Raw genomic sequence first — 56202 nt, 5'->3', positions numbered from 1 at the left:
TCCCGAGGATCCCTGGGAACATCGTCACGCGGATGAGGCCGATGTCCGGACTCAATTTTGACGCGGTCACGACCTGATCCGGTACGACAATCGGGCGCTGCTTCCCGCTCGGCTTCTGCGTAGAGCGGTGCGGCACGAGTCCACGCCCGCAGCCAGGCGAGTCGATCGGCTTCTTTCAGGATCCGCGCCGCGTCGGTCTCCGGCTGTGCTGATGAGCTGAGGACGACCCCGAGGATCAGGGCCGCGCGCCAGATCATGCCCCTCTCCCATATGCTGAGCTTCAGGCAGGTCACAAACCACTATACAGTGGCACAGCAATCATGATGTGCTCGCTCGTGCCAAGAGGCGGGCCTAAAGAGCCCGGGGCGCCCGTGCAGACACCGGAACAGCCGACCTTCAGCGTAGCTGTTGACAGCCTACAGCTTTGGGCTTATCTTGCATCTGTAGAGACGCAACATGTCTGATCCCAAGGCTGACGTACCGTACGGCACGCTGGATTTGCTCGTGCTCAAGACCTTGCAAGCCATTGGGCCGATGAACGGGTATCGGCTGGCGCGACGGATCGAGCAAGTTTCGGAAACGTTCTGCGTCTGAACCAAGGCTCGATCTATCCCGCGTTGCTGCGCCTCCAGCAGAAAGGCTGGATTCGTACGCAGTGGGGTGTGTCGGAGACGAAGCGCCGGGTCAAGGTCTACTCGCTCACGAACGCGGGCGCGAAGCAGGTGCAGCGAGAGGTCGCCAACTGGGAGCGGACCAGCGCCATGGTGGCGCGTTTTCTGGAGTCGCTGTCATGAGTCTCCGCGCGTTCGTGGCCCGCGTACTCGGACTCGTTCGTAGCCGGCAGGTCGAGCGCGAACTGCACGACGAGATTGTGGCGTATCTGGAGCAAGCGGAACTGGACAACCTCCGCGCCGGCATGTCACCGGAGGAGGCCCGCCGGGCCGCGCGACTGCGCTTCGGCGGTGTGGAGCAGGTGAAAGAAATGCATCGCGACGGTCAACGATTTCGTCCGCTGGCGGATGTTGTTCAGGACGTCAAGTTCGGATTGCGATCCATGCGGAAACAACGGGCCTTCGCGGCAGCGGCCATCGTGACGCTGGCGTTCGGGATCGGAGCCAACGTCGCCATCTTTAGTGTGGTCTACGGTGTGCTGCTGAAGCCCCTGCCCTTCCCCCACCCGGACCGGGGCAGGGCTTCGGCCCTGCCCTGGATCCTAGACGGATCCTCGCATGCAAGCCGTTTGATACTCCCACCTTGAGCATCTCACTTACGCTAGATTTTAATTGGGTGATTTGGAGCCGGCGATCGGACTCGAACCGATGACCTGCTGATTACGAAAAGCAGGTCTCGGCATTCATCACACACGCGCGTTTCCGCATAGGCCCGCAAACACTGGCGATTCGTGCTACACTCTACGCTGTGGCACGCACCATTCCGCATCCGCGCGCTACCCATGCGCTACCCAGAGCTCGGCAGGCATGGACTGCTGACCCCAATCAGCACGCCCTGACGATCAAGCGCATTCAGGAGCTCAAGCCACGCCCCACGCGCTACATCGTGTGGGACAGCGAGCTCCCGGCGTTCGGCGTGAGGGTGAGCCCTGCGGGCAGGAAGACCTACCGCCTCGGCTACCGGCTCCCATCGGGGCGCTATCGCTGGGCGAATCTCGGGCGCGTGGAAGCCGTGACGCTCGACCAGGCGCGACGCAAGGCGAAGCGGTATCTCGGGCTGGTCGCGGACGGGAAAGACCCGCTGAGCGTCAAGGACGCGGCCAGAGGCGCCATTCTCACGCGTGACGTGGCCGAGCAGTTCCTTGAGCAGCACGCAGACGTCCATCTGAAGCCCGCGACACAGCGAAATTACCGTCACCACATCGCGCAGCACATTGGCCCGGTGCTGGGCTCGGTTCCCATCTCCGATCTGACCTCGGCGGATGCGGCTAAGCTGCAACATCGCCTACGCGGAACGAAGATGCAGGCGAACCGCGTGCTCGCCACGTTGTCGAGCCTCTGCACCTGGTGTGAGCGCCACGGCTACCGGGACGTGGGCAGCAACCCCTGTCAGCGGCTCGTGAGCTTCCGAGAGACGCATCGGGAGCGCTACCTCTCACCCGAGGAGCTGAAGCGCCTGGGCGCCGCGCTGCGGGTCGGGGCGCGCTACGGCCGGCTGTCTCCCTCGAGTGTCGCCATCGTCAAGTTGCTGGTCTTCATCGGGGCACGCGTGATGGAGATCTGCGCGCTGCGTTGGGACGAGGTCGATCTCGTCACGGGCCAGATTCGGAAGCCACGGAAGCGGGGCGCGAAGCCGATCTACCTCAACCCGCCGGCCGTGCAAGTGCTCGCCGACTGGCCGCGGTTCGAAGGCTCACCGTTCGTGTTTCCCGGCACAGGCCGAAAGACAAAGGGCGCGCATCGTGTCATCCCCGCGAAAGCCTGGAAGTGGATTTGCCGTCGCGCGCGGCTCAAGAATGCGCGGATTCACGATCTGCGCCACTCGTTCGCGTCCGTGACCATCTCGCAGGGCCGAACGCTCGCCGTCGTAGGGGCGCTGCTCGGGCATACGCAGGCCCAGACCACCCAACGCTATAGCCATTTGATGGACGACCCGCTACGGGCCGCGAGCAAGGCCACAGGCGACACCCTCAGCGCGGCACTCGGGAGGCGGCAGCGATGAGCCGACGCCCGAAGACGATCTTCCCCATCGGGAGCCTGGCCGACGTCGGGGCGCACGTCCAGACGATGCAAGACCTCACACTCGGGCGACGAACACGACGCAGGCTGATCAAGGCTTCCCGGCTAGCACGTGAGCGGCGCGACGCTGTCGATTGGGATCAGGTTCTCCGCGCGGTCGCTGACTACCGCGACCGACACCCGACCCACTCCGCCGCGGCCTGTGCGCGCCACGTGGCGCAGACCTTCAAGGTCGCAGCCAGTACCCTCCAAAAAGAGATCTCCCGCAGAAAGTGTTACCGCTAACGTAGGTCGGTAAGACCCACGCATGCCATCGTTGACTCACTGACGCGCATAAGGGTGCGTCGAGGAGTCACGATGCAAGCACAAACTATCCTCGTACCTGAAGACCAGTTCGCCGACGAGATCGGGCAGAGCAAGCGTTCCATCGAGCGGTGGCGGCGGATCGGGTTCGGGCCGCGCTACGTGAAGCTCGGGCGGCGCGTGCTGTACCGCCGTTGCGATATCGATCAGTGGCTCGAGTCGCGCGTGCGGCAACACACCGCAGAGCAAGCCCAAGGTGCGCTGTGAGACACGAAACGCCCGGCGCCTAGCCGGGCGTGAGCGACGAAAGGACGGGACAGTCGGATGTCTACCGTGGGTGCAGATCGGAGACGAGATGATTCTACATCATCATGAGCGCATCGATCATCCCGTTCCGACCGAGGGGAGCGTCTGACGTGGGGCTGCGCCTGATTCAGCAGGTGCTCGATTCGGACCTCCCGCCACGGCTCCGGTTTCTGGCCACCGTGCTAGCGAAGTACGCCGATGACGCCACTGGTGAGCGCATCTATCCGAGTGTCGACCGGCTCGCACGCGAGACCGGCATGACGAGTCGAGCAGTCAACAAACAGCTTGCGGCGCTCCGTGACATGGGTGTTCTCAAAGTACTCCGACAAGGCGGCGGACGACATCTCACCACCAGCTATCTCATGGATGATGGCGCCCTGTGGCCTCGAAGCCTAAACCCTGAACCCACGGACAGGGTTTCCCAGGGGGACGTCAGGGGAACGTCAGACGACACTCCGGAAGAAACCCTGAACGGCGAGACAGAAACCCTGAACGGCGAGACACAAAACCCTGTCCCCAGGTTCACCCAACAATCAGTAGAACCAGAAGGAAAACCATGTACTGCATCGGAGGCAGGCTCCGATGTCCCGATCGCTGACGCTCTCTCCGCTCGCTTAGGCTCGCGTCCCCCCGTGACCGACGAAGAACGTGCTTCGCCTACGGCTCAGACACCAGAGGCGTCACGACCTGGAGAACCTGGTCACGCTGGACAGACGCGAGCCAACGGCTCGCCCCTCCCCCCACGTTCCGCCGTCCCCCCTCCCGCCGCCGATCGGTCGCGCGCCTTCGCCAGCGTCGATGAGCTCGAGCAGGTCGGGCGCTGGGCCAGAGCCAAGGGATGGACGGTTAAGCCGATGCGACAACGCGACGGGTCACGGGAGTACGAGATCCACGAGGCGGACGGCACGGACTACCTTATGGCGCACGAGACCCTGCTCGGCGTCATCGCACAGGAGTCGCGACAGACGGAGACCCCTGCATCCCGAACGGCGCCACGGCCAGCGAAGGCCCGGCAACGGAAGCGGCAAGGCCAGACCTACATGACGGTCGCGGATCTCGATGATGCCTACGCCGAGCAGGTCATTGAGATGTGGCCGTGCAACAGCCCTGATGACCGCTCACGCATGGAGAACCCCTTCGCAGGTGCTTGGTATCAGGAGGTCACGAACTGGGCATGGCCAGACGGGTACGACCCTGGACCCGACATTCTCGCCGAGGCTGAGCGCTGGCTGCGCCACTCGAACGGACAGCCGAAGAACGCCACGAAGGGCGGGAGCCCGGCCGTGTGGCTGCGTCGGATCTGTGAGCACCTCCGACGAAAGGCTCGTGTGGCATGAACGGGATGCTGTTCCCCTGGGGCCTGCACATCGGCCAACGTCACGGCACGCGCGTCGTTGTCGATTCGCTCGGTCTCGATAGCGAGGGCCGGGCCACCTACCGCGTGCGGTGCGAGCAGTGCGAGATGGAGACCGTCGTCACGAGCCAGGAGTTCAGCACGCTCGCCGAGTGCTGCCCGCGCCGGCGGAGAGCGAAGGCGTGACCCCCTACCCAGGGCGTCACGGGTCCTCCGGGGGAGTATCACCATTGCGGGTCTACGGGTCGCATTTGCCAACGAGTTACCGATGAAAAAAGTACACGGAAAATCACGGGGCCGACCGAGGAAGCGGCAGAACACCGAGCTGGTCTCAGCGCTGTGCGCCAAACAGGACGCGATGGCCCGCCGGCTGGCGGGGCAGGTCCGGGAGATCCTCGGGAGCCACGTGCGCGCCGTCGAGGCCGACTGGGAGCGCGCCCACTCGGACAGGCTCATCAGGGAGCGGTGCCTGCGTATACCCCAGGAGTTGACATCCCAGGTCGCGACGCTGACGGACGCGTCCCAGGTCACGGCGCTGATCGATCAGCACATCAGATCGGCGCTCACCGAGGTCGCGGATCGGCTGGAGCGCGAGCCGTGCCCGGCGTATCCTGGGCGTCGTCCGGCGATGTTGAGAGTCCCCGGACCCATCAAGCCGTCGAGGTCGCTGGCGCTGGCGCGGGCGCGGTGCGCGAGGTTGGCGGGGCAACTGATGGATTTACGACGAAGTATCGCGAGGACACGATGAACGACAAACTGATGATTGACGGCGGTCACGAGATCCAGGTGCGGTACGACACCGAGATGATTCAGATGGTCATCATCCGGCCAGACGCCACGGAGTCGCCCCTGCCGGCTATGACGCCCGCCGTCGCGCGACGGCTCACCGGAAGCCTGATTCGTGCCGCGATGACAATCGACCCAGCGGGGCATGACGTCTGGGGGAAGTCGCTCGCCGACGCGCTCAAACGCGGGTTTGCTCAGGAGCTCGCCGAGCGGCTCGCGCTGGAGGCCATGCCGGACGACACGCCCGGTCACTAGCGCGCGGCCGTCATTGCGGTATTCATTTTCTGACACGGGCGCGGGACCGTGCTACGGTTTTCGTGACGGGTGAAACATGTTTTCATTTGCGGATCGGAGCTACACGGCAGCGGTCGCGGAAGCAGTCACGGGCGTGCCCGGCGCCACCGTGAGGACGTGGAGATTTCGCGACGTCTTGGAGCTGAGCGGGGACGCGCTCGGCCTGAGCGGGCACAGAGGTTATAGCTACCACGACCTGGCAAAGATCGCCGCGATGTCTGAGTTCGTGAAGATTGGGTTTTTCCCGGGTAAGGTTTCGTGGGGGATGGTCGAGTCGCTCGCGCTGGCCATCTTGCATCGGCACCAGTACGTGCACCGGGACGGTCTCGCGACGATCACGATCGATGCCCCGGCGCTCTGGGCTCGCCTGTGCGAGCGGCTCGAGGATGCCGCGATGGAGGTGCCCCCCGATGCCTGACCAGCTCCGCACGCGCGCGGCGAGCGTTCAACCATCGACATTGAACGAGAAGGCTCGCACCGTGGAGGTCGTCTGGTCGACCGGCGAGCGCGTGTTGCGACAGGGCTTCGATGGGCCGTTTTTCGAGGAATTGAGTCTCGACCCGCGTCACGTCCGCATGGGTCGATTGCAGTCCGGAAGCGCACCGGTCCTGAACAGCCATCAGGGCCACGATGTGCGGCACGTCATCGGCGTTGTTGAGCGCGCGTCGCTGCGGGACGGCGAAGGCGTGGCCACGTTGCGGTTCGCTGAAGGTGATGAGGTCGCGGACTCCATCTTTTCGAAGATCGCGCAAGGCGTTGTCCGAAATAATTCGGTCGGATACAAGATCCACCGGACCGACCCGCCAGTCGCGAACGGCAACGGCGAGCCACCGACCGTGAGAGTCACGGATTGGGAGCCGCACGAAATTTCGATCGTGCCGCTGGGCGCCGACCCGAACGCGCGAGTAAGGAGTCAGGGAGTTATGCCAGAGATTACACCTCCACATCAGAACCGCATTCAGCTCGACACGAGCCAATCGGTCGAGGCGTTCTTCGTCGAGCAATGCAGAAACTTCCACCTCTCAATCGCCGATGCCGATGCGTTTATCCGACGCAATTGCTCGACGTTGGACGAAGCGCGCGCAGCGTTGATCGACCACTTGGCGCGTCGCGATGCGCAGCTGCCGCCGAACGCTGGGCCGACCGGCGCGCCCGAGCGCGATCGTGTGCATGGATCGAGCCATCACGAGCTGCGTAGCCAGATGGCCGAGGGGCTGTATGCCCGGATGAGCGGCACGCAGCCGTCACAGCACGCGGCGCCGTTTGCTCGAATGTCGCTGACTGTGCTTGGCCGCGAGCTGTTGAGCGCGCACGGCGTCTCGACGCGGACGATGTCTGACAGCCAGGTCGTGGGCGCGCTGCTCGAGCAGCGTAGTGGATTTCACACGACATCGGACTTTCCCGGCATCCTTGGTGACGTCGCGAATAAGACGCTCCAGAGTGCGTACGAAGAAGCGCGGAGCGGCATCATTGCGGTGGCGAGGCGCGGCACGATCAACGATTTCAAGCCCACGCGGAGTTTGCAGGTCGATAACTTTCCCGATCTCACGCAAGTGCTCGAGCACGGCGAGTTTCAGCGGGCCACGATCACGGAAGGCGGCGAGACGTTCCAGCTTGCGACCTTCGGCCGTGTGTTCAGCGTGAGCCGGCAGGCGTTGGTCAATGACGATCTGGACGCGCTGTCTCGTGCGATGCAGAGCGGTGGACGGGCGGCGGCCCGGCTGATTGCGGATCGACTGGTCGCGGCGCTGGAGTCGACGGCGAACATGGCGGACGGGTTCCCGGTCTTTCACGCATCGCACAACAACATCGGCACGCCTGGCGCGATCTCGCTGACGACGGTGAGCGAGGCGGTCGAGGCGCTACGGACGCAGACCTCGCCCGATGGGCATGTGTTGAACCTCGAGCCGCGATACCTCATCGTCGCTCCCAAGCGCGAGACGGAGGGGCGGCAATTCGTGGCCGATATCACGCCGGCGACGTCCAGCGACGTCCAGCCCTACAGGTTGAGTGTCGTCGTTGATGCGCGGTTGGCCGCGGATCCCTGGTATGTCGGGAGTGAACCGACGCCAGGCGGGCTGCGCTACTTCGAGCTCAGTGGCGAGGCGGGCCCGTTCGTCGAGACGCGCGTCGGGTTCGACATCGATGGCGTCGAGACCAAGATCAGGCTCGATTTGGCTGCCGGCATCGACGAATACCGGACGCTGTTCCGCAACGCGGGCGTCTAAGAAAGGCGGGGCGCGATCCCGGTTGCGCCGGCCGACCGCAAGTGCCGTGTGTGCCCTGCCCGTCGTCCTGGAGTGGTCTCTAGGGCGCGCGCTTCATGCAGACGGCACACGCCGGCATCCTCGAACCCTATGCTGAGCCTCCTGTGTTTCGCCGTCGCGGCGGTCTGCTGGTGCTGGGCGCACGAGCAGTGACGGTCTGAGACGGTCACGGACGGTCACGGACCGATAGGGTCGGCGTTGTCGTACGGGGCTACAAATCAGCGGGGGTCAGTCCCGTGTGCTTGGCGATGCGCGACAGCATCGTCGGGCCAAGTTCTACCTTATCGTGAAAGGCCCACACGTAATCCGGCCATCCGGGACGCGCGAGGACCCGGTGTGAGCCGCTTTGACGCTTCATCGACCAGCCGATCTTCTCGAGCGCACGCAGGACGCGAGGCGCCTGTGTGCTCGGCCACTGACTCACGCGGTAACCAGGGAGAGCTGATGGAGGGATGATTCTTCGAGCTCGCCATGCTCGGCGCGGTCAGCAAGCACCCGGAACGTGAGCGCAATAGCCTGGCGGCGCGCGTCATCTTCGGTCTCGCCATAGCAGAGCACGCCGGGCAGATCGATCACTTCGGCCAGCCAGCGGCCATCCTCTTCGCGGTCAACCTCAAGGTGTAGCACGAGCATTGGTTGTCGTCTCCACGCCAGTATCGCGGATCTCCTGGGGTTGTGTCGAGCGAAAGCCTACCGAAGCCCGGACGAGGAATTGGGGCGTTTCTCTGACGCTACCCATCCGCTACCCGAAGCCTCTCGAGCGCTCTGTGTGATTCCCGTAAGTGATTGATTCTATTGGAGCCGGCGATCGGACTCGAACCGATGACCTGCTGATTACGAATCAGCTGCTCTACCAACTGAGCTACGCCGGCCGGTGTGGTGGGAAGAGCTCCCCTGTTGAACGAGCGTCCATCAGGAGAACCTAAGAAGTCTAGCACACGGTCCGGGGATCTACGAGTCGATGGCCCGAAGCCTGTCGATGGCCCGAAGCCATCAATGGGCCTGGGGCGGGTCCTGCGGCGCGCGCCAGAAGTCCATGACGGAGACGCGGTGCACGCAGCCGATGGTGCAGTACGGCGCGCAGGACTTCGGCGCAAGGAACTCACGCCGGATGTCGGACACGGCATACGCCTCCAGCGGGATCCCTGGCGCGCCGCGCTGCTGCGAGCAGTAGTGCACGAGGCCGTCCTCGCAAATATAGAGATACCGCGCGCCTGCGCGACAGCGCCACCGATTGGGACGCCCCTCGACGAGGTTCCGCTCGTGCCGCCGCAACCCCGAATAGAGGTTCTTGAAATAGCCCGGCATGTCGCGCGCGTCGCGCGCGATGGCGTCGTAGACCTCCCGCTCCTTGGGCGCGAGAGGCTTGAGGTGCCCGCTGCCATCATGAATGATGCCCACCGACGTGGAGAACCCAAGGGCGCGTGCCCGCTGCGTGATCGCATAAGCGTCCTCCGGCTGCGGGACGCCGGCGCCGAGCACCGAGTTGATGTGCACGTCGAACAGGGCATGCTCCGCGAGCCACTCGAGCTTGCGGTCGAGCAGACGCAGGCTCTTCTTGGAGACTGCGTCCGGCGCGACATTGTCGATGCTGATCTGGAGGTAGTCGAGGCCCGCCTGGTTGAGTGCCTCGATGCGCTTGGGCGACAGCAAGTACCCGTTGGTGAGCAGTGCCGAGGTCATCCCTCGCTCGCGCATTCCTCGAAGGAGCGCATCGAGATCGGGATGGAGGAGCGGCTCTCCGCCCGTGCATGCCACCGCGGCCGTGCCGAACGCGGCGAGCTTGTCGAGCCGCCGGAGGATCGCCACGAGTGGCACCGGCGCCGAAACCTTGTCGAACTCGTTACAGTAGGTACAGTCGAGATTGCAGCGCCGCGTCACGACCATCTGGGCGAGCAGCGGGTGATCGGTGTCGACGAGCCCGTACGCAACCAGCCGAGCGCCGCGAACGAAGCGGCTGGCCCTCCGCCACAGCCGAACCACGGATCTCCTCCGCGCGCCGGACATCGTCTCCGAAGAAGTGTAGCAGCTACTGCGTGCTGCGCGCGACGCCGGGCGCGAAGTTGACCCGCCGCAACTCCTGCACGCGCCCTTCGTCGAGCCGGCCTTCGACGATCTCGTAGCCCAGTAACGCGAACAGGCGATCGCGCCAGAAAATCGGTCGCGCGTTGCCGTACCAGTCCACACACGATGCGCGGCACGCATCGTCTTGCGCCCCGTCGTGACGGGCCACGAGCTTGCCGGCATCGCTGAAGTTCAACGAGCGGTTCCGCACATAACGCACGAACGCAGAGTCATGTCGAAGATGTGACGCGCCGGTCTGCTCCGCGGAGCGGATCGGCAGTCCGAACATCCCGTTCGCCTCGCTGTCTGGCTTGTAGAAGAAGCCGTGGCTGCGCAGCTCACCCTGCACCGCCGCCTGCTCGGTGAACCGGCCACCGAGCCGAGGCTGCCCTTGGAGGCCGACCGCCGTGAAGTGCAGGTCACGGTCGCTGCCGCCAACCGCAATCGCATCGCCGCCCATGGCCTCGATCCGATCCACAGCGTGTCCCAGAGGCAGAGACACGGGATCGGCCTGGCCCGCAAATCGGTAGGCGTACAAGGAGTTGTCGGTGTCGCCTGGATCGCGGCGCGTCCAGGTGGTCCCGGTCCCATAGAGCACGTACTCTCCAACGAACCGATTCTGAAACGCGCGACCGTCCGGGGCCGGCAACACGCGATATCGATCCGCCGGAGCCTCCGGCGCATCACCATCGAGCTGCGCGAGGGGAACACGCAGCAACGCCACGCCACGCCCAGGACCCTCGGCGTTCCACATCGTGTCGCCGCGTGCGTCCGCGCGCAGGAGCACGTTCAGATGATCATCCCGACTCTGAAGGAATGAGAACTGATCAATTGGTGCCCCCCTGACGCGCAGGGCTGACGGTTCCGACCCGTCGAGCGGCAGGCGATAGAGCAGCGAGCGACGAGCGGCGGCGGTCCGCCACCACGGCGTCATCCATACGTACACGGAATCAGGGGAGACGTAGAAGACGCGTCCCGGTGGGCCCATGACACCCGTCGCCCTGCACGTCATGTCTCGGCTCGCAAGATCGCACACCGTGACCGTGTGTAGCGTCAGAGACGCCGAATCGTCGACCGGAGGGTAGATGCGCGACGGCTCGATGATGCGCTCGAAATCAGCGGCGGTTGTGCCGCTGCGCCATCGCCGCAGCGCAGGTAGCCAGGCCGTGGGCACGGAACCGGTCGCATCGACGTAGAGCGGAGCATAGAAGACGAGGGTGTCACCGAGCAGCCGGCTCGCGTAGTTGCGCGACGAATAGTAGTCGTTCGACCGGAGGTGATACGTCGATCGATACGAGAGACGCCCCTTGGCATCGATGTCGAACAGTCCGATCTCGGTGCCGCCGCGCTCGTAGCTGTAGCCAATCACGATAATCGTGTCTCCGGCGACGAGCATCTCGTCGTACCAACTGCGGCGCGGGTCGATGTCAGGCGCAAAGCCGTCGACGCTCGACACTGGCGTCAGCTCATCGTTGGCAATCGCAACCGTGAAGAGGCGTCCTCGCCGCAAGATCACCAGGTGCTCACCATGGACCTTGACGATGTCCCCTTCGTCGACGCCGGCGTGCTGCGTGTTGGTGATGGAGTCCGCTGTCGCTTGCTCGGTGGAAAGCGAGGCGGCTGCCTGAGGTGAAGGTGCTGGGAGCGCGCCCACCACCCCGCCCGTAACGCCGATCGTCTCTGTCCTTCGCCGCTCGCGTTTCTGCCGCTTGCCGAGCTCTTCGAGGAACGCCAGAAGCTCCCGCTCGGAGGCGAACGCCTTCATCGGGGTGCGCGTGGCGGCCACCGTCGGCGGGGCCTGAGGAGCCAGCACCGTCGCAGATGGGTACGAAACGCCGGCCGTGGTGCTTACGAGTAAGAAAATCAGGAGGGCAGTCCGCCGTGACAGCATAAGTGGCCTCCGCGCGAGGTAGCGCCCGTTTGCCGGCTCGTCCGCCGTAGCGCGGAGCGCGAAGGCGTGAGCGTACCGTCCGAACGCCTCGGCGAGGCGTCCTATCCTTGTTTGACCCCGATCGCGAACGGATGGCCGGGGGAGGGCTACAGGGACTATCTACTGCGTCGGGAACGGCTGCCACACGCCGTCAATCAGGCGCTCGTGCGGGACGAAGCGGGCCTTGTAGCGCATACGCGGTGAATCAGCGATGTAAAAGCCCAAATAGAGGTAGCGGAGCTCCCACTGACGACAGAGCTGCCACTGCTTCAAAATCGAGTAGCTGCCAGGGCTGAGTTGCGCAAGGCCGGTATCGTAGTAGCAGTAGACTGCCGAAAGCGACTCCTGGCCGCGATCGGTAATCGCCACCATGGCCAGCCGACCATCGACCTCGTAACTCAGCTCCAGCGTGTCGCACGTCGTCGTCACGAAATGGCGACGGTAGGTATCGGCACCGATGGTCTGCGCGCGACCGTCGGCAAGGCCGCGTTCGATGAGGTGCTTGTTGTGGAGCGCCAATCGCGGCGCGTCGACCGACGGCCGGCCGGTGCGCACGTGGAATCTGGCGTCACCACGCCGCAGCACGCGACGTCCCCACCGCGACGGCGTGAACCGACGGACGTCGAGGCGCAGCGGGACGCACGCAGCGCACGTGGGACACGCCGTCCGGTACCACAACGCGCCCAGCCGCCGCTCGCCAGTCGCGAGCCGCGCGTCTACCTCGGGCGGGGTCAACCGGCGGGACGGCAGGCGCAACGGCATCCGCGCCTTGCGATCGAGCAAGTACGGGCAAGGTTCGAGCCCGTCCCACACGAGGATGTCAGACACGCCTTAGTGTACCGTCGATTTCCCTTCAGGCTGGAGCAGAGCGCTCAGGGCGACTGCGAGGTCGCGCAGCGAGAATGGCTTGGGAAGGAGGGCATCGAAGCCGTGCTGCTCATAGTCGGCCAGCACACCGCTGTCGGCATAACCGCTGACGACGAGCACACGGGCTTCGGGATCGACCTCACGCAGGCGGCTGACGGCTTCGACACCGCCCATGCCACCGGGGATCGTCAGGTCCATAATGACGGCGGCAAAGGGCTGGGATGCCTGCTGTGCCACACGGTAGCGCTCCAACGCTTGCCGGCCATCGGCCACGGCCTCGGTCTCGTAGCCGAGCGCCCGCAACATCGCCGAGGTGACGTCGCTGATGATGCGCTCATCATCCATCACGAGAATCCGGCCCCGGCCGCGCGGCACCGGCGCCGTCGAGCTGGCCGCAGGCTGCACCGTGGTGCTCACCGCACGGGGCAGGAAGATGTTGAAGTTGGCACCGGCACCATGGACTGATTCCACCGAGATGAAGCCCCCATGGCCCTTGATAACCGAGTGGGCGACCGCGAGGCCGAGGCCGGTGCCGCTGGGTTTGGTCGTGAAGTACGGATCGAAGATACGCGCCAGATCCTCGGGAGCGATTCCCGTCCCATGGTCGCGAATACCGATTCGGACGAACGGTTTGTCCTGCGTCGGCATGTCGGCATGCGGTGGCGATGCCCACACGTTCGTGCAGCGCACCTCGAGGACACCGCCACGCGGCATCGCCTGCTGCGCGTTGATCACGATGTTGTTCACCACTTGCTCGAATTGGGCCTCGTCGACTTCGACGGGCCAGAGGTCCGGTGGCGCCTCGACGAAACAGCGGACATTCGATCCGCGCACGGCGAACCGAACGGCCGCGTCGACCAGGCCGCCGACATAGGTGCTGCGCTTGATCGGATCGCCGCCCTTCGAGAACGTGAGCAGCTGGTGCGTCAGACCGCGCGCCCGCAGGCACGCTTTCTCGGCCTCCTCGAGCCACATCGTCGTATCTTCGGACAGATTCTCATTGCGCTGTTGCGCGAGGGCCAGGTTGCCGACCACCGCCGTGAGGACGTTGTTGAAGTCGTGCGCAATCCCACCTGCCATGACGCCCAGCGACTCCAGCTTGCTCGCACGCACACGCTCACGTTCGAGGCGAATGCCTTCGGTCACGTCGCGCGCCACCAGGACAACGCCCATCTGGCGCCCGTCGCGATCGCAAATGGGTGCGCCGGTCAGGTGCACCGGAACGCGGGTTCCCGTCCGGCCCATGAGATCGCAGTGCGCTTCCGCTTCCGGCATGCGCCCCGTGGCAAGGACCGGCGCCAGCGGATGCTCTCGCGGCGTGCCCGCCGTGCGGTCGACCAGGTGCAGTACTTCACTGAGATCGTGGCCGACCGCCTCGTCTCGCGACCAACCCGTGAGCTGCTCCGCCACGTTGTTGAGCAGCGTGATGCGGCCCTCCAGATCCGTCGTGATCACGCCATCGCCAATGCTGCTGACCGTGACAGCCAGCCGCTCTTTCTCCGAGGCGAGCGCTTCAACCGCCTTGGCGTGCAAGTCAGCAATCGCCTTGACGCGCGCCTGCTCCTTTTGCAACTGCGTGAAGTAGACGCGATAGGTGTAATAGATGAGGTGTACCGGGACCGCGACGAACAGCGTCAGCCACCAGGCGCCTCGTTCGATGACGATGACACAGGCGGCGGCCAGGGCGGCGCCGAGGTAATAACCAGGGCCACTCCAGAGAAAGTTGTCCTGCCAGCAGCGGAGCACCGGCTGGCCGGTCGTGATGGCCACGGCCGTGGCAATCGCGAACGAGTTCACGAGAAAGTACGCCGACGTGGCACCAAGCAGTGGCGCCATCAGCAGGACCGTGCTCGGATCGCCAGAGCGGCCGCCAAGGGCGGTCATGGCCAGGTCTGCCGAGTAGGCGGAGAGGGCGAGAACGGCGGCGTTGAAGAGCTTACGGTAGAAGGGCTGCGGGGAGCGTGCGTGGAAGGTCGACTGCATCCAGGCGCTCACCAGCGCCATGAGCAGCGCGGCGTCAACGCCCAGGAGCAGGAGACCCGCGAAAATCACCGCATACCCGGGCGACATCGTCGCCCAGCCTCGCGGCAGCGGCACCTGCATCTTGAAGGCCGATGCCACCGTTGCGAGGGCGAAGAGGCCCGCAAACAATGGCGGGTTCTTCAAATCGAGCGGCCAGGAGGAGGCAAACGCCCACACGCCGCCCAGGGTGACGGCCGCGACATAAAGTCGCGCGGCGACCGGCAGGCGCTCGGCAGGTGCGGCCATCGGTGCTGACTGCAACGTTGGGGCAGGCTGGCGACCTGCGCTACGGCAAGCCTTTCCGGCGATTCCGCCAGAATCTCCAGACTCTACAGGGTGATGGTATCCCAGAACGCCCGAGCCAGCGCAAGAGGGTACCACCTCTCCAAGGGGGCAAGGGGGCAAGGGATCGAGGGATCAAGGGGGCCTCGAAGCTTTGGGGCAGAGCGTGAGCCGCCTGCCCCTACGGCGCCCGTCCCTTGATCACTCGACCCCTGGATCCCTTGACCCCTTGCATTGCACCCGCCCCGCCGCGTGAGCTACGATGCTCGTTTCGGGCACTGCTTGGGAGTGTCGCCCGTGGAACGCCTTCATGATTTCGTCCAGTCGGCTCCCTATTCGTGATGTCATCGTCCGCGGCGCGCGCACCCATAACCTGAAGAACGTCGACGTTGCGCTCCCCGCACGCAAGCTGATCGTGGTGACCGGTGTCAGCGGCTCCGGCAAGTCGTCACTGGCCTTCGACACCCTGTACGCGGAAGGGCAGAGGCGCTACGTCGAGTCGCTCTCGGCATACGCGCGGCAGTTTCTCGAGCGGATGGAGCGGCCGGACGTCGACGCCGTCGAGAACATTCCGCCCGCCATTGCCATCCGCCAGAAGAACGCCGTGCGGAACCCGCGCTCGACCGTCGGCACGACCACGGAGATTCACGATTATCTCCGCTTGCTGTTTGCGCGCGTCGGCCGCACGATCTGCCGCCAGTGTGGCCGCGAGGTCACGCGAGAGACGCCGGAGGCCGTGGCCGAGCGACTGATCGCGTTGCCAGAGGGAACGCGGTTGCTGCTTGGCTTCGGCTTCCCGCTCGTGACGGTCGATGCGCAGGCGATTGCCGATTCGGACGCGAACGACGTCGACGACAATGGCGAGGGCAGCGAGAAGATCGAGGCAGGATCAGGCGATTCTCTAGACCTGGACGGTCACGACGGTGAGACGACCACCGATTCGCTGACCGCAACGCTCGATGTGCTGCGGCGCAAGGGCTTCACGCGACTGCTCTTGGACGGCCAGGTCGTCAGCCTGGCCGACCTCGCCCCCGAATCGCTCGCCGGCCGCACGGAGCTGGACGTCATCGTCGATCGCGTCAAGATCGAAGGGGATGTACGCAGCCGCCTGACCGACTCGCTCGAGGTGGCGTATCTGGAAGGCGGCGGCGCGGCATTCGCCATCCAACTGCCGCCTTCTACGCCCCAGGGAGGGCCCCAGAGAGGGCTTCTGGGACGGCCCGCTCCCGTCGTCGAGGCGGAGGGCGACACCAGCCCACCCGTGCGGCACCTGTTCAGCGAGCGCTTCGAATGTCGCACGTGCGGCATTGCCTACGAAGCGCCACAGCCCCGGCTGTTCTCGTTCAACAATCCCTTCGGCGCGTGCCCCACGTGTCACGGGTTCGGCAACGTGATGGAGCTCGATGTCGGGCTGGTCGTACCGGACCAGACGAAGACATTGGCGGACGGTGCGGTGGAGCCATGGAGCCGCCCGAATTATCGAAGCTATCAGACACAGCTGAAGCGCGCGGCCAAGGCGCGCGGGGTGCGGGTCAACGTGCCGTGGCAGGATCTCTCAGCCGAAGAGCAGCGCTTCGTGTTGGACGGCGACGATGATGAGTTCGAAGGGATTCGCGGCTTCTTTCGGTGGCTCGAGCGCAAGAAGTACAAGGTACACATCCGCGTGTTCTTGAGCCGCTACCGCGGCTATCTGGAGTGTCCCGACTGCGGGGGCACACGGTTGCGCCGCGACGCGCGCGATGTGCAGGTGGGAAGCAAGACCATCGACCAGGTCTGTGCCCGGACGATTCGCGAGGCGCAGCGATTCTTCGAAGAGCTCCAGCTGGGTCCGCGCGACGCCGCGATTGCCGAGAAGGTGCTCGGGGAGATCACACGGCGGCTCGGCTTTCTCGTCAATGTTGGGCTCGATTACCTGACACTCGACCGGCTCTCGTCCTCGCTCTCGGGAGGCGAAGCGCAGCGCATTAGCCTCGCGACCGCGCTCGGCGCCTCGCTCGTCGGGACACTGTACGTCCTCGACGAACCGTCCATCGGGCTGCACCCGCGTGACAACGAGCGGCTGATTGCCATCCTCCGACAGCTTCGGGATCAAGGCAATACGGTACTGGTCGTCGAGCACGACGCGGACATGATTCTCGTCGCGGACGAGATCATCGACCTGGGTCTCGGCGCTGGCGACCAAGGTGGAAGGGTCGTGTACGCGGGCTCGATCGAGGGACTTCTTGCGGAGCCGCGCTCGTTGACGGGCAAATATCTGCGGGATGAGCTGGCGATTCCGGTGCCGTCATCGCGCCGGCGCCCAACCGGGCAGTATCTTCGCGTGCTCGGTGCGCACGAGCACAACCTGAAGCACATCGACGTCGACATCCCGCTTGGCGTGCTCACGTGCGTCACGGGTGTCAGCGGGTCCGGTAAGTCGACGCTCGTCCACGACCTGCTCTACGCAGGCTTGAAGCGCCTCAAGGGCGACTACGACCGTCCTGTCGGCAAACTGGAGCGAATCGAAGGGATCGAGTTCATCACGGACATCGTGCTCGTCGATCAGACGGCGATCGGACGGACGCCGCGCTCGAACCCGGTGACGTACCTCAAGGCGTTCGACCCGATCCGCGAGCTGTTTGCGTCGACCAAGGACGCGCGCGCGCGCGGCCTGACCTCGAGCAGCTTTTCCTTCAATGTCCCCGGCGGCCGCTGCGACGCGTGCGAAGGCGAAGGTCAGGTGCGGGTGGAGATGCAGTTCCTGGCCGATGTCTTCGTTCCATGTGAGGTGTGCGACGGCAAGCGGTTCAGGCCGCAAGTCCTCGAGGTCACCTACAAAGGCAAGAACATCAACCAGGTGCTCGATCTCACGGTGCGCGAAGCCATCTCGTTCTTCAACAACTCGCCGAAGGTGTTGCGACGGCTTCACCTGTTGGACGAGATCGGGCTCGGCTATCTGAAGCTGGGGCAGCCAGCCACCACCCTCTCCGGTGGAGAGGCGCAGCGCATCAAGATCGCGGCGCACCTGGCCTCGAGCGCGGGTGAGCGGGTGCTCTATGTGCTCGACGAGCCGACAACCGGCTTACACTTCGATGACATCGCCAAGTTGCTGGCAGCGTTCCGCCGGCTGCTGGGGGCGGGACACTCGTTGCTGGTCATCGAGCACAACCTCGACGTGATCAAGACGGCAGACTGGATCGTGGATCTGGGGCCGGAGGGCGGTGACGAAGGCGGAGAAGTGGTGTGTGCCGGCACGCCGGAGCAGGTCGCGGCTCACCCGAGATCACACACGGGGAGGTGGCTTGCCCGCGTGCTCCAGCAATCGCGGGGCGGAGTGTCGGCAGCGGGAAGTATTAGGTAGGGCCGCCTCGCCGAGGCGGCCGTAACGCGCCTCACCGAGGCGGCCGGACGGTTCGTGAGATGAGTCACAACGGCAGATTCGCCTTGATCGCGATATGCGTGGCGCTCGGTGTGGCGGGCGCTTCCGCACAGCGCTTGCCGGCGCCGACGTTCGAGTCGGTCGTGGCGCAGTTGAAGAGCGCGGATCCGGAGCTGCGGCGGGGTGCGCTTCGCGCGCTGGGAGAGACCGGCTACCCTGAGGCGATTGGCCCCATTTCGACGTTGCTGCGCGACCCACTCGACGACATCCAGCGCGAAGCCCTCAATACGCTGATCGGCTTCTTCGTCGCGGAGCCGTTGCAGACGCGTCGCTACGTCGGCATCGTTGAGCTGCGCAACACGAACCTGGCCGAGGCGGCGTTCGATCTGGGCCCTTACAGCGTGATTTTCCAACCTGTGCCCGGGGAGCTGACGGCGAACCTCGCGTCTGCCATGGCGGACCAGAGCGAGCGCACGCGCCTGCACGCCGTCTACGCGCTGGGTGTGATGGCGCGTCCCTCGGTCGACGGTCGAACGGCGCAGGCGCTGATTCGCCTGCTCGAGGATCCAGAGGCCGACATTCGCCGTGCTGCCGCCCGCGTCGCGGGCCGGTTGCGCGTGCAGCAGGCGGGCAATGCGCTCATCGCGTCGATGAACGACCGCGACGAGAGCGTGCGTATCGCCGCCATGCGCGCGGTAGGCGAGGTGCGCGAGTGGCGTGCGCTACAAGCGCTCACCGACTTCTTCACGTATTACGAGCGCGGCCCGCTTGCTGAGGCCGCGCTCGAAGGGCTCGCGCACATCGCGCACGCCTCGAGCCAGGATCTGTTTCGGGAGAGGCTCGGGGATGGCAGTCCTCTCATCCGTCGCTATGCCGTCGAAGGCCTCGCCCGCAGCGGGAATCGGGCGGCGGCGACGGCGGCGGCGACAGCGCTCGAGAGCGAGCAGGACGAAGGCGTGCGTCTGGCGTTGGCCTTCGCGTCGGTCGCAAGCCGCGGATCGGGAGCAGAGACGCTCACGGCTGGGCTCGCCGAGCACGAGCGTTATTCGCAGGCCATGGACTATTTCGTCGAGCTCGGTCCCAAGGCCCTCCCAGGTCTTCGTGCGGCCCTGCAACAGAGCGCTCCACTCGTTCGGCAGCGCGCCGCGATAGTGCTGGGCTTCATTGGCGGCTCCGATGCGCTCGCGCTGCTCGAGTCGGCAGAGCGCGATCCGGACGCCGACGTTGCACGCGCCGCGGAACGAGCGGCCGCGCGCATTCGCCAGCGATGAAGAGACGCCTGCCACGCGGCTTCTACGACCGCCCGACGCTCGAGGTCGCACGCGATCTCATCGGCAAGGTGCTCGTCCACCACACTCCCGACGGCGTTGCCAGCGGCGTGATCGTCGAGGCAGAGGCGTATATTGGCGAGGACGATCCCGCATGCCACGCCGCGGCCGGGCTGACCAAGCGGAGCTCCGTGCTCTATGGTCGCCCGGGCATGGCGTACGTCTACTTCAACTACGGGATGCACTGTCTGGTGAATGCGGTGACCGAAGCAGAAGGGGCGCCCGCCGCCGTGCTCCTACGCGCGCTCGATCCGCTGAAGGGGGTCGAGCTGATGCGACGCCGGCGCATGGCACTCTCTCGCAACGGCCACGAGATTGCCCGGCACTCACTTTGCCGCGGCCCCGGCAACCTCACGCGTGCGCTAGGGATCACGCTGGAGCAAAACAACACCGATCTCTGCGGTGCGGATCTGTTGGTGGAGGATCACGGCTTTCTCCTCGAGCCCATCGCCTGGACCCCGCGCGTCGGCATCAGCGTGGGCACCGACAAGCCATGGCGCTGCGTCGTGGCCGGGCATATGGCCGTGTCGAAGGCCAATGTCACACGCGCCCACGACTCGTTGAGACCACCGGGACCTCCACGTCGAACTCACGGCCGTCGAGATCGATCCCGGCAAGTCTAACCTCGCTACCGATCGGCGCATCGAGCAGCTGCCGCACCAAGTCCGACGCGTTGGTGATCGGCGTGCCGTTGACCGCCCGGATGACGTCGCCCCGCCGAATGCCAGCGTCGTAGGCCGGGCCGCGCTGGAGGTGCGTGACCACAGCGCCCCGCGTATCTTTCAGCCCCAACTGACGTACCAGCCGCGGGTACCGTGTTACAGGGCCGACCCCCATGATCCCCGTGTAGCCGCGTCGGACCTCACCGTGCTCAATGAGCTCGTCGCTGATGCGGCGCGCGACGTTGCTGGGCACGGCAAAGCCGATGCCCTGGTAGCCGCCGGACTGGCTGTAGATGGCCGTGTTGATGCCCACGAGCTCGCCGCGGTCGTTGACCAGCGCACCGCCAGAGTTGCCAGGGTTGATGGCTGCATCGGTTTGTATGAAGTCACCATAGTCCGTGAGATTCACGTCACTCCGGCCCAGTGCGCTGACAATGCCCAGCGTGACCGTTTGATTGAGCTGGTACGGGTTCCCAATCGCCAAGACCCACTCCGCGACCCGCAGCTTCGACGAATCACCCCACGGCATCATCGGCAAGTCGTTCGCCTCTACCTTCAGCAGTGCCAGATCCGTATGGGGATCGGCTCCCACGATCTTGGCGGGACGCTCCTCGCCGCCGTTCAAGACGACCTGGATGCTCGCGCCGTACTCGCCAACCACGTGATTGTTGGTGAGGATGTAGCCATCCGCCGACACGATCACGCCAGAGCCAATGCTCTGGCTCTGCTGACCGGGCAGACGGTCCTCACCGAAGAAGTAGCGGAAGAACGGATCATCGGCAGGCGAACGGCGTACCTGTTGGGATGAGATGTTGGCGACAGCGGGCACGACGCGTGATGCGACGGCCGTGAAGTCTGGAAGGGAAGAGCCAGGCGCTCGAACCTGCACGGCCGGAGCGGTCGTCGCTGCCGGCTGCGCGTCGACACTGTCGCCTGTGCGCATCCGTCCGGCGATGACCAGGCCGGCGAGGAAGCTGGCCACAATCAGCACGACAATGAGAGATGTGCGTTTCATAAGTGCAGACCTGTTGTTACCCGATCTCGATGCGTTCCGATGTGGATCCCCGAGTCTTGGGCAGGATAACGGTGAGGACGCCGCTGGTCAGGTCCGCGGTGACACCCGAGACGTCAACAGGGTCGGGGAACTCGAACCGGCGTGTGAAGCGGCCGTACCCGCGCTCGACCCGCACATAGCTCGCCTCACCGCCGGGCAGTGCCCGGCGCTCCCCCTGCAAGGTCAGCGCACCGGGGGTTGCGCTGAGGTCGAGGTCCTCCAGGCGCAAGCCAGGCAACTCGACAACCAACGTGTAGCTCTCGCGGGTTTCGTAGAGATCGGCGACGGGCACCCATCCTGCGCTGTGGGAGGCGACCAGGCGGGTTGCTCGCTCGCTCGCCTTCAGCAGCTCTTCGAGCGGATCCCAGCGCATACAGCGATTATGGCACGTGCGGGAGCGCCTCGAGCTGTTCCGCGACGCGGACGACGAGCGCTGCTTCGGCTTCCAGCACCTTCGCCACGCTGGCCACGCCCGCTTCCACCTGCGTCCATTCTTTCTGCTCGATGGCTTCACGGACAGCTGGAAGCGTCTTGACACCGTAGCCGGTGTAGAAGCCGGGCGCGTAGATCTGGTGCTTGTACCACTCACGCTCGGGCAGGCCCTCTGTCGTCGCGAGCGCACGCTCGGCTTGGAGCAGCTCGCGATTGATCGCGGAGGCCCCGCCCTGTGCCAACGCTTTCCCTCCGTTTGCGTGAACGCGGTTGACGGCTTGGCCATATCGCTCGGCGGCAGCCTGAAGCGCGTCGACGGCATTCTCGAGCGGTGCGAAATTGATATGCGGCGGAACCTCCTCGCGCGCAGGCAGCGGGCGGGGGCGTTTCGGATCCGTGACTGCGGCAAAGACCCCCTCGTCAATTTGCCGATTGCGCTCCTCGATGTCCCGACGCTGCGACGTTGCCAGCTCTTTCACTTCGTCGAGGTAGACCGCCACGGTATCCGCGAGTGCCGAAAAGTCGTACGGCAAGAGCTCGGCATCGGCGAGCCGCATGACGACACTGCCGGCTGTTTGCGCCAGCGCGCGGCCGTACACGAAGTCCGGATCGCCGAAGCGCGAGTACCAGTAGAAGTCGTCGTAGATGGAATGATAGATGCCACCGTCTGCTTCACCGCTGAACGAGAGGTTGAGCGACGCGATGCCCAGGTGATCCAGAAAAGCCGTGTAGTCCGATCCTGAGCCCAGCGCACCTAGCCTGAGATGGGGCCGCTGCCTGATCTCCTGCCGTTCTTCCTGCGAGTCCGCCTGCGCGATTCGCCGCAGTTGAAGTCGCTTCCAGATGGAGAGCTCCGTCTCCGGGTCGTCCACGTCGCGGGCCACATGGTTGACGACCGGTTCGAGGAGATGCGAGCCGCTCATCGCGAGAAACCCACGGCTGTTGCTGTCGGAGTTCACGTAGGCCACCGCCTTCTGTCGCAGCTCCTCAGCGTGTGCCTCCACCCATTCCGTGGAGCCGATCAGGCCCGGCTCCTCGGCGCCCCATGCGGCGTAGACAATCGTTCGCTTGGGCCGCCACCCTTGCTTCAGGAGCTCGCCCAGCGCGCGCGCCTCCTCGAGCTCTGCGACCATGCCGGAGATGGGATCTTGTGCCCCGTTGACCCATGCGTCGTGATGGTTGCCGCGGACGATCCATTCGTCGGGGTAGAGCGCTCCTCGGATCTTTGCGATGACGTTGTACACCGGCTTGCGCTCCCAACTGGACGCCACCTTGAGATGGACCTTCGCCGGGCCTGGCCCGACGTGGTAGGTGAAGCCCAAGGCGCCGCGCCAGCTTGCAGGCGCCACCGGCCCATCGAGCGCGCGCAGCAGCGGAGCGGCATCACCGTACGAGATGGGCAGCACCGGGATCTTCGTGAGCGTCTTGACCTCGGCGATCTCCAAGCGCTTGGCGTCAGGTAAGGCCCCGACGCCAGGTGTCAGCGGATCGCCAGGATAGAGCGGCATGTCCATGACGCTCCCGCGCTGCACGCCCTGCTCGGGGCGCCATGGTCCGCGAGGAAAGGCGTCTCCCTCGAAATACCCATCGTCGCGCGGATCGGAGTAGATCAGGCAACCCACCGCGCCGTGCTCTGCCGCCACCTTCGGCTTGATCCCGCGCCACGACTGGCCATATTTTGCGATCACGATGGCGCCCTCGACCGAGACACCGAGGCGCTCCAGCTCCTCGTAATCTGCAGGGATGCCGTAATTGACGTAAACCAAGGGTGCGGTGACATCTCCGTCGATGGAATACGCGTTGTAGGAGGGAAGCTGCTCACTCTGCTGATTCGACGTCGGATCCTCCGCGACAGGTGGCTCCTGCAATGTTGCGGCGACCTCGGAGGGGGCAATCATCTCCACCAAGCGCTCTTTGGGTGTCGGGAAGAGCGCGTCGAATACCTCGATCTGGGCATCCCAGCCCCATGCCTTGAATTGAGCGAGGATCCATTCCGCGACTTCCTTGTCGTAGTCGGAACCGACATGGTGCGGCCGAGCCGAAAGATGCTTCATGGCCTCGTGAAGCCGATCGGTGGATGGCAGAGCGCGGAACTTCTCGACCCACGCGCGGTGCTCGGCGGCGGCGCTGTCAGAGTAGCCGACGATCGACGATGATTCCTGTGCCGCGGTCAGCGTGGCGGTGGCGAGGAGAATGAGGATGTAGGCGGCAAATTTCGCAACGCGTCGCATGGGTCCAATTATAGGGGGCAATCAGGCTTGCCTAGCCGAAGCTCGCCGGGGGCGAGCGAAGGCTGGTAGCATAAAGGGTTCTGTGCGGAGCCGTGGCTGCGCGCCTTCGGAAATTATCTGGAGCTCGCCCGACCTTCAGGTCGGGCTCGTGATTATGGGAGCGTCATGAGTCTTTCGGTTCAAGCAACCCGACTGCGGAAGGGAAATCTCATCAAGCACAACACAGAGCTGTACCGCGTGCTCGAAACGGCGCACATGACGCCCGGCAACAAGCGGGGCTTCGTGCGCGCCAAGCTTCGAAAGGTCCGGGACGGCACGTTGCTCGAGCACAAGTTTCGCTCGGAGGATTTCATCGAGCGGGGCATCCTCGACGAACGGGAAATGCAGTTCGTCTATCGTGACGGCTCGCAGTTTTGCTTCATGGACCTCGAGAATTACGAGCAGGTGCACCTTTCGGACGAGGCGCTCGGCGATTCGGTCTACTACTTGCTGCCGGAGGTGACTCTCAAGGTGGAGTTCCACGAGGGGCAGCCGGTCGGTATCGAGCTGCCTACCTCGGTCGACCTCAAGGTGCTCGACACCGTGCCCGGCATCAAAGGCGCGACGGCTGCCGCACAGGTGAAGCCCGCCACGCTGGAGACCGGCCTCGTCGTCAACGTCCCGGCGTTTGTCAGCACCGGTGACGTGATTCGTGTGAGCACGGAGACGGGAGATTACCTGTCGAGAGCGAGTTGAGGCAGGCGGGGTGTGGGTCGCGACAGGCCCCGCCTTGACCTTCCCCGGACGTTCTTCGCATGATCGAGGACGAAGGTCGATTTCTTCCAACGACATTGGATCTTGCCCGCATCCTCTCTATCGTTCTCCTGCTGTTTGGCGTCGGGTTCCTGATTGCAAACGTGCGGCTGCTCGCGGACCTGATACGGTCCCGACGGCTCCGAGCGTCGGCGCAGCTCACCTGGCCTGCTCGGCGGCCTCCTTACTATGGCCTCGGCCTCGCCATCGCGATGACGCTCGGCGTCATTGTCTTCGTGAAGCTGGTGCTCCAGCAGCGACCCCCTGCGGACGTCTTCGGCGAGCTCATGATGCTCATCTACTATGGCTACCTGGCTCCCCTGACGGCACGGATTGCCCGTGGCTTCTATGCGGATGGCGTATGGTCGGAGACCGGTTATCTCCCCTACCACATGATTGCGGGGCTCTCCTGGCGCGAAGGGGAGCAGCTCACCTTGCTACTCATGCCGAGGATGGCCCGGGTGGCGCGATATTTGATAGTGCCACAGGCGTACTACGGGGAGGCTCGGCGATTGCTCCGGGACAAGATCGCCCGGCATGACATCCACTTCGCGGACCGGGCGTTGGATCTCGGCGTCCGCGACGACCGCGATACCGTCTAATGAAGAGGACGTAAACAGCAGCACACTCTTCCCTGCAGGGCGCAGCGGGACACCACCAAACGCGGAACGTGTTAGGATTGTTACAATGGATGAGGTAGCTACAATGGACGCGATAGTTTCCAGGAGCGAAACGTTGATCGACGAATCCCATCAGCAGAACCTGATCGCGCGGTTAAAGCGCGTCGAGGGGCAGGTCCGTGGGATACGGCGAATGGTGCAGGAACCGCGTTTGTGTATTGAAATCTTGCAGCAGCTCGCCGCCGCGGAAGCGGCCATCAACCGCATCAGCCTTGCCGTTTTGCGTTATCACGTTGACCATTGCGTCCCAGAGGGTGTGGCCCTGGGCGGTGAAGAACAGCGCAAGCGCCTGACGGAGCTCGTGGACATTTTCGACCGCTTTGCCCGCTAGGCGGAGGAGCCGACGCGAGGGGGATAGGGCGATGCCGCTGTCCCTGAAAAGACTTCCCCTCGAAGGTCGAAAAGCTCCCTTGATGAGAACAAAAGCGTTCGGTCAACCTCGACCAGACGTCGCCGGATCTCGACTAGGGTAGCGTCTCTCACAGAACCCAATCGAATGCACGCGGCTGTCACGCGAACGGTGTGGTGCGCTCGTTCGCGGGGCGGCTGACGAGCGTCGTAAGCTCCTTACGTCGTTTGGCGGCAGCTCTTCATTCCGACCCCTACCTGAACAGCTCCCAGAGCCAGCCGAGCGGGCCGCAGCCCTCTGCCATGGGGTCCGCCAGCCAGTCCGGCGGGGTGAGCCAGACGAACGCCAGGATGGCGATCACCATGAGGTCGTACTGCCACGTGGCGCGCTCGTAGGTCCAATAGAGGGTGCGCCACAGGGCGCGGCCCAATCCAAGGCGGGGCATGACTATGCGGCCGCTCCTCGTGGCTGGTCGCCGAGCGCCCGCCACGTGTAGTAGATGCGGTCGGCCACCGTGAAGACCGAGAGCACACAGATCACCCACAGGACCGCCGCCATGCGATTGGTCAGGGCACCAATCATGAAGAGCACGATGCGTTCCGGCCGCTCCATGAAGCCGACCTTGCACTTCTCAACGAGCGACTCGGCACGGGCGCGCGTGTAGCTGGTCATCACGGTGAACATCAGCGTCACGCAGGTGAGCAGCACGTAGTCGGTCCGATCGAGCGACGCGTACAAGTAGATGAGGCCAATGAACAGCACGAGATCGGAGAAGCGATCCATCGTGGAGTCCCAGAATGCCCCGAACGCGCTCTGGACCTGCAGCTCGTGGGCCACCTTGCCGTCGATGAAGTCGAACAGATTGGCGACGATCATGATGACACCCGCCGCCACGAAGCGTCCTTGCGCAAGCGCCCATCCGGCGGAGGCGTTGATGATCACGCCGGTGAAGGTGAGGACGTTTGGATGGATGCGAAGCGTCACGCATAGTCGAATGATGATGCGCAGTGGGAACAGGCAAATCGCGCCGATGGCGCCGGTGAACGTCATGGCAGTGTGAAACCGGACGTATAATGAAGGGTTCGGACGGCAAACCCAAGTGCCGCAGTCTAGTCCATGGCCGTCGAGAAGCTCAAGGCCCGTATCGCGCGACTGCCCGAGCAACCGGGTGTCTACCTCTACACGAACGCCGCCAGCGAGACGATTTACGTCGGCAAGGCGCGATCGCTCCGCGACCGCGTGCGCAGTTACATCGGCGCGCGCGGTAGCGATGTCAAGACCGACGCCCTGCTGGACGAGATCGCCGACGTCGACGTGATTGTCACCGATTCGGTCGTCGAAGCGCTGGCGCTCGAGAACCATCTCATCAAGGAGCGCTCGCCGAAGTTCAACATCCTCCTGCGCGACGACAAGAACTACCCGTATCTTCGGCTGACGATGCAAGAATCCTCGCCGCGGATCATGGTCGCCCGGCGGGTCGAGCGGGATGGCGCGTTCTACGCGGGGCCGTTCCTGCCGGCCTCCCTCGCGCGCCGTACCATCGATCTGACTCATAAGCTGTTTGGGATCCGCTCGTGCAACGAGGTCATTACCGGCAAGCGCGGCAGGCCCTGCCTCGAGCACGACATCAAGCGCTGCGTGGCGCCATGCGTCGAGACGATCTGCCCACCCGAGCAGTATGCGCGCGCCGTGGGCGACGCACGGTTGTTCCTCGAGGGTCGCAACGACGAGCTCATCGACCAGCTGCGGCGCCGGATGCTGGGCGCGGCGGAGGCTCAGGAGTTCGAGCGGGCCGCGCAGCTTCGCGATGCGCTTCGTACGGTGGAGACGCTCCGAGATCGCCAGCAAAAGATGGCCACGCCGCGGTTCGGTGACCGCGATGCGTGTGGCATCAAGCTTGGGGCCGCGGGCGCCGTGTTGCAGATCTTTCGCATGCGGCACGGCCGCGTCATCGATCGCGTCGAGCTGGTGAACGATGCGGATCAGCTCGGTGGCGCCACGGAGGCGGAGGTCGTGCAGGCCGGCTTGCAGCAGTTCTATGTTGCGCACCCGCCGCCTCCGGAGGTGCACGTGCCTGTGTCACTCGAAGACGCCGAGCTGCTCGGAGAGCTGTGGAGCCGTCAGACCGGCCGGCGTGTGCAGGTCGTCACGCCGCGCCGCGGCGACAAGCGCGCGTTGGTGGATCTTGCACAGCGCAATGCGGCGCTCGCCTACGACACCCGGTTCAATCAAGAAGGGGCCACGAACTACCTCGCGCTCGAGACCTTGCAATCTGCGCTCGGCCTGCCGGTGCTGCCGCGACGAATCGAATGCTTCGACATCTCCACGATCCAGGGCGCAGAGACGGTGGCGTCGGTGGTCGTCTGTGAGGACGGTCGGATGAAGCGTGGTGAGTATCGCAAGTTCAAAATCAAGGGACTCTATCGGGATGACAGGCATCTTTCCGATTCCCGTTTCCTGGATGACTTCGCCGCGCTGCACGAAGTCGTGCACCGGCACTATCGCCGGGCACACGATCGTGGTGGCCCATGGCCAGACCTGGTCGTCATCGACGGCGGCAAGGGGCAACTGAATGCCGCGTATGCCGCCCTCGAGGAGCTCGGCTTGGGCCGTCTCGTCGCCATCGGTCTCGCGAAGCAGGAGGAGCTGGTCTTCACGCGCGACCAGCCTGATGCGCTTGCCTTTGCGCCCGACTCTGGGGCCCTGCACTTGTTGCAGCGCGTGCGCGATGAGGCGCATCGGTTTGCGGTGACCTTCCATCGGCATCGACGCCGCCAGCGTGATCTCCGCTCGGGACTCGATGCCATTCCCGGCATTGGCGTCCGGCGCCGCAAGCTGCTGCTCACGACGCTCGGGAGCCTGGCGGGCGTGCGCCGTGCGACGCGGGAGGAGCTGACGGCCCTCATTGGTCCGAAGGCGGCCGATGCAGTGCTGCGGCACTTCGCCGGCCGGTGAGGGGATGACTAGGTGACACGGTGACGGGGTGACAAGGTGACTAGGCTGCTCGAGCGTGTGTAGGCCTGGCCGGGAGCCCCCGATCTCACCTCGCTCGCCGAGCACCCCCTGTCACCTTGTCACCTTGTCACCCCATCACCCCAACTTGCCGCTCTGCCGGAATTGCCGTACGCTAGGTCGCTTGGCTGAATCGAACATCCCCGCGATCGTGACCGGCTTGCTGGTGCTGCTTGGCTCCCTCACGATCCATGAGATGGCACACGCGTGGACAGCCGACCGGCTCGGCGATCCCACGGCGCGGCTGCTCGGACGTATCTCGTTCAATCCTGTGGTGCACCTCGATCCAATCGGGTCGTTGTTGCTGCCAGTGATCGCCCTGGTGTCAGGCGCTCCGCTGATCGGATGGGCGAAGCCCGTGCCGGTGCGGGTCGACCGGCTACGGCGAGGTCGGCGAGACTTTCTCTGGGTGGCTGCCGCCGGCCCGGTCGCCAACATCGGCCTGGCGGTGCTGGCGGCAGTGCTGCTGCGCCTGTTCCCCTTCAGCACGGAGGCGTCGGGCGGGCTTGGCGCGGGATTGCCGCTCGCCATGCTGCTCATGCAGGCCGTGCAGGTGAACCTCATTTTGGCCGTGTTCAACATGCTTCCCATCCCGCCGCTCGACGGTGGGAACGTGCTCGGCGCGCTGTTGCCGGACGGAGCGGCCTGGCAGTTCGACCGCGTGCGGCCCTATGGTGTGTTCATTCTCTATGGGCTGTTGCTGCTGAACGTGCTCGAGTTGATCATCATTCCGCCCGTCTGGTTTCTCATGAGGCTTCTCACGCTGTGACACGACGAGTAGTGTCGGGCATGCGCCCGACTGGCAAACTGCACCTTGGCCACCTGGTCGGGGCGCTCCGGAATTGGGCCGAGCTGCAACGCGACTACGAATGCTATTACTTCGTGGCAGACTGGCACGCGCTGACGAGCGACTACGCCGAGACCAGCGAGCTGACAGCCCACGCGCTCGACAATGTGACGGACTGGATCGCGGCGGGTGTCGATCCGGAGAAGAGCGTGATCTTCATCCAGTCGTTGATTCCGGAGCATGCCGAGCTACACCTGTTGCTCTCGATGGTCGTTCCGGTTCCCTGGCTCGAGCGTGTGCCGACCTTCAAGGAGCAGCAGGAGCAGTTGCGGGAGAAGGATCTCTCCACCTATGGCTTTCTCGGGTACCCGTTGCTCCAGACGGCTGACATCATCGTCTACGGCGCCTCGCACGTCCCTGTTGGCGATGATCAGGTGCCGCATTTGGAGTTGTCGCGCGAGGTCGTCCGGCGCTTCCATAACTTCTACGGTCAGGTCTTCGTCGAGCCTCAGCCGTTGCTGACGAAGTTCCCGCGCCTTCCGGGCCTCGACAATCGTAAGATGAGCAAGAGCTACGGCAACGCCATCGAGCTCGGAGACGATGCGGAGACGGTCCGGAAGAAGGTCATGCAGATGTACACGGATCCCGCGCGGGTTCGCGCCGACATCCCGGGCACTGTCGAAGGCAACCCGGTCTTCGTCTATCACGACGCCTTCAACGGCAACACGGCGGAAGTCGATGATCTGAAGGCGCGCTACAGAGCTGGCCGGGTCGGTGATGTCGAGGTGAAGAAGAAGCTCGTTGCGGCGATTAACGACGTGCTGGAACCGATTCGCGCGCGCCGCGCGGAGGTGAGGGCGCGTCCGGAGCACGTGCGCGAGATAGCATTCGAAGGGTCGAAGAAGGCGCGCCGCGTCGCCCACGCAACGATGGAGCGTGTGCGCGAGGCGGTCAAGCTGAAATATTAGTTGCGCCCGCCCCCTAAAGGCGGGCGGGTCGATGACGCTTCGGACAGGTGGCGCGTGACGAGCGACCAGGCACCACATCACGGGTTCGAGTCGATTCTCGAGGCTTACCCGGTCAAGCTGGAGGCCTTCGAGGGCCCTCTCGATCTACTCCTCCACCTGATCAAGAAGCACGAAGTCGATATCTACGACATTCCCATCTCGCTCGTCACACAGCAGTACCTCGGCTACCTGTCACTCATGCAGGAGCTCCAGCTCGATATCGCGGGCGAGTTCCTCGTCATGGCCGCGACTCTCATCCACATCAAGTCGCGGCTGTTGCTGCCCCGTCCGGCTCCCGAGCAGGAGGCGCCCGATGAGGACCCGCGTGAGCTCCTCGTGCGCCGCCTCATCGAGCATGAGAAGTTCAAGCGCGCCGCTGACCTGCTGCACGAGCGCGAGACCGTGAGGAGCGCGCAGTTCGCACGGCCGGATGCGCGGATCGCCGCCTTGCGCAACGAGCCGGATGACGCGGAGGTCGAGATCGAGGTCGACCTCTTCAGCCTGATCAGCGCGTTCAGGGCCGTGCTGGAGCGCGCCAAGCAGCGCCCCGATATACCGCTGCCCGCGGAGCAAATCTCGATCGAGACCCGCATCGAGCAGCTGACCAGTCGCCTGTCGGAGCATCAGGCCATTGGCTTCGAAGATCTCTTCGACGATGTCGCCTCGCGGTCGGACTTGGTCGTGACCTTTCTGGCCCTGCTCGAGATGATTCGGCTCGAGCTCGTACGGGTCTTCCAACAGGGGGCCTTGGGCGAGATTCGCATTTACAAGCGTGCCCGGCCGAGCCAGGCGCCCCGGCCGATTGGCGACGCGGCAATCACCCATGAATCGCCAATCGACGGGTCGAATCACACAGGTGAGCCAGAAGCGAGTCGAGCAACCGATGGTGAATCAGGTGGACACTGAAGCAAAGCGCCGCAAGCGCGCCGGCTCCGGGAAAGAGGCACGCGCCGACTCCCTCGCCGACGTGACGCCGCTGGACGTCTCCGACACGGCACGGTCTGGCGACGCCGCGGAAGAGCCGGCGGCGAGTGCGGCGGAGTTCCTCGACCGCTTTGCCGCCGCAGCCAAGGACGCGGAGTCCGCAATCGATGACGATACGGCCGCCGCTCCGCCGGCGCACCCGCTGAGGGCCATCATCGAGGCGCTCGTGTTTGCCTCCCCAGAGCCAATTTCGTTCAAGCAATTGACCAAGTTGATCGAGCCCGAAAGCAAGGAGGCGGTTCGCGCGGCGCTCGATGAGCTCGCTGCCGAGTACGAGCGATCGCCGGGCCTGCAGTTGGTGGAGGTTGCAGGTGGCTACGAGATCGTCACGCGTCCGGAGCTCCACGAGTGGGTGCGCCGCTTGTTCAAGGAACGCACCACGGCGCAGAAGCTCTCACGCGCGGCGCTCGAGACCTTGGCCGTTGTCGCATACAAGCAGCCGATTACGGCGGCTGAGATCGCTGAGGTGCGCGGTGTCAACACCGCCGGTGTCCTCGGCACGCTCCTCGATCGGAAGCTCATCAAGATTGCCGGCCGTAAGCCCGTGGTCGGCCGGCCGTTCATGTACGCAACCACTCGAGAGTTCCTCGATCGCTTTGGCTTGGTCGACCTGGCGGATCTGCCGAAGGTCGAAGACATGTCAGAGCTACTCGGCTTCGATCTCGTCGTTGGCGCCGAGGGTGACGCGGCCTCAGCCACGTTGCCGTTCGAAGAAGAAAGGGATCAGGCGTCAGGGAGCAGCGGTCAGCAGGTGTCAGGGGACAGGGATCAGGCATCAGGCACGGACCAGGCGGGAGAGAGCAGCGATCTAGGGACCGAGGGATCCAGGGATCAAGCGGATGGGGAGGAAGACTGGAGGGGGTGACCTGCTCACCTTGTCACGCGCTCACCCTGTCAACCCCGTCACTTCCCACACGGCCCGACTCCTGCCTCCTGAAGCCTGATTCCTGAGCGGCCCTGACGGCCTGCTCCCTGACGCCTGCTGACCCCTGACGCCTTCCCATGAAGATGCGCCTTCAGAAGATCCTCTCTGCCGCGGGCGTCGCATCGCGCCGTGCGGCGGAGGAGCTCATTCAGGCGGGACGCGTCAGTGTCAACGGGCGTGTCGTGCAGACGCTCGGCGCGAAGGCAGATCTCGACGGTGACGATGTCCGTGTCGACGGGCAGCGGGTGCGTCGCCCCGCCGCGCGTCGTTACCTCCTGCTGTACAAGCCGGTCGGCTACGTGACGACCCGCCACGACCCCCAGCGCCGGCCAACCGTCCTGACGTTGCTTGGCCGCCTGCCCACGTATCTCTATCCGGTTGGTCGCCTGGACTATGACTCCGAGGGCTTGCTCCTCCTTGTCAACGATGGTGAGCTCGCAGCGCGATTGATGCACCCGCGCCACGAGATTGCGCGCGTCTACGAAGCGCGTGTGTGGGGTGTGCCCTCTGCGGCTGCGCTCGACGAGTTGGTTCGCGGCATACCGCTCGAGATCCCAAGACACAAGGCGGGCGTGGCGCGTCGCACGGCACGCGCGCGTGTCCGTGTCCTGCGGCGGTTGCGCACATCCCGCGGCGACCAAGCCCTGCTCGAGATTGCCATTCACGAGGGTCGCAACCGCCAGGTGCGCCGCATGTGCCAGGCGGTAGGCCATCCCGTCATCACGTTGAGGCGCACACGGATCGGCCCCATTGCTGACCGCCGCCTCAAACCGGGGGCCTGGCGCGATCTCACCGCCGAAGAAGTCCGGAAGCTTCGGGAGGCAGCCGGTTTGGGTGACTTGGTGACAAGGTGACGGGGTGACGGGGTGAGGGGGTGACGGGGTGAGGGGGTGACAGGGTGAGGGGGTGACAAGGTGACGGGGAGTGACCGGGGAGCGGCTGCGTGAGGCTGTGCGGCCTGGTCGTTAGCCCGCGGACCACCGAGCAACCCCCAATCACCTTGTCACCCCCTCACCCTCTCACCCTCTCACCCTGTCACCCCCTCACCCCCTCACCCCCTCACCCTGTCACCCCCTCACCCTCTCACCCCCTCACCCTGTCGACCCCTCACCCTGTCGACCCTGTCCCCCAAGGCTTCGCCCCCTACCACTCAAGCCCTGCCCAGAACGCGACCAGATTCCACATATCCGCTATTCCTGGCTCGTGATTGAGCTCGGCGTGTGTGATGAGGGGGCTCAGCAAGAGGTCGACCTGAGTGCCGTGCGAACGCAGGTAGCGCGCAAGGTACGTCGACTCCATCGAGGGGATGACATTGTCACCCGAGCCATGGAGCAGATGGACAGGCCCCGGTGGTGCGGGCGATCGCTCCGGTGAAAGCGATGGCTCTTGACCATATCCCTCGATGAAGGGGAGCAGGGCCTTACCGAGGGCCGCCACGTCGCGCTCGTTCACATATCGCATCAACGTCCGTGCCGGTTCTGGTAGAGTGCGCGCCCGCCGGGTCGTATCGGCAAACATCCGACGAGCCCGCTTCCGGTCCACCATATTCAGGTGAGAAGCGCGTAGGAAGGTCACGAGCATCTCACGCAGCGGCGCTACTTGGGTGGGCGGTACGATGCGGTCCGCGACATTCAAGAGTATGACGACCGCGCCATAATCGTGCGGGCGAAGGGGGGAGCCATCTGGCTGGATGCCGGTGCAGAGATAGCGCAGTACGCGCCGGAAGTCGCCGTGGCCACCAAACGAGACGGTGAACGCAATCTTGTCTCGCAGGGCTGGCCGCGTCGCTGCGACGATGGAGAGCCCGCCCGCGAAGCTGATACCAACCAGGCCAATGCGATCCGCGTTGAACGGGCGCATGCCGGCGACCCATTGCGCTGCGTCTTCGATCTGGCTCGGGAGCTGCGGCGTGATTCGGTACGCCACCAGGTCCGGCAGCTCCGGCGTGATCACAGGTGTGCCGTGCGCCGCGAGGTTGCGGGCGAGGCCGGCGAGCCGCGGCTCGTCGATCCCTTGCGCGTGCACTCCACCGGTCAGGAGCAGCGGGCGCGTGCGCACACGGCCCGGAACGTAGACACGGGCCTGCAGCGTGCCACTACGCGTGGGAATCACGACCGAGCGAGTCGTGACGGTGGTCTCGATGAGGCCGGCGGCTCCTGCCGCCCACTCGCCGCCTTGGGCACCCACGCGGACGAGCAGCGCCGCACTATGTGCGTACCGCGCGGCGGGGCGGGCAAGGGCGACCACGAGAACAGCCGCGACAACTGCAAGACCGACCCGCATCAGGCGACTCATCGGCGTCAGGATACAATGCACGCGCAGGTGTGTGCCCGCCGGGTGGTGTCCCGTTGGTCACGGCTGGAAACGTGAGCTGACAGATGATCGTTGCCATTGATGGACCGTCTGGCGCGGGGAAAGGCACCGTGGCGCGTGCCGTGGCGCGGGCACTTGGATATCGGTATATCGACACGGGCGCCATGTACCGCGCAGTGGCGTGGCTCGCGATCGAACGAGGTCTGTCTCTCACAGACGAAGCTCGCGTGGCGGACCTTACGGAGCGTGCTGACTTCGTCGTTGAAGCGCACAAGGTGGAGATCGACGGTCACGACGTGACGCGGGTCATCCGCACGCCACGCATCGACGAGGCGGCCGCGGCCGTGGCGCGCCTGCCGACCGTGCGCACAGCCCTCGTCACGCGACAACGCCTTTACGGCAGCAGTGGACACCTGGTCATGGAAGGCCGGGATATCGGCACGACGGTGTTTCCGCATGCCGACGTGAAGCTCTATCTCGATGCGTCGCCCGAGGAACGAGCGCGTCGTCGTGCGAGCGATCCCGCGCACGCGGGTGAGGGGGGCGACGTGAGGCAAGTGGCGACCGCCCTCGGCGCCCGTGATACAGCGGACCGCACCCGCACGGCATCACCGCTCCAGAAGGCGGAGGATGCCGTGCTCATCGACACGACGAAGATGACAGTCGACGCCGTCGTTCGCGAGGTCTTGTCGCTCGTCGATCCCACGTGCAAGATGGAAAATGCGGGACGTAGTGGATGACGTGAGCCTGTCTACTCTGGCCGCGTGGCGCGTGCCTTGGTCAACAGCTCATGTCTTCCGCCGTGGATAGTCCTCCGCTGAGGCGGGATCCAGCTCCCAGCGGTGCCGGTCGCGTGCCTGGATCTTGCTGGCGCCCTCGAGCTCTTCGTCAACCTGATACTCCACACCGAGCGAGCGGCCGATGTCGTCGACCTGAACCTGGTCCGGTGTCTGGTTGTCACCGCCCGGCGCCTCGTCTCCGCTGCTGTAGGCGAGCTCCCAGTTGGCGTCCACGTCGCCGCCCGTCAGCACGGGGCCACTCTCAGGATGGTCACGGAGATGCTCGAGCATCTCCAGGCGGCCGCTCCGAACGGCCGAGGCGTGCGGTTCCGTCTCGAGCGAGCACGGGATGCCATGTGGCTCATCGTTGGTCGGTGCCGCCGCAGGGCGGTTCGCCTCCCGCCGACGGGGCGCCGCTGGGCGGGGGCCGCTGGCCGCGCCCAGCGCCCGCGGAGGTTGACGAGAAGGTCGAGCGGCTCTAGCCATGGCGCTATCCCCAGAGATCGTTGCAGATACTGTCTCTGCACGTTGACGAGGTAACGGTAAGTGGTGTAGTATGTTTTACTTGGCTCAATAACGAGAGCCCAGAACGTCATTCGGCCGCGACCCAGGTCAGAGAAGACCATCTGGCGAGCAGCGGACGGACGGTACGTCAACTGCGGCCATCGATGCGGCGGAGGAGGACTCCCAGAACGTTATGTCAAACCCACAACTCACGGATAAGCCGGAGCTTCACGAAGGAGGTGAGCCAGACACCACGGTGAACGGTCCTGCAAATTTCACCACCTCGTGGACCAGTGCGGATGCCGAAGTGGATCCGCATGAGTACGCGCGTCTCTTAGATCTTTACGATACCAGCTTCCGCCATATCGCGGAAGGAGAAGTCGTCAAGGGCACGGTTCTTCAGGTCACCTCGACGGAGGTTGTTGTTGACGTCGGCTACAAGTCGGAAGGCATGATTGCCCTCCAGGAGTTCCTCGACGAAACCGGCCAATTGACGGTGCAGGCCGGTGACACGGTCGACGTCTTGCTCGAGCGGACCGAGGACAGAGACGGCCACATCGTGCTCTCGCGCGAGAAGGCCGAGAAGATGAAGATCTGGGACGAGGTCGAGCGTGCCTTCCAGGATCGGAAGGTGGTGCTCGGTCGCGTCATCGAGCGGATCAAGGGCGGCTTGGCGGTGGATATTGGCGTGCGCGCCTTCCTGCCCGGCTCGCAAATCGACGTCCGACCCGTGCGTAACCTCGATGCCCTCAGGGGGCAAGAGATGCGCATGCGCGTCATCAAGGTCAACAAGAAGCGGGGCAATATCGTCCTCTCGCGGAAGGTGCTCCTCGAGGAGGAGAACGCGGAGAAGAAGAAGCACACGCTCGAGAGCTTGGCCGAGGGGAAGGTCCTGCGCGGTGTCGTGAAGAACATCACGGACTACGGCGCGTTCGTGGACCTCGGTGGCATCGACGGGCTGCTGCATATCACTGACATGTCGTGGGGCCGTGTCCAGCATCCCTCGGAGCTCTTCAAGGTGGGCGACGAGATCGATGTGATCGTGCTCAAGTTCGATGCGTCGACCGAGCGTGTGTCGCTCGGCCACAAGCAGCTTGCGCCAGACCCGTGGTCGGATGTCGTGGAACGGTATCCGGATACGGCGCGGGTGCGTGGTCGTGTCGTGAGCCTCACCGACTACGGCGCGTTCGTCGAGCTGGAGCCAGGCGTCGAAGGGCTCATTCACGTCTCCGAGATGTCGTGGAGCAAGCGCGTCAAGCATCCGTCGAAGCTTCTGAACGTCGGAGACGAAGTGGAGGCGATGGTGCTCGGTGTCGACGCGGCCAACCGGCGCATTTCGTTGGGTTTGAAGCAGGTTGCGGCAAACCCGTGGGAGGAGCTCGCCGACAAGTATCCCGTGGGGGCGGTGATCACCGGCAAGGTGCGGAACCTCACCGAGTTTGGCGCCTTCGTCGAAGTGGAGGAAGGCATCGACGGGCTCATTCATATCTCGGACATGTCGTGGAGCCGCCGCGTCAAGCATCCGTCGGAAGTGCTCAAGAAGGGCGAGACGGTGCAAGCGATGGTGCTCAACATCGATGCCGAGAACCAACGCTTGTCGCTCGGCCTGAAGCAGCTCGCGACCGATGTGTGGGATGAGTTCTTCGGTCGCACGCAAGTCGGCGACGTCGTGGAGGGTAAGGTCGTGCGCATGACCAACTTCGGTGCCTTCGTCGAGCTTGCAGAGGGTGTGGAAGGGCTGGTCCATGTGTCGGAGTTCGACGGCCAGCGCGAGGGGGAGAAAGTCGAGCTGAAGGTTGGTGAGACCCATCAGATGAAGGTCATCAAGCTCAGTCCGGCGGAGCGGAAGATCGGCCTCAGCATTCGAGCGTTGAAAGATGCCCACTTCCACGGCGACTGGGATGCGTACGTGAGTGACTCCGGCTCGCCAACCGTGACGTTGGGCGACCACTTCAAGCACCAGCAGTAGGGTGATACTCGGGGTGACAAGGTGACAAGGTGACCGGGTGAGGGGGGTGACGAGGTGATTCGATGCGTCCGTGGCGATCGAGCGAGGCTTTCACTTGTTCGTTGGGTCCACCTGACGCCCGGGCGCCCATCGTCAGCCTATCACCCCATCACCCCCTCACGTTGTCACCCCCTCACCGTATCACCTGACCAGGGGGTGACATGACGAAGGCGGACCTCGTCGAAGAAGTGTCCCGGGTGTCCGACCTCACGAAGAAGCACTCCGAAATCATCGTCGATACGGTGGTCAAGAGCGTCATCGATGCCTTGCACCGCGGCGAGAAGATCGAGCTCCGTGGGTTTGGCAGTTTTCGGCTGCGTCGACGTGAGCCGCGGCGCGGTCGCAATCCCAAGACAGGCGACCGGGTGGACGTGCCGCCCAAGAAAGTGCCGTACTTCAAGCCCGGTAAGGAGCTCAAGGATCTCATCAACCGCGCACCGATGGACGACGCGACGGCCGCGCCGCTCGCGGCGTCTGGCGACGACTCGGGTGGGTAGGGACGCCTCGCCGAGGCGTCCTGCGCGCTCCAACGCGGCTCCGGAACACCGCTCCTGCGACGACATCCGTGGATTATCTCTGGTCTCCTTGGAGAATGGCGTACGTGACCGGCGCCAAGGACGCCGATGGCTGTGTCTTCTGTGCGGCGGCGGATCCCGATGACGAGACCCGCGCCCTGCTCGTGCACGAAGGCCGCGATGCCTTCGTGATCATCAACTTGTTTCCTTACAACAATGGCCACTTGATGGTGGTGCCGCGGCGTCACTTCAGCACGCTCGCCGAGGCGACGCCGCAGGAGCTCCAGGAGCTCATCGGCCTCACACGGCTCGCCGAGCTCGCGTTGACCGATGTCTATGCGCCTCAGGGCCTCAACGTGGGCATCAATCTCGGCAAGGCGGCTGGGGCAGGGGTTCTCGATCATCTGCACATCCACGTCGTGCCGCGTTGGACGGGTGACACGAACTTCATGACGGTGTTCGGCACCGCCCGTGTTCTGCCCGAATCGTTGTCGGAGACCGCCCAACGTCTGCGTCCGGTCTTCGCACGCCTCGTGAAGGACGACAAGGGCTAACGAGCTCGTGTCGAAATCCCTTCTCGCGGCCCCTTGGACAGGTCGCCGCGATCGGTCACAGGACCGGCGTTGCGTGGGTCCTGGGCATCAACTACTGTCGTCTCCACTAACGGGCATGGGATGTCTTCCTGGCTCGCGCCTCATGGTAGATGAGCGAGCATAGCTTGACGTGAGTGGCTGGGCATGCTTTTATGTATTTATGCGCACAACGATCGACCTGCCCAACGACCTCTTCCGTGCCGCGAAAGCGCGAGCAGCCTCGCAGGGAGAGTCACTGAAGACCTTGGTGACGCGGGCCGTCGAGTCACTACTTGGGCAGCCTGGCGGCGCTGGTGGACATGAGCGTGCCCAGGTTCCCCTCTTCGGCGATCCGCGCGGTGCCAAGGTTGAGCTCACGAATGACACGCTGGCACGAATCGAGGCCGATGAGGACGTGGACTACGTTCGTCGGACGTCGAGAAGGTCGTGACGAAGCTGCTCGACAGCAACGTCTGGTTGGCCACAATCTGGGCGCGGCACGTCCACCATGCTGTGACCAAGGCGTGGTTCGATCGGCAGGATAGTGAGCTCGCGCTTTGCCGCGTGACGCAGATGGCGCTCCTGCGGCACACGACGAACTCCGCCGTGACCGGAACCGATGCGTTAACCCGACGACAGGCCTGGGACTTCGTCGAGGTGTTGATGGCAGACCCACGAGTGAGTTTTCGCGATGAGCCAGATCGCCTTGTCCCTCTCTGGGTCGCCTTCTCCAAGAAAGACGATCGGAGCCATAAGCTTTGGACGGATGACTATCTCGCGGCATTCGCCCTGGCGGCAGATGCCGATCTCGTCACGCTCGACGAAGGGTTCCAAGACCGGTATCCGTCGGTTCGCGTCACCCTCTTGACCGCTTCCTCACCGGAGCCGCCGCGCTAGTGTCGTAATGGAAGAGACGGTATCCGCCGCGGCTGAATCCGGCGTACAGCCTCCGGTCCACGAGAGCGCAGTGTCCGATCCCGAGCGACGGCATTAGTTGACCATCGGGCATACGCAGTCCCCCGCAAACCTCCTCAATACGTCCTGTCGCCACATCGAGCGCATGCAGCCCGGCAGTCCGATCCACGGCGTAGACCACCGTGCCATCCGACGACAGCACAAGCGGATCGCTGCCATAGCCCCACGCGGTGGTGTCCGGGAGGGCCGTGACCGACAGGACCTCTCCACGAAGGCTGAACATGTTGAGCACACCGCCTCGGCAAGCATTCCAGTCGTCGCCGTCTGGATCGCTGTCGGTGCCATCGTGCCCAGCCGAGAGCAGGCGTTCGCGCAGCGAATCAATCACGAGCCATTGCGTCGAGTGCGCCACGGTCTTCTTCCAGAGACAGCGGCCCACGCGCAGTCCGTCTTTCGTGCTCTCGAGGCCGAACACTCCGACGCGATCACCACTTGCCACCGCAAGCAGCTGCAAGCGTGTGTCGATGGCAAGGCCGATAACCGTCCCCCAATCCTGCAGCGCCGGAACGTAGGTGAGCCGCCGCGGCGGTACGGCTCGCGCTGACGCTCGAGAAGACGTCACCCGCTCCGAGACGACGATGCCCGGCGTCGGTGGGTCCAGAGTGTAGGACCCGCGAGGAGATGAGACGATCAGACAGTCGTCGCAAAACAGGACGCGCTCTGTATCGCCGAGAAGCTGTACCTCGACGCTCGACGTCAGGCGGCCACCCGTCGGCGTGCGCGGTACTGGCCACTCGAAGCATCGGACGTGGCCGTAGTGGTTGCAGACCAGCAGCAACGAGCCATCCGCGCTGAGAGAGGCTCCGTGCACGTCGAGGTCCAGGATCGAGGGAATGTCCTCGCCTGGAAAGATCGTCACGTCGTAGCGGGCTATCTGCGTGAATGCTGGCTCGTGGCCCTCGCCGGTGAGTCGCCTAATCTCGAAGTTGCGACCGATGTTGTCGATGAGCAGCAAGTCGTCCAGCGCAACGAGGCGGTTGATCCCTGCGCCGCCGGTGTTCGTGAACGTGGAAGCGTCGTCGGTCGGCATGACGACTCGAGGAATGCCCCTCGACTCCGCTCGGGGCGAGCCAGTGCCAACCGCCATTCCACCAGCGTCAGGTTTGCCAGGGGTCATGTCGTTGGGATTCCAAAACGCTCGAGTGCGTAAGCATCGTATGCGAAGCACAGCTCTTCGCCGGCTTCAATGTCTCTCAGAGCCTGTAGATACACGTCGTGGCCGTCAACGACCTTCGCCACGTTGGGCGTCGACGAATGATTGGCCATCGCACCGTATCCCAGCGGGATCAGTAGGGAATCGCCGACCCGATACTTGTGCTCATCAGCGTAACGGGTGCAGCGATCGGCCACCGAATTGGGCGCGACGCGCACCCCTACGACTCTGAGGCGTGCCCCCTTCTCAAGCGGCACCCGCGCAAACAGGCCATCGCCGGCGCCGGGAGTGCTCGACTCGGCGATGGAGAAGCGATCGTCATCTTCGTTCACGACTATCGGCGAGTGCATGACCTCGTGCCGGGGCAAGGAAGAGACACCCAGGGCCTCTCGCGAAAATGCGACGAGACGATAGGCATCTTACTGCAGCCCCATGCAGTTGGCGTAGTAGGTCACCGGCGCGGCCCAGTCGGAGAAGACGCCCATAATGCCGACGTCTCTGGCGAGCACATCGAGCACCGTCATCAGGTCGCCCTCGCGCGTGATGGCGGCATCGATGGTTTGAAAATAGAACCCGTTGTCTCCATCGGCGAGGGTGCCCGAGCGCTCCAGAGTCCAGGTGATGATGTCGAGGCGGGCGCGTTTGGCGTCCCTGGCATACTGCGACGGCACGATCTCGTTCCGCTCGTCCAGGGCCAGCAACGCAAACGTGGGCGGCGCGACGATGTTGATGCCCATGGACTTGTAGTCGACCAACTCGGCAAAGCTCGGCAGCTCCGAGACGTCGTTGGCATCGTCGAGATACACGGCTTGCCTGCCGAACGCCGGCTCGTGCTGGACCCAGTACAAGACGTCCTCTTGACTGAAGGACTGCGGCCATACGTCTCGGGGAGAAACGCCCGCCTCTTTGTACTCGTCGATCATTTTCTGGGCGTACGCCTCTTGCGTAAATCCGTTGAACGGCATGGTCACGCTCGGGGCCTTGAGCTCCGGCGTCATCTTCACGCCCAGCCTCTTGAAGAGCGCGATGCTCTCCTTGTGACTCAAGAGGTGGCCGCTGGTGGGACCGACGTACAGATCCGTGCGAAAGCTCGGCGTGCCACCGACAAACTCCTCGGGCGTTTGAGCGGCGGGGTTGAAGGCCTCCATCTTGCCGGTCAGCTGCTTGAGCTCCGCCAGCGTGATGTCGCTCGTCCGACATTCCGCCGTGGCTGGCGTGATGACGCTGCCGTCGGGCCCGAGGACCGCGGGCGTGAACGGTGCCGCGCACTTGCTCGCGAGCGGCGTGAGGAGAATATTCGTGGTGGTGTGGAGGTCGCCTTGGGAGTGCCGGCACACGAGCTCCAGATCCTGAGTGAAGGTCACATCGCACTCGACGATTCCCGCGCCCATGCGGGCGGCCGCTTCGTAGGACTCACGCGTGTGCTCCGGGAACTGCAGCGCCGCCCCACGGTGGCCGATGGAGAAGTCGGTCTTCCTGAACGGCCCGGCGGAGCAGCGCTGGAGCCTGCGCTTGAGCCGGCCGTCTTCCATGTCGTTGACGAGGAAGAACGGGCGCGGGCCGAGCTGCACGCGATCCCCCCGGTGCCACCTCGGATGCCTGTGGTTGGCATACTTGCCGGTGTCTTGAGCGGCTTCGGGCGGTGCAGGACTTGCCGACACCGTGATGACCGCGGCGAGACACAGAATGATGACCTGCTGGCGCATGGACGTTCCCCCTTCTCATAGGTCCGATGCCGACGGGTGGCCACGCTCGAGTGGAGCCAGCGGGAGATGGTAGGACGCCGTCGTGGCGAAGTCGTGACGACAGTGTGTCGCTAGATTGACGAGCTCAGGAACGGTGAGATCTGGACATAGTATGTTTGTTGCCGGTGCACTTCCCGCGCTCCGCGCCACGCGCGTCGATCCTGTCAGAGCGCGACACCTTTGAAGAGGGAACGGTGGCGTGGGCCCCGCTTGGTCAAGAGCTATTGGGTAGCGGACGAATCCGACTGTCCGGGATGCCACCGTCTGAACCTGCTGGGATTTGCGCGTGGTCCTCCCTGCGTTCGTCAGTCGCCATCGGGCGGCGACGGCTGAGGGGCGGGTGCCTCAACCGGGGATCGGATGTGTGGCTTCACCAGCTCCACGGTTCGCTGCGCCCTGCCGCGCGCCTGCTCGGCATCCTGCCGCGTGTAGAAGTCGGATGGCGTGATGTCCTCGGCCCCGTAGAAGGCCAGTTCGCGGTCGCGCCGGAGCTGCCGTGATGCCTCGGCCAGCGTCTCGAGCTGTGGCCCCAGCACCTGCGGAACCCGTGCACGCTCGGCCAGCAGTACGCTAGACACGTCGTGAACCCGGGGGGGATCAATGCCCGCGGCGCGCAGCAAGGCTTTGAGCGTGAGCTCGACGATCTCCTGCGACTCGCGCACGACGTCGGCCCAGCTCTCGGCCTCGACAAACAGGTCGAGCGTTCGCAACCGAATCTCGGCGCGCCGCATGTAGTCCTGCGCAAGGTTCACGTTACGCACCTTACGCGGCCTCCACCCAGTAGGGCTGACCGTGCACCCAGCGCCGCACGATCTCGCCGGCAACAATACGGCGACGAATGTCGACGAGCCGTCTCGACAAGGACAGATCTCGATCGAACAGCACAGCCCCATCCACTGCCGCCTCGGCCCAAATCCCGGATACGCGGCCGCGCCGGTCCGGCAGGTGAACAAAATGCGCCTCGACGGGATGAGAGTCCCAGCAGATTGGTTCGGCGTCCCACGTCCGATACTGCTCGCGCGTGATCGCGAAGCTCGGTTCGACGACCACGAGCACGTCCACATCGGAGCTCTGGGCGAGCTCCTCCCGGGCCCATGAGCCGAAGGCCAGGACGCCCACCAGCCCACCACTGAACAACTGCGCGGCCCGCCTCACGACCTCCGCAGCCGGCCCAATCGAGCTGCTAGGCAGCGCCAGCTTCCACGCGCAGTAATCATTCAAGGAGACACCGGCCCGCCGCGCCGCTTCCCGCAACATCGCGTGGAGGCCGGGATCGATCCTCACCACGAAACGGCCCGATGGGCGCGTAATCGCCTGAGCGACCGACCGTTTAGTATCAGTCATTTATCGACATGATACTATAGGACGCGAGCGGGCTCAATAAATCGTCATTGCTACTCGCCGAGAATCGCCTCTGCGATGATCATGCGCTGGGCTTCCGACGTGCCCTGGTAGATTTCCGTCGCGCGCACGTCGCGAAAGAGGCGTTCGACGCGCGATCCGCGGCGATAGCCGGCCGAGGCAAGAATCTGCATGGCGCGGTCTGCGGCGCGATGCGCGGCTTCGGAGGCGTAGAGCTTGGCCATGGCGGCTTCTGGCGCGACCCAATCTTGAGAATCCGCCAGTGCGGCAGCCTTGTAGGTGAGCATCCGTGCGGCGTCCAGCTCGGTGGCCATATCGGCGAGCATCCACTGGATCGCCTGATAGCTGCCAATCGGCTGGCCGAACGTCTCGCGTCGCCGCGCGTGTTGCAGCGCTTCGTCCAGGGCCGCTTGTCCGATTCCGAGCGCTTGGGCGGCCACGGCGATACGGCCGTTCTCGAGCGCACGATGCGCCACGCGAAGGCCCTGTCCAGGTCCCCCGATGACGTGGCTCTCGTCGACGTAGACGTCACGCAGCTCGAGATCCATGCAGCCGAGGCCGCGCACGCCGAGTGAGTCGTTGCGCGCAATGCGGACGATGCCCTCCGCGTCGAGCGGCACGACAAAGGCGCTGAGCGCTCGGCCGCGCGAACCCGGTTCAGAGGCGGCGAAAACCAACGCGACATCCGCCGCGACAGCATTGGCCGTCCACACCTTGTGGCCGTTGAGCCGATATCCGCGACCATCGACCGTGGCGCGGGTCTGCACATTGAACGCATCGGTGCCCGACTGCTCCTCGGACAGCGCGAATGCGCCAACTGCAGCCCCGGAGGCCAAGGGACGGAGCCAGCGGGTTTTCTGGTCGGCGTCCGCAAAGGCAACGAGGGGGGATGCGAGCAGCGAGTTGTTCACGGCGAGGATCACCGCGAGGGTGGCGCTCGCGCGAGCGACCGCCTCGAGCGCGAGCGCATACGTGACATGGTCGCGACCCCCGCCGCCGTACGCGTCCGGCACCGTAATCCCCATCAGGCCAAGGGCAGCTGCCCGACTGACGAGATCGCGCGGAAACTCGTCGTGCTCATCGATCGCGGCTGCGCACGGCGACACCTCCTCACGCGCGAACCGCTCGACGAGCTCCAAGAATGCTTGCTGCTCCGGGCTGAGGTCGAAGTCCATTCGAAACCACGAAGATCACAAAGTCGAAACCACGAAGGACACGAAGATCACGAAGACCAAACCACGAAGCGCACGAAGGTTACGAAGATTGAATCACGAAGAACACGAAGCTCACGAAGAAGGCTTCGTAGTGTGACTAACCACCGAGAATCTGCTTGGCGATCGTTTGAAGCTGCAGATTCGAGGTGCCCTCGTAGATCTGCCCGATCTTGGCGTCGCGATAGAGCTTCTCGACGGGATAGTCCCTGACGAAGCCGTATCCGCCCAGCAGGTTCACTGCGAGCGACGCCGTCCGTTCTGCCACCTCGGAGGAGAAGAGCTTGCACATTGCTGCCTCCGTGAGGAAGGGATGGCCGGCGTCGCGCAGCCGCGCGGCGTTGTAGACGAGCAGGCGCGCGGCCTCGACCTCGGTAGCCGCGCGGGCGAGCTGGAACTGAACGCCCTGGAATTCCGCGACCGGCTTGCCGAACTGCTTGCGCTCCTTCGTGTGCTTGATCGCCTGCTCGAGCGCGCCACGCGCGAGCCCGACCATCTGCGCGCCAATGCCAATGCGGCCTTCGTTCAGCGTATCGATGGCGACCTTGTACCCCTTGCCGCGCTCACCGACCAGGTTGTCGTGCGGCACTCGACACTGCTCGAAGAGGAGCTCGCACGTACTGCTCGCGCGAATACCAAGCTTGTCTTCCTTCTTGCCCACGGTGAAGCCTTCGAAGCCGCGCTCGACCAGAAAGGCCGTGATACCACGGTAGCCCGCCTCTGGATTGAGGTTCGCAAAGACGAGGAAGAGGGTCGCTTCGTTCCCGTTGGTGATCCAGAGCTTCTGTCCGGAGAGTCGAAAGCCATCGTCGGTTTCGACGGCGCGTGCGCCCATGGCAAAGGCGTCGCTGCCGGAGCCGGCTTCCGAGAGCGCGTAAGCGCCGATCCAGGTGGTTGCGAGCTTTGGGAGGTACCGTCGCTTCACGCTGTCGTGGCCCCAACGCAGCAGCGCGTTGATGACGAGCGTGTTCTGGACATCCACGAGAACACCAACGGACGGATCGACACGCGACAGTTCCTCGACCGCGAGCACGGCATGGAAGAACCGCCCACCGGCCCCGCCGTCCGACTCCGGGATCTCGATGCCCATCACGCCGAGCTCGAAGAGCTGCCGCACGAGGTCGGCGTCCAACAGGGCGTGCTCGTCCATCTCGCCGACGCGCGGCCGGACCTTTTCGTCGGCAAACTGCCGGATGCTGTCACGGAAGAGGGTTTCGTCTTCCGACAGACGCGTCAGAGGGAGGGGCGTGTCGAGTAAAGGGTCACCCATGTGTCCGCCGGTGCAAGAACTTTTGCGAAGCTGCGGCCCGCAAGAATCCGCGTGAATGTTATCATTACCAAATATCCCCACCGAGCGTGGCACACTCGAGGCAAGAGTCCAATGACTTCCAGGCACTTACGCAAGCGATTCGTTGCCGCCTGGGTGGCGTGCGTCCTCGCGGGCGCCGCAGCCGTCCAGGTGGTGCATCATGGCGCCGAAGCCGCCGCGGCGGCGTCTCGCGATGCAGCGGGCCAGAGCCCGCAGGCGCCGCCGCCAGAGCGCCCACCGGCCGAGCAGGCGGAAAAGCCGCCCGCCGCGCCAACCGAGCAGGAGCAGGAGCAGAAGCAGGAGCCCGGTCAAGCGGGCAATCAGGAGCAAGCCGAGGCTCCCGAGCAGCCGACGTTTCGTACCGGCATCAACTTCGTGCGGGTCGACGCGATCGTCACCGATCGGAAGGGCAATCCCATTACCGATCTGACGGCCCGTGACTTCGAGCTGCGAGAAGACGGTGAGCCACAGCGCATCGAGGCGTTTCGCCTCATCCGTGTGACCGGTGAGCCAGATCCGGGTGAAGCGTCGCCGCGCGCCATCACGTCTGACTATGTCGAGGAGTCGGAAGCCGCGCGCGAGGACGTCCGCCTCATGGTCATCTTCTTGGACGATTACCATGTGCGCCGCGGCGCAGACCTCTTCGTCCGGCAGGTCTTGGCCGACTGGGTCGACAACCATCTCGGTACGACGGACATGGTGGCCGTGATGACCCCGCTCACCTCACTGTCGGAGGTGAAGTTCACGCGGAACCGCCGTCTCGTCGCGTCCGCGATGCGCAGCTTTCTCGGACGCAAGGGCGACTACTTTCCACGCAACGAGTTCGAGGAGCGGTACGCCAACTATCCGGTCGAGGTCGTGGAGCGCATTCGCAATCAGGTGAGCCTCTCCGCCCTGGAGGGCTTGATGGTGAAGCTCGGCGGCATGCGCGAGGGACGCAAGACGGTCGTGCTCGTGAGTGAAGGCTACTCGAACTACGTCCCGCCGCAGATGAACGATCCGGTCGCGTCGATGCCAGGCTTCGGCAACACCAATCGGCGCAATCCCACGTTGGGTGGGGATATGAACGAGGATCGTGCGCGCTTCTTCGCGAACAGCGACTTACACGTCTATGTGCGCGAAGCCTTTGCCTCGGCCAACCGCAATAACACGTCGATCTACGCGCTCGATCCGCGCGGCCTCGCGGCATTCGAGTACGATGTGAGCCAACCCTCCGTGCCGCTCACCACCGACGCGGGCTCGCTCCGCGAGACGATGGACACGCTGCGGGTCCTGGCCGACGAGACCGACGGCCGCGCCATCGTCAACCAGAACGACCTCATGAGCGGGCTGAATCAGATGTTGCGCGATTCGAGCGCCTATTATCTCTTGGGTTACACGACCACCAAAGCGACCGATGGCAAGTTCCACGAAATCAAAGTGCGCGTGAAGCGCGACGATGTCGACGTACGGGCGCGGCGCGGCTATTGGGCCTACAACGAGGCGGACGTGAAGCGTATGACGGAAGCGACCAAGCCTGGACCACCACGCGACGTCACCGACGCGCTCGCGGCGGTCGAGCGGCCAGGCCGGGCGGAGGTGATTCGGACGTGGGTTGGCTCGTCGCCAGGCGAGAACGGGCAATCGCAGGTCATGTTCGTCTGGGAGCCGGCCTCCGGCGCGGTCACTGGGCGGGAGGATCGCGTGGCGCGTGTCCGCGTCACCGCGGCGGGCAGCGGCGGTACACCGTACTTCCGCGGTGTTGTCCCGGAGAACGGCTCGGCCAATGCCCCGGTGACCTTCACCGCACCGCCTGGTCCGATGCAGGTCAGGCTCGCCGCGGAGGGTAAGGACGGCGGTGTGGTGGACTCCGATCTCCTGGATATCAGTGTCCCGGACTTCACCACGCCGGAGGTTCACGTCGCCACGCCGGCCGTGTACCGCATGCGGACCGCCGTCGAGTTTCGAGAGGCGAGCAAGAGTCCCAACGCCGTGCCGACGCCATCACGCCAGTTCAGCCGCACCGAGCGGCTGTTGATCCGGTTTGCCGGGGCCGGACCTGGCGGCAATCGAGGCCTCCAGCCTTCGGCTCGTCTGCTCAATCGGCAGGGCCAGCCGATGTCGGATCTGCAAGTGGGAGAGGCGCCCCAGGGCGGGCTGTACACGTGGCAGGTCGATCTCCCGTTGGCCGGCCTGCCACCAGGAGACTTTCTCGTCGAGCTGAAGGCCGCGGCTGGCGAAAAATCCGCCCGCCAGCTCGTAGGCTTCAGGGTTGGGAGCTGATTGGTGTGAGCAAGACGATCGAGCCGCAACAATCAACCCGCGCCGACTGGGAGCGAGACACATTGGCACCGGCGCTCGAGAAAGCGCCGGAGCGTCGCGCCTCTTTCAAGACCGTATCCGGCCGTGAGGTCGGGCGGCTCTACACGCCGGAAGACCTGCCGAACTGGGACTACACGCGTGACCTCGCCGATCCGGGTGTCTTTCCCTACACCCGCGGTATCCACGCCACCGGCTATCGTGGCAAGCCATGGACGATGCGGCAGTTCGCGGGCTTCGGGACGCCGGAGGCGACAAACGGGCGCTACAAGGAGCTGCTGGCGGCCGGCGGAACCGGTCTGAGCGTGGCCTTCGATTTGCCCACGTTGATGGGACGCGATCCGGACCATGCGATGTCGCTCGGCGAGGTAGGGAAGTGCGGCGTGAGCGTGGCGTCGCTAGCCGACATGGAGCGTCTCTTCGAGGGGATCGACCTTTCGGCGGTGACCACGTCGATGACCATCAATTCGCCGGCCGCCATGATCTTCGCGATGTACCTGGTGGTTGCGGAGAAGGCCGGGGCGAGTTGGCGCCAACTATCGGGCACGATACAGAACGACATCCTGAAGGAGTACATCGCGCAGAAGGAGTACATCTATCCGCCGCGGCCCTCCATGCGGTTCATCACCGACGTGTTTGCCTTCTGCACGCGGGAGGTGCCGCGGTGGAACTCGATCTCGGTCAGCGGCTATCACATTCGTGAAGCGGGCGCGACGGCTGCGCAGGAGCTGGCATTCACCTTGCGCGACGGCATCGAGTACGTGCAATGGGGCGTCGACGCAGGGCTCGATGTGGACGACTTCGCACCGCGCATCTCGTTCTTCTTCAATGCCCACAACGACTTCTTCGAGGAGATTGCCAAGTACCGCGCGGCGCGCCGCATCTGGGCGCATGTGATGCGCGATCGATTCCGTGCGACAGCGGAGCGATCGTGGAAGCTGCGCTTCCACAGCCAAACGGCGGGCGTCTCGTTGAGCGCCCAACAGCCCTACAACAACGTCGTGCGCACGACGATCCAAGCCCTTGCCGCGGTGCTCGGTGGTACGCAGTCGCTCCACACCAACTCGTTGGACGAGGCGCTCGCCTTGCCGAGCGCGCAGGCCGCCACGCTCGCCTTGCGGACACAACAGATCATCGCCAACGAGAGCGGCGTGAGCAACGTTGTCGACCCTCTAGGCGGCTCGTACTTCGTCGAAGCGCTGACGCGGGATCTCGAGGCGGAGGCGTACCGCTACTTCGAGACGATCGACCGGATGGGCGGGATGGTCACGGCCGTCGAACAGGGCTATCCGCAGCGCGAGATTGCTGAGAGCGCGTATCAATTCCAGCAGGCCGTGGAGCGCAAGGAACAGATCATCGTGGGCGTGAACGAGTTCGCCCAGGAGGAACAGTCGCCGATCGACATCCTCTACATCGACGAAGAAGCGTCGGACACACAATGCCAACGGCTGCACGAGCTGCGCGCGACCCGCGATCCCGCGGCCGTGCAACAGGCATTGGACGCCTTGCAACGGGCCGCCGTGGGCCACGACAACGTGATGTACCCAATTCTCGATGCCGTACGAGCCTACGCGACCCTCGGTGAGATGTGCGACGCGCTGCGTGAAGTCTGGGGCGAGTACGAGGAACAGCCCACGGTCTAATGCGCAAGATACGTGTCATTGTCGCCAAACCTGGTCTCGATGGGCACGACCGAGGGGCAAAGGTCATTGCTCGGGCCCTCCGGGATGCGGGCATGGAGGTGATTTATACCGGTCTGCGACAGACACCGGAGCAGATCGTGGCAGCCGCCCTGCAAGAGGACGCCGACGTCATCGGCTTGTCGATTCTCTCGGGCGCGCACCTCCACATCTGCCCACGAGTGATGGCGCTTCTCGAGCAGCACCAGCTGGACGACGTATTGGTCGTGGTGGGCGGAATCATCCCAGACCAGGACGTCGAGAAGCTGCAGAGAATGGGCGTCCGCGGGATCTTCATCCCCGGTACGCCCATGCAGCAGATCGTGGACTTCATCAGCGGCAACGTCCGTAAGTAGAAAGCCCTCCCTTTTGACCCATCAGCCTGAACCCAGTACGATGTGGCTCTATGGCGGACGGCCGGACGCTCGACAGTCCTATCATCGCTCCCGATAAGCCAGCGCTCGAAGGCCTCGAGGCCAAGTGGATGACGCGGTGGGAGGCTGAAGGGATCTATCGCTTCGACAGATCTCGTCCGCGGGCCGAGGTCTACGCGGTCGACACGCCGCCTCCCACTGTGAGTGGCACCCTGCACATCGGCCATGTGGCGTCGTATACGCACACCGACGTCGTGGCGCGGTTTCAGAGGATGCGAGGCAAGTCTGTCTTCTACCCAATGGGGTGGGACGACAACGGGCTGCCGACCGAGCGCCGCGTGCAGAACTACTACGGGGTGCGGTGCGATCCATCGCTGCCGTACGACCCGCATTTCGCGCCGCCCGAGAAGCCTGGCCGAGAGGTCATTGCCGTCTCGCGCCCCAACTTCATCGAGCTCTGTTCCAAGCTCACACAACAGGATGAGAAGGCGTTCGAGGAGCTGTGGCGCTACTTGGGACTGTCCGTCGATTGGTCGATGACCTACGCCACGATCGACACGCGGGCCCAACGCGCTTCGCAGCGGGCATTCCTCCGGTTGCTCGGGCGTGGTCTCGCCTACCAAGTGGAAGCCCCTACTCTCTGGGACGTCGATTTCCGGACGGCTGTTGCGCAGGCAGAGCTGGAGGATCGCGAAGTCCCGGGCGCTTATCACCGCATCCGATTTGCTCACCAGGACCGGCAGGGCGCCGTCGAGATCGAGACGACCAGGCCCGAGCTCATTCCAGCGTGCGTTGCCCTCGTGGCACATCCGAACGACGAGCGGTATCGGCCGCTGGTGGGATCGGAGGTGGTGACACCGCTCTTCGGCGTACGCGTGCCCGTACGTGCGCACGAGCTTGCCGATCCTGAGAAAGGCACGGGCATCGCCATGATCTGCACGTTCGGCGACCTGACCGACGTGACCTGGTGGCGAGAGCTGCACCTGCCCGTGCGCAGCGTGATCGCATCGAACGGGCGCCTGCGCCCGTTGAGCTGGGGCGCCGCGGGCTGGGAGTCGATCGACCCCGAGCGTGCGCGGCGCTTCTATGAGGCGCTCGAAGGGGTCCCTATCGCCAAGGCGCGTGCGCGCATCGTCCAGGACCTGCGGGAGAGCGGTGATCTCGTTGGTGAGCCTCGCCCGATCACGCACGCCGTCAAGTTCTACGAGAAGGGTGACCGCCCGCTCGAGATCGTGACGAGTCGCCAGTGGTTCATCAAAGCGACGGAGCTCCGCGAGGCGATGCTGGAGCGTGGTCGCGAGCTCACGTGGGTGCCGGATCACATGCGGCACCGCTATGAGGCTTGGGTGAATGGTCTCACGGGAGACTGGTGCGTGAGCCGGCAGCGATTCTTTGGCGTGCCGTTTCCCGTGTGGTATCCGGTCGGCGCCGACGGCCTGACCGACTACGACCATCCCATCGTCCCGTCCGAGACCCGCCTGCCGATCGATCCGTCGACGGACACTCCGGAGGGATACGGTCCGGAGCAGCGGGGCCAGGCCGGAGGGTTCCAGGCGGACCCGGACGTGATGGATACGTGGGCCACCTCGTCGCTGTCACCGCAAATCGCGGCCGGGTGGGAAGAGGACGAGAGCTTGTTCGAGCGCGTCTTTCCGATGGATTTGCGGCCCCAGGCGCACGACATCATCCGAACGTGGCTCTTCACCACCGTCCTGCGCGCTCACCTGGAGCACGACTCGCTGCCGTGGAGCCACGTCGCCATCTCTGGCTGGGTGCTCGACCCGGATCGCAAGAAGATGTCGAAGTCGAAGGGCAACGTGGTGACGCCGCTCGGCCTGCTTCAGGAGTTCGGATCCGATGGCGTGCGCTACTGGGCGGCAAGCGGCGGGCCGGGCGTGGACACCGCGTTCGAAACGGCGCAGATGCGCGTAGGCCGCCGGTTGGCCATCAAGCTCTTGAACGCATCGAAGTTCGTGCTGAGCCGGCCGGAGCCGAGCGGTCCGGTGACGGAGTCGGTGGACCGCGGCCTCTTGACGCGCCTGGCACGTGTCGTTGCCGACACCACCCGCGATCTGGAGCAGTACGAATATGCGCGTGCGCTCGATCGTATCGAGCGCTTGTTCTGGGGATTCTGTGACGATTACCTCGAGTTGGTGAAGTCGCGACGCTACGGCGACCAAGGTGTGCAGCTCGCATCCTCGGCAAACGGTGCCATGCTGGTCGCGCTGCCGGTCATGCTCCGCCTGTTCGCGCCGTATCTCCCTTTTGCCACCGAGGAGGTCTGGTCCTGGTGGCACACTGATTCCGTTCACCGCGCCAAGTGGCCCACGAGCGATGACGTGCTGGCGGCCATTGGCGGCGAGCACGTGGCCGGTCTCGAGACACTCGAGGTGGCGGTCGAGGTGCTGGGCGAGGTGCGCCGTGCGAAGTCGGAAGGCCAGCGGCCGCTCAAAGCGCCGGTCGCGCGTGCGATCGTCCACGACAGGCCGGCTCGCCTCGAGCGCCTGCGCGCTGCAGATGCGGATTTGCGCGCCGCAGCCCTCATTCAAGTACTTGAACTGGTCGCAAGCGATCAATTCAGGGTGGAGGTGGAGTTGGTCGCATGAAGGTCGCGCCATTTGCGCCACTCGAGCCAGGCTTCTACCGAGAGGTGGTGCGGCGCGCGCTCGCCGAAGATCTCGGTTGGGGCGACGTGACGACGGAAGCGACCGTTCCGAGCGACCTGCGCGGCCGCGGCCGTCTCGTTGCCAACGAGCCGTGTGTGGTGGCCGGCCTCGACATCGCGGCAGAGACGTTCCGGCAGCTCGACCCGAATGCCGTGGCGACATGGGCCGTGCAAGATGGCGCACGGATCAGCGCTGGCACTCAGCTTGGAGAGGTGGTTGGCCGCGCGGTGGCGCTCCTCACGGCGGAGCGCACTGCGTTGAACTTCCTCCAGCGACTTTGCGGTATCGCGACGTTGACCCGTTCCTTCGTGGAGGCCGCTGGCGGTCGGACGACAGTGCTCGATACCCGCAAGACCGCGCCGACCCTGCGTGCGCTGGACAAGTACGCCGTTCGTGCCGGCGGAGGCGTGAATCACCGCCTGGCGCTCGACGACGGGATCCTCATCAAGGACAACCACGTGACCGTGGCAGGTGGAGTTCGGAGCGCCGTGGCCCGCATGAAGGAAGCCGGCCAGGACATGCCCATCGAGGTCGAGGTCAAGACGCTCGATGAGCTCGACGCGGCTCTCGAGGCCGGGGCGGACCGCATCCTCGCCGACAACATGGAGGTCGACGCCTTGCGAGAAGTGGTCAAACGGACGCGCGGCCGCGCACGTGTGGAGATCTCAGGCGGAGTCACGCTCGACCGTGTGCCGGAGCTGGCGATCCTCGGCGCCGAGTTCATCTCGGTCGGCGCGATCACTCATTCGGCGCGCGCCATCGATCTCACTTTCAGCATCGAGGCGCTTTGAATACAGGGGTCAGGGGGCAGGGAACAGTAGGGAACAGGGACCCCTGTGATGTCAGAGCTCCCAAACGATCTTGGCGTAGCGCTGGCTGGTGTGGTCCAACATGCTGGCGCCTTTGCCACCAGAGTTCTGTTTCGTCCCATCGTCGCATCGACGAATGACGAGGCGGCGGCGCTCGCAGCCGGCGGCGCACCTGAGGGAACGATTGTCATCGCCGAGGAGCAGACTGCTGGACGCGGCCGCCGGGGCCGGACCTGGCACTCACCGGCTGGAGCTGGCGTCTACTTCTCGATCGTCTTTCGTCCAACGGGTGCGGAGTCCCTGACGACACAGGGCGGCGGATCGGCGACCGCACTCCTGACGGTGATGAGCGGCGTGGCGGTCGCGGAGGGCATTCGGCAGGCTTCCGGCCTCGCTGTTGCCATCAAGTGGCCGAACGACGTCGTGGTCGAGGCGCGTGTGCCCGTTACAGGACGCGCGCGTCGCAGGAAGCTGGCCGGGATCCTGGCGGAGGCGGCAGTGACTGGCGAGCAGCTGCAGCATGTGATCGTGGGCATCGGCGTCAACGTGCGAGAAGCGCCACGACCACGGGAGATCGTGCAGCTTGCCACCTCGATCGAGGGGGAGCTGGGGCGGTCGTGTGAGCGCGGCGCGTTGGTTGCGGCCATTGTCGCGGCGCTGGCGTTCTGGCGCCGGCGGACATTGGCTGGAGACCTACAGGCTGTCCTGCAGCGCTGGCGCGAGCTCTCACCCTCTAGTCGTGGCGTGCGTGTCGGATGGGAGGCGCAAGGTCGGCTGCGGCGCGGCGTGACCGCTGGCATCGACAGCACCGGCGCGTTGCTCGTCGACACACCAGAGGGCCGCGAACGCGTTGTCGCGGGTGAGCTGTCGTGGGAGTGGTGAGATGGCGAGTCCCGAGGTCACGGTTCCCAGTCCTGGTGGTATGGATCTCGGTCAGTACTGCCGGGATCTCGAAGCGTATTTGTGCCGCAAGAATGGCGGGCATCTCATTCGAATCGTTGGTCCCGGGTTCGAGATGGTCAGCGGTTGGTACGCACGCGGTGTGCCGCTGCCGATCGCACAGCGCGGCATCGATCGGCTCGTCGAGCGGCGTGCCCACGGCCGCAGGCCCGGCCGGCCAGTGCGCATCGAGTTTTGTGAGCCGGAGGTGCTTGAGGCCTTCGA

At 64.7% G+C, this 56202-nt stretch carries 57 protein-coding genes, 1 tRNA gene and 2 pseudogenes (2 of these 60 running past the window's edge); 36 read left to right on the top strand and 24 right to left on the bottom strand.

The window, feature by feature from the left end:
- A protein-coding gene (locus GEV06_01530; GenBank protein ID MPZ16584.1) for a hypothetical protein crosses the window boundary here: on the bottom strand, positions 1-136 show its 5' portion. Its footprint begins 638 nt before the window's first position; the window shows 136 of its 774 coding nt (coding positions 1-136); it begins with the start codon at positions 134-136; its stop codon lies off the left edge, out of view.
- 320 nt (positions 137-456) lie between these two features.
- Here GEV06_01530 and GEV06_01525 point away from each other — a divergent pair.
- The 11 genes and pseudogenes from GEV06_01525 (at position 457) to GEV06_01475 (ending at position 7961) form a co-directional block, all read left to right on the top strand.
- Positions 457-794: pseudogene (locus GEV06_01525) on the top strand (PadR family transcriptional regulator).
- Positions 791-1258, top strand: a complete 468-nt coding sequence (locus tag GEV06_01520) for a hypothetical protein (protein MPZ16583.1) — start codon at positions 791-793, stop codon at positions 1256-1258. The pseudogene GEV06_01525 and the gene GEV06_01520 overlap by 4 nt, the downstream one beginning before the upstream one ends.
- A 161-nt stretch (positions 1259-1419) precedes the next feature.
- Complete coding sequence (locus GEV06_01515) at positions 1420-2673, top strand: tyrosine-type recombinase/integrase (protein ID MPZ16582.1); 1254 nt, start codon at positions 1420-1422, stop codon at positions 2671-2673.
- Positions 2670-2975 (top strand): hypothetical protein, encoded by a 306-nt coding sequence (locus tag GEV06_01510; protein ID MPZ16581.1) that lies wholly within the window; start codon positions 2670-2672, stop codon positions 2973-2975. Before GEV06_01515 ends, GEV06_01510 begins: the two co-directional genes overlap by 4 nt.
- Before the next feature lie 72 nt (positions 2976-3047).
- Positions 3048-3260: a helix-turn-helix domain-containing protein gene (locus tag GEV06_01505; protein ID MPZ16580.1), complete on the top strand. Its 213-nt coding sequence runs from the start codon at positions 3048-3050 to the stop codon at positions 3258-3260.
- An 893-nt stretch (positions 3261-4153) separates the two neighbouring features.
- Positions 4154-4636 (top strand): hypothetical protein, encoded by a 483-nt coding sequence (locus GEV06_01500; protein ID MPZ16579.1) that lies wholly within the window; start codon positions 4154-4156, stop codon positions 4634-4636.
- Positions 4633-4839 carry a hypothetical protein gene (locus GEV06_01495; protein MPZ16578.1) on the top strand — a complete coding sequence of 69 codons (207 nt, stop codon included), beginning with the start codon at positions 4633-4635 and terminating at the stop codon, positions 4837-4839. Before GEV06_01500 ends, GEV06_01495 begins: the two co-directional genes overlap by 4 nt.
- An 82-nt stretch (positions 4840-4921) precedes the next feature.
- A complete protein-coding gene (locus tag GEV06_01490) occupies positions 4922-5401 on the top strand; it encodes a hypothetical protein (GenBank protein ID MPZ16577.1) in 480 nt (159 codons plus the stop codon).
- Positions 5398-5694 carry a hypothetical protein gene (locus GEV06_01485; protein ID MPZ16576.1) on the top strand — a complete coding sequence of 99 codons (297 nt, stop codon included), beginning with the start codon at positions 5398-5400 and terminating at the stop codon, positions 5692-5694. The genes GEV06_01490 and GEV06_01485 overlap by 4 nt, the downstream gene beginning before the upstream one ends.
- Before the next feature lie 76 nt (positions 5695-5770).
- Positions 5771-6151 (top strand): hypothetical protein, encoded by a 381-nt coding sequence (locus GEV06_01480; GenBank protein ID MPZ16575.1) that lies wholly within the window; start codon positions 5771-5773, stop codon positions 6149-6151.
- Entirely contained in the window at positions 6144-7961 is a 1818-nt protein-coding gene (locus GEV06_01475) for a hypothetical protein (GenBank protein MPZ16574.1), read from the top strand. Before GEV06_01480 ends, GEV06_01475 begins: the two co-directional genes overlap by 8 nt.
- Before the next feature lie 250 nt (positions 7962-8211).
- Here GEV06_01475 and GEV06_01470 read toward each other — a convergent pair whose 3' ends face one another.
- The 7 genes from GEV06_01470 to GEV06_01440 form a co-directional block, all read right to left on the bottom strand.
- Positions 8212-8424, bottom strand: coding sequence for an addiction module toxin, HicA family (locus GEV06_01470; protein MPZ16573.1), 213 nt, complete (start codon positions 8422-8424; stop codon positions 8212-8214).
- Positions 8421-8633, bottom strand: coding sequence for a type II toxin-antitoxin system HicB family antitoxin (locus GEV06_01465; GenBank protein ID MPZ16572.1), 213 nt, complete (start codon positions 8631-8633; stop codon positions 8421-8423). The genes GEV06_01470 and GEV06_01465 overlap by 4 nt, the downstream gene beginning before the upstream one ends.
- Before the next feature lie 163 nt (positions 8634-8796).
- A tRNA-Thr gene (locus GEV06_01460) sits at positions 8797-8872 on the bottom strand.
- Positions 8873-8993: 121 nt separating this feature from the next.
- A complete protein-coding gene (locus GEV06_01455) occupies positions 8994-10007 on the bottom strand; it encodes a radical SAM protein (protein ID MPZ16571.1) in 1014 nt (337 codons plus the stop codon).
- Between the two features lie 22 nt (positions 10008-10029).
- Complete coding sequence (locus tag GEV06_01450; protein MPZ16570.1) at positions 10030-11955, bottom strand: hypothetical protein; 1926 nt, start codon at positions 11953-11955, stop codon at positions 10030-10032.
- 159 nt (positions 11956-12114) lie between these two features.
- Positions 12115-12822 (bottom strand): arginyltransferase, encoded by a 708-nt coding sequence (locus GEV06_01445; GenBank protein MPZ16569.1) that lies wholly within the window; start codon positions 12820-12822, stop codon positions 12115-12117.
- Between the two features lie 3 nt (positions 12823-12825).
- Complete coding sequence (locus GEV06_01440; GenBank protein MPZ16568.1) at positions 12826-15129, bottom strand: PAS domain S-box protein; 2304 nt, start codon at positions 15127-15129, stop codon at positions 12826-12828.
- A gap of 346 nt (positions 15130-15475) precedes the next feature.
- Here GEV06_01440 and uvrA point away from each other — a divergent pair, with 346 nt between their 5' ends.
- Genes uvrA through GEV06_01425 form a run of 3 tightly spaced genes read left to right on the top strand, consistent with a single transcriptional unit; the run spans position 15476 to position 20474 of the window.
- Positions 15476-18505: an excinuclease ABC subunit A gene (uvrA, locus tag GEV06_01435; GenBank protein MPZ16567.1), complete on the top strand. Its 3030-nt coding sequence runs from the start codon at positions 15476-15478 to the stop codon at positions 18503-18505.
- A 59-nt stretch (positions 18506-18564) separates the two neighbouring features.
- The gene (locus GEV06_01430; protein ID MPZ16566.1) at positions 18565-19794 is read left to right on the top strand and encodes a hypothetical protein; all 1230 of its coding nucleotides are present in this window, start codon (positions 18565-18567) and stop codon (positions 19792-19794) included.
- Positions 19791-20474, top strand: a complete 684-nt coding sequence (locus GEV06_01425; protein MPZ16565.1) for a DNA-3-methyladenine glycosylase — start codon at positions 19791-19793, stop codon at positions 20472-20474. The genes GEV06_01430 and GEV06_01425 overlap by 4 nt, the downstream gene beginning before the upstream one ends.
- Here the strand turns inward: GEV06_01425 and GEV06_01420 are convergent.
- Genes GEV06_01420 through GEV06_01410 form a run of 3 tightly spaced genes read right to left on the bottom strand, consistent with a single transcriptional unit; the run spans position 20392 to position 24230 of the window.
- Positions 20392-21528 (bottom strand): trypsin-like serine protease, encoded by a 1137-nt coding sequence (locus GEV06_01420; GenBank protein ID MPZ16564.1) that lies wholly within the window; start codon positions 21526-21528, stop codon positions 20392-20394. The genes GEV06_01425 and GEV06_01420 overlap by 83 nt on opposite strands.
- 16 nt (positions 21529-21544) lie before the next feature.
- Positions 21545-21940: an Hsp20 family protein gene (locus tag GEV06_01415; GenBank protein MPZ16563.1), complete on the bottom strand. Its 396-nt coding sequence runs from the start codon at positions 21938-21940 to the stop codon at positions 21545-21547.
- 7 nt (positions 21941-21947) lie between these two features.
- Positions 21948-24230, bottom strand: a complete 2283-nt coding sequence (locus tag GEV06_01410; protein ID MPZ16562.1) for a M28 family peptidase — start codon at positions 24228-24230, stop codon at positions 21948-21950.
- A 165-nt stretch (positions 24231-24395) separates the two neighbouring features.
- On the opposite strand from GEV06_01410, the gene efp reads away from it, so the two are divergent.
- Genes efp through GEV06_01395 form a run of 3 tightly spaced genes read left to right on the top strand, consistent with a single transcriptional unit; the run spans position 24396 to position 26033 of the window.
- Complete coding sequence (gene efp / locus GEV06_01405; GenBank protein ID MPZ16561.1) at positions 24396-24965, top strand: elongation factor P; 570 nt, start codon at positions 24396-24398, stop codon at positions 24963-24965.
- A gap of 59 nt (positions 24966-25024) precedes the next feature.
- Positions 25025-25624, top strand: a complete 600-nt coding sequence (locus tag GEV06_01400; protein MPZ16560.1) for a hypothetical protein — start codon at positions 25025-25027, stop codon at positions 25622-25624.
- The gene (locus GEV06_01395; protein ID MPZ16559.1) at positions 25560-26033 is read left to right on the top strand and encodes a metal-sensing transcriptional repressor; all 474 of its coding nucleotides are present in this window, start codon (positions 25560-25562) and stop codon (positions 26031-26033) included. Before GEV06_01400 ends, GEV06_01395 begins: the two co-directional genes overlap by 65 nt.
- Positions 26034-26304: 271 nt before the next feature.
- On the opposite strand, the gene GEV06_01390 is transcribed toward GEV06_01395, so the two are convergent.
- Both GEV06_01390 and GEV06_01385 read right to left on the bottom strand, forming a co-directional pair.
- Complete coding sequence (locus GEV06_01390; GenBank protein MPZ16558.1) at positions 26305-26496, bottom strand: hypothetical protein; 192 nt, start codon at positions 26494-26496, stop codon at positions 26305-26307.
- A 2-nt stretch (positions 26497-26498) separates the two neighbouring features.
- Entirely contained in the window at positions 26499-27101 is a 603-nt protein-coding gene (locus tag GEV06_01385; protein MPZ16557.1) for a CDP-alcohol phosphatidyltransferase family protein, read from the bottom strand.
- Positions 27102-27167: 66 nt separating this feature from the next.
- On the opposite strand from GEV06_01385, the gene uvrC reads away from it, so the two are divergent.
- The 6 genes from uvrC (at position 27168) to GEV06_01355 (ending at position 33620) form a co-directional block, all read left to right on the top strand.
- The gene (gene uvrC / locus GEV06_01380; protein MPZ16556.1) at positions 27168-29006 is read left to right on the top strand and encodes an excinuclease ABC subunit UvrC; all 1839 of its coding nucleotides are present in this window, start codon (positions 27168-27170) and stop codon (positions 29004-29006) included.
- A 196-nt stretch (positions 29007-29202) separates the two neighbouring features.
- Positions 29203-29832 carry a site-2 protease family protein gene (locus GEV06_01375; protein MPZ16555.1) on the top strand — a complete coding sequence of 210 codons (630 nt, stop codon included), beginning with the start codon at positions 29203-29205 and terminating at the stop codon, positions 29830-29832.
- A complete protein-coding gene (trpS, locus tag GEV06_01370; GenBank protein MPZ16554.1) occupies positions 29829-30818 on the top strand; it encodes a tryptophan--tRNA ligase in 990 nt (329 codons plus the stop codon). The genes GEV06_01375 and trpS overlap by 4 nt, the downstream gene beginning before the upstream one ends.
- Positions 30819-30911: 93 nt before the next feature.
- On the top strand, positions 30912-31763 hold the full coding sequence (locus GEV06_01365) for a segregation/condensation protein A (GenBank protein MPZ16553.1): 852 nt from the start codon (positions 30912-30914) through the stop codon (positions 31761-31763).
- Positions 31681-32706, top strand: a complete 1026-nt coding sequence (scpB, locus tag GEV06_01360) for an SMC-Scp complex subunit ScpB (protein ID MPZ16552.1) — start codon at positions 31681-31683, stop codon at positions 32704-32706. Before GEV06_01365 ends, scpB begins: the two co-directional genes overlap by 83 nt.
- Positions 32707-32849: 143 nt before the next feature.
- Positions 32850-33620 carry a pseudouridine synthase gene (locus GEV06_01355; protein ID MPZ16551.1) on the top strand — a complete coding sequence of 257 codons (771 nt, stop codon included), beginning with the start codon at positions 32850-32852 and terminating at the stop codon, positions 33618-33620.
- On the opposite strand, the gene GEV06_01350 is transcribed toward GEV06_01355, so the two are convergent.
- Together GEV06_01350 and GEV06_01345 are read right to left on the bottom strand one after the other, a co-directional pair.
- The gene (locus GEV06_01350) at positions 33556-33747 is read right to left on the bottom strand and encodes a hypothetical protein (protein ID MPZ16550.1); all 192 of its coding nucleotides are present in this window, start codon (positions 33745-33747) and stop codon (positions 33556-33558) included. The genes GEV06_01355 and GEV06_01350 overlap by 65 nt on opposite strands.
- A 162-nt stretch (positions 33748-33909) precedes the next feature.
- Positions 33910-35061 (bottom strand): hypothetical protein, encoded by a 1152-nt coding sequence (locus GEV06_01345; GenBank protein ID MPZ16549.1) that lies wholly within the window; start codon positions 35059-35061, stop codon positions 33910-33912.
- A gap of 83 nt (positions 35062-35144) precedes the next feature.
- Here GEV06_01345 and GEV06_01340 point away from each other — a divergent pair, with 83 nt between their 5' ends.
- Positions 35145-35819, top strand: coding sequence for a (d)CMP kinase (locus GEV06_01340; protein ID MPZ16548.1), 675 nt, complete (start codon positions 35145-35147; stop codon positions 35817-35819).
- Positions 35820-35867: 48 nt separating this feature from the next.
- Here GEV06_01340 and GEV06_01335 read toward each other — a convergent pair whose 3' ends face one another.
- Complete coding sequence (locus tag GEV06_01335; protein ID MPZ16547.1) at positions 35868-36344, bottom strand: hypothetical protein; 477 nt, start codon at positions 36342-36344, stop codon at positions 35868-35870.
- A 211-nt stretch (positions 36345-36555) separates the two neighbouring features.
- Here GEV06_01335 and GEV06_01330 point away from each other — a divergent pair, with 211 nt between their 5' ends.
- The 5 genes from GEV06_01330 to GEV06_01310 all read left to right on the top strand — a co-directional run bounded on the left by GEV06_01330 (position 36556) and on the right by GEV06_01310 (position 40354).
- Positions 36556-38331, top strand: coding sequence for a 30S ribosomal protein S1 (locus tag GEV06_01330; GenBank protein MPZ16546.1), 1776 nt, complete (start codon positions 36556-36558; stop codon positions 38329-38331).
- A gap of 200 nt (positions 38332-38531) precedes the next feature.
- Positions 38532-38867: an integration host factor subunit beta gene (locus GEV06_01325; protein MPZ16545.1), complete on the top strand. Its 336-nt coding sequence runs from the start codon at positions 38532-38534 to the stop codon at positions 38865-38867.
- A gap of 68 nt (positions 38868-38935) precedes the next feature.
- Positions 38936-39439 carry an HIT domain-containing protein gene (locus GEV06_01320; protein MPZ16544.1) on the top strand — a complete coding sequence of 168 codons (504 nt, stop codon included), beginning with the start codon at positions 38936-38938 and terminating at the stop codon, positions 39437-39439.
- A gap of 199 nt (positions 39440-39638) precedes the next feature.
- A complete protein-coding gene (locus tag GEV06_01315; GenBank protein ID MPZ16543.1) occupies positions 39639-39908 on the top strand; it encodes a hypothetical protein in 270 nt (89 codons plus the stop codon).
- Between the two features lie 5 nt (positions 39909-39913).
- Complete coding sequence (locus tag GEV06_01310; GenBank protein MPZ16542.1) at positions 39914-40354, top strand: PIN domain-containing protein; 441 nt, start codon at positions 39914-39916, stop codon at positions 40352-40354.
- On the opposite strand, the gene GEV06_01305 is transcribed toward GEV06_01310, so the two are convergent.
- The 8 genes and pseudogenes from GEV06_01305 to GEV06_01270 all read right to left on the bottom strand — a co-directional run bounded on the left by GEV06_01305 (position 40314) and on the right by GEV06_01270 (position 47450).
- Positions 40314-41462 (bottom strand): hypothetical protein, encoded by a 1149-nt coding sequence (locus tag GEV06_01305; protein ID MPZ16541.1) that lies wholly within the window; start codon positions 41460-41462, stop codon positions 40314-40316. The two genes, GEV06_01310 and GEV06_01305, sit on opposite strands and share 41 nt — an antisense overlap.
- 83 nt (positions 41463-41545) lie before the next feature.
- Positions 41546-41935 carry an SET domain-containing protein-lysine N-methyltransferase gene (locus GEV06_01300; protein MPZ16540.1) on the bottom strand — a complete coding sequence of 130 codons (390 nt, stop codon included), beginning with the start codon at positions 41933-41935 and terminating at the stop codon, positions 41546-41548.
- A gap of 69 nt (positions 41936-42004) precedes the next feature.
- Positions 42005-43291, bottom strand: coding sequence for a glycerophosphodiester phosphodiesterase (locus tag GEV06_01295; GenBank protein ID MPZ16539.1), 1287 nt, complete (start codon positions 43289-43291; stop codon positions 42005-42007).
- A 344-nt stretch (positions 43292-43635) separates the two neighbouring features.
- On the bottom strand, positions 43636-44394 hold the full coding sequence (locus GEV06_01290; GenBank protein MPZ16538.1) for a HEPN domain-containing protein: 759 nt from the start codon (positions 44392-44394) through the stop codon (positions 43636-43638).
- A 139-nt stretch (positions 44395-44533) separates the two neighbouring features.
- A pseudogene (locus tag GEV06_01285) lies at positions 44534-44674 on the bottom strand (toxin-antitoxin system HicB family antitoxin).
- Between the two features lie 50 nt (positions 44675-44724).
- On the bottom strand, positions 44725-45867 hold the full coding sequence (locus GEV06_01280; protein ID MPZ16537.1) for an acyl-CoA dehydrogenase: 1143 nt from the start codon (positions 45865-45867) through the stop codon (positions 44725-44727).
- Positions 45868-46003: 136 nt separating this feature from the next.
- On the bottom strand, positions 46004-47173 hold the full coding sequence (locus tag GEV06_01275; GenBank protein ID MPZ16536.1) for an acyl-CoA dehydrogenase: 1170 nt from the start codon (positions 47171-47173) through the stop codon (positions 46004-46006).
- A 64-nt stretch (positions 47174-47237) separates the two neighbouring features.
- Complete coding sequence (locus GEV06_01270; protein ID MPZ16535.1) at positions 47238-47450, bottom strand: hypothetical protein; 213 nt, start codon at positions 47448-47450, stop codon at positions 47238-47240.
- On the opposite strand from GEV06_01270, the gene GEV06_01265 reads away from it, so the two are divergent.
- The 7 genes in view from GEV06_01265 to GEV06_01235 are tightly spaced (at most 50 nt apart) and all read left to right on the top strand, a layout consistent with a single transcriptional unit that may run on beyond the window.
- Positions 47363-49474 carry a VWA domain-containing protein gene (locus GEV06_01265; protein ID MPZ16534.1) on the top strand — a complete coding sequence of 704 codons (2112 nt, stop codon included), beginning with the start codon at positions 47363-47365 and terminating at the stop codon, positions 49472-49474. The genes GEV06_01270 and GEV06_01265 overlap by 88 nt on opposite strands.
- A 5-nt stretch (positions 49475-49479) precedes the next feature.
- Entirely contained in the window at positions 49480-51153 is a 1674-nt protein-coding gene (locus GEV06_01260; GenBank protein MPZ16533.1) for a methylmalonyl-CoA mutase, read from the top strand.
- Positions 51153-51545, top strand: a complete 393-nt coding sequence (locus GEV06_01255) for a methylmalonyl-CoA mutase (GenBank protein ID MPZ16532.1) — start codon at positions 51153-51155, stop codon at positions 51543-51545. The genes GEV06_01260 and GEV06_01255 overlap by 1 nt, the downstream gene beginning before the upstream one ends.
- A gap of 50 nt (positions 51546-51595) precedes the next feature.
- On the top strand, positions 51596-54169 hold the full coding sequence (gene valS / locus GEV06_01250) for a valine--tRNA ligase (protein MPZ16531.1): 2574 nt from the start codon (positions 51596-51598) through the stop codon (positions 54167-54169).
- On the top strand, positions 54166-55020 hold the full coding sequence (gene nadC / locus GEV06_01245) for a carboxylating nicotinate-nucleotide diphosphorylase (protein ID MPZ16530.1): 855 nt from the start codon (positions 54166-54168) through the stop codon (positions 55018-55020). The genes valS and nadC overlap by 4 nt, the downstream gene beginning before the upstream one ends.
- 48 nt (positions 55021-55068) lie before the next feature.
- On the top strand, positions 55069-55920 hold the full coding sequence (locus tag GEV06_01240; protein MPZ16529.1) for a biotin--[acetyl-CoA-carboxylase] ligase: 852 nt from the start codon (positions 55069-55071) through the stop codon (positions 55918-55920).
- A gap of 1 nt (position 55921) precedes the next feature.
- On the top strand, positions 55922-56202 hold the beginning of the coding sequence (locus GEV06_01235) for a hypothetical protein (GenBank protein ID MPZ16528.1). 493 nt of this gene lie beyond the right edge of the window; the window shows 281 of its 774 coding nt (coding positions 1-281); its start codon is at positions 55922-55924; its stop codon lies beyond the right edge, outside the window.

It is taken from the genome of Luteitalea sp. (assembly GCA_009377605.1).
Classification (GTDB): domain Bacteria; phylum Acidobacteriota; class Vicinamibacteria; order Vicinamibacterales; family Vicinamibacteraceae; genus WHTT01.
Note: the sequence above shows the minus strand (reverse complement) of the source record. Positions and strands in the feature narration are given on the sequence as shown.

Excerpts from the sequence above, each read along its gene's own strand:
- GEV06_01415 (MPZ16563.1), bottom strand. The coding sequence starts at position 21,940 with ATGCGCTGGGATCCGCTCGAAGAGCTGCTGAAGGCGAGCGAGCGAGCA.
- GEV06_01475 (MPZ16574.1), top strand. The coding sequence starts at position 6,144 with ATGCCTGACCAGCTCCGCACGCGCGCGGCGAGCGTTCAACCATCGACA.
- GEV06_01340 (MPZ16548.1), top strand. The coding sequence starts at position 35,145 with ATGATCGTTGCCATTGATGGACCGTCTGGCGCGGGGAAAGGCACCGTG.
- uvrA (MPZ16567.1), top strand. The coding sequence starts at position 15,476 with ATGATTTCGTCCAGTCGGCTCCCTATTCGTGATGTCATCGTCCGCGGC.
- GEV06_01520 (MPZ16583.1), top strand. The coding sequence starts at position 791 with ATGAGTCTCCGCGCGTTCGTGGCCCGCGTACTCGGACTCGTTCGTAGC.
- GEV06_01465 (MPZ16572.1), bottom strand. The coding sequence starts at position 8,633 with ATGCTCGTGCTACACCTTGAGGTTGACCGCGAAGAGGATGGCCGCTGG.
- GEV06_01335 (MPZ16547.1), bottom strand. The coding sequence starts at position 36,344 with ATGGCTAGAGCCGCTCGACCTTCTCGTCAACCTCCGCGGGCGCTGGGC.
- GEV06_01240 (MPZ16529.1), top strand. The coding sequence starts at position 55,069 with ATGTCAGAGCTCCCAAACGATCTTGGCGTAGCGCTGGCTGGTGTGGTC.
- GEV06_01255 (MPZ16532.1), top strand. The coding sequence starts at position 51,153 with ATGCGCAAGATACGTGTCATTGTCGCCAAACCTGGTCTCGATGGGCAC.
- GEV06_01410 (MPZ16562.1), bottom strand. The coding sequence starts at position 24,230 with ATGCGACGCGTTGCGAAATTTGCCGCCTACATCCTCATTCTCCTCGCC.
- GEV06_01290 (MPZ16538.1), bottom strand. The coding sequence starts at position 44,394 with ATGTGGACGTGCTCGTGGTCGTCGAACCGAGCTTCGCGATCACGCGCG.
- GEV06_01430 (MPZ16566.1), top strand. The coding sequence starts at position 18,565 with ATGAGTCACAACGGCAGATTCGCCTTGATCGCGATATGCGTGGCGCTC.
- GEV06_01450 (MPZ16570.1), bottom strand. The coding sequence starts at position 11,955 with ATGCTGTCACGGCGGACTGCCCTCCTGATTTTCTTACTCGTAAGCACC.
- GEV06_01305 (MPZ16541.1), bottom strand. The coding sequence starts at position 41,462 with ATGCCGACCGACGACGCTTCCACGTTCACGAACACCGGCGGCGCAGGG.
- GEV06_01420 (MPZ16564.1), bottom strand. The coding sequence starts at position 21,528 with ATGAAACGCACATCTCTCATTGTCGTGCTGATTGTGGCCAGCTTCCTC.
- GEV06_01300 (MPZ16540.1), bottom strand. The coding sequence starts at position 41,935 with ATGCACTCGCCGATAGTCGTGAACGAAGATGACGATCGCTTCTCCATC.
- GEV06_01505 (MPZ16580.1), top strand. The coding sequence starts at position 3,048 with ATGCAAGCACAAACTATCCTCGTACCTGAAGACCAGTTCGCCGACGAG.
- GEV06_01425 (MPZ16565.1), top strand. The coding sequence starts at position 19,791 with ATGAAGAGACGCCTGCCACGCGGCTTCTACGACCGCCCGACGCTCGAG.
- uvrC (MPZ16556.1), top strand. The coding sequence starts at position 27,168 with ATGGCCGTCGAGAAGCTCAAGGCCCGTATCGCGCGACTGCCCGAGCAA.
- GEV06_01395 (MPZ16559.1), top strand. The coding sequence starts at position 25,560 with ATGACATCCACTTCGCGGACCGGGCGTTGGATCTCGGCGTCCGCGACG.
- efp (MPZ16561.1), top strand. The coding sequence starts at position 24,396 with ATGAGTCTTTCGGTTCAAGCAACCCGACTGCGGAAGGGAAATCTCATC.
- GEV06_01500 (MPZ16579.1), top strand. The coding sequence starts at position 4,154 with ATGCGACAACGCGACGGGTCACGGGAGTACGAGATCCACGAGGCGGAC.
- GEV06_01480 (MPZ16575.1), top strand. The coding sequence starts at position 5,771 with ATGTTTTCATTTGCGGATCGGAGCTACACGGCAGCGGTCGCGGAAGCA.
- GEV06_01315 (MPZ16543.1), top strand. The coding sequence starts at position 39,639 with ATGCGCACAACGATCGACCTGCCCAACGACCTCTTCCGTGCCGCGAAA.
- GEV06_01490 (MPZ16577.1), top strand. The coding sequence starts at position 4,922 with ATGAAAAAAGTACACGGAAAATCACGGGGCCGACCGAGGAAGCGGCAG.
- valS (MPZ16531.1), top strand. The coding sequence starts at position 51,596 with ATGGCGGACGGCCGGACGCTCGACAGTCCTATCATCGCTCCCGATAAG.
- GEV06_01325 (MPZ16545.1), top strand. The coding sequence starts at position 38,532 with ATGACGAAGGCGGACCTCGTCGAAGAAGTGTCCCGGGTGTCCGACCTC.
- scpB (MPZ16552.1), top strand. The coding sequence starts at position 31,681 with ATGAATCGCCAATCGACGGGTCGAATCACACAGGTGAGCCAGAAGCGA.
- GEV06_01330 (MPZ16546.1), top strand. The coding sequence starts at position 36,556 with ATGTCAAACCCACAACTCACGGATAAGCCGGAGCTTCACGAAGGAGGT.
- GEV06_01455 (MPZ16571.1), bottom strand. The coding sequence starts at position 10,007 with ATGTCCGGCGCGCGGAGGAGATCCGTGGTTCGGCTGTGGCGGAGGGCC.
- GEV06_01485 (MPZ16576.1), top strand. The coding sequence starts at position 5,398 with ATGAACGACAAACTGATGATTGACGGCGGTCACGAGATCCAGGTGCGG.
- GEV06_01440 (MPZ16568.1), bottom strand. The coding sequence starts at position 15,129 with ATGGCCGCACCTGCCGAGCGCCTGCCGGTCGCCGCGCGACTTTATGTC.
- GEV06_01390 (MPZ16558.1), bottom strand. The coding sequence starts at position 26,496 with ATGCCCCGCCTTGGATTGGGCCGCGCCCTGTGGCGCACCCTCTATTGG.
- GEV06_01510 (MPZ16581.1), top strand. The coding sequence starts at position 2,670 with ATGAGCCGACGCCCGAAGACGATCTTCCCCATCGGGAGCCTGGCCGAC.
- nadC (MPZ16530.1), top strand. The coding sequence starts at position 54,166 with ATGAAGGTCGCGCCATTTGCGCCACTCGAGCCAGGCTTCTACCGAGAG.
- GEV06_01385 (MPZ16557.1), bottom strand. The coding sequence starts at position 27,101 with ATGACGTTCACCGGCGCCATCGGCGCGATTTGCCTGTTCCCACTGCGC.
- GEV06_01280 (MPZ16537.1), bottom strand. The coding sequence starts at position 45,867 with ATGGACTTCGACCTCAGCCCGGAGCAGCAAGCATTCTTGGAGCTCGTC.
- GEV06_01495 (MPZ16578.1), top strand. The coding sequence starts at position 4,633 with ATGAACGGGATGCTGTTCCCCTGGGGCCTGCACATCGGCCAACGTCAC.
- GEV06_01275 (MPZ16536.1), bottom strand. The coding sequence starts at position 47,173 with ATGGGTGACCCTTTACTCGACACGCCCCTCCCTCTGACGCGTCTGTCG.
- GEV06_01295 (MPZ16539.1), bottom strand. The coding sequence starts at position 43,291 with ATGCGCCAGCAGGTCATCATTCTGTGTCTCGCCGCGGTCATCACGGTG.
- GEV06_01400 (MPZ16560.1), top strand. The coding sequence starts at position 25,025 with ATGATCGAGGACGAAGGTCGATTTCTTCCAACGACATTGGATCTTGCC.
- GEV06_01355 (MPZ16551.1), top strand. The coding sequence starts at position 32,850 with ATGCGCCTTCAGAAGATCCTCTCTGCCGCGGGCGTCGCATCGCGCCGT.
- GEV06_01345 (MPZ16549.1), bottom strand. The coding sequence starts at position 35,061 with ATGAGTCGCCTGATGCGGGTCGGTCTTGCAGTTGTCGCGGCTGTTCTC.